The organism is Lachnospiraceae bacterium, from assembly GCA_022794035.1.
In the GTDB taxonomy this organism is placed as follows: domain Bacteria; phylum Bacillota; class Clostridia; order Lachnospirales; family Bianqueaceae; genus CALWPV01.
This window is the reverse complement of record JAAWDX010000001.1, coordinates 115,343-172,704: the sequence shown is the minus strand read 5'-3', so window position 1 is coordinate 172,704 and position 57,362 is coordinate 115,343. Positions and strand designations below refer to the sequence as shown.

General features: G+C 46.9%; 58 protein-coding genes and 7 tRNA genes (2 of these 65 running past the window's edge). 38 read left to right on the top strand and 27 right to left on the bottom strand.

Annotated features, from left to right (window positions below; genetic code table 11):
* The 9 genes from HFE64_00845 to HFE64_00805 all read left to right on the top strand — a co-directional run.
* A protein-coding gene (locus HFE64_00845) for a trypsin-like serine protease (protein MCI8632018.1) crosses the window boundary here: on the top strand, nt 1–1,088 show its 3' portion. 136 nt of this gene lie to the left of the window's left edge; the window shows 1,088 of its 1,224 coding nt (coding positions 137–1,224); the start codon falls outside the window, past its left edge; the stop codon is at nt 1,086–1,088.
* 10 nt (nt 1,089–1,098) lie between these two features.
* Entirely contained in the window at nt 1,099–1,773 is a 675-nt protein-coding gene (locus HFE64_00840; GenBank protein ID MCI8632017.1) for a DeoR family transcriptional regulator, read from the top strand.
* Entirely contained in the window at nt 1,770–2,381 is a 612-nt protein-coding gene (gene rdgB, locus HFE64_00835; GenBank protein ID MCI8632016.1) for an RdgB/HAM1 family non-canonical purine NTP pyrophosphatase, read from the top strand. Before HFE64_00840 ends, rdgB begins: the two co-directional genes overlap by 4 nt.
* A gap of 4 nt (nt 2,382–2,385) precedes the next feature.
* Nucleotides 2,386–2,886, top strand: coding sequence for a metallophosphoesterase (locus tag HFE64_00830; GenBank protein MCI8632015.1), 501 nt, complete (start codon nt 2,386–2,388; stop codon nt 2,884–2,886).
* Nucleotides 2,887–2,952: 66 nt separating this feature from the next.
* Nucleotides 2,953–3,027, top strand: a tRNA-Pro gene (locus HFE64_00825).
* Between the two features lie 45 nt (nt 3,028–3,072).
* Nucleotides 3,073–3,146 (top strand) — tRNA-Arg (locus HFE64_00820).
* Nucleotides 3,147–3,178: 32 nt separating this feature from the next.
* Nucleotides 3,179–3,252 (top strand) — tRNA-His (locus tag HFE64_00815).
* Between the two features lie 15 nt (nt 3,253–3,267).
* A tRNA-Gln gene (locus tag HFE64_00810) sits at nt 3,268–3,339 on the top strand.
* A 68-nt stretch (nt 3,340–3,407) separates the two neighbouring features.
* Nucleotides 3,408–3,480 (top strand) — tRNA-Lys (locus HFE64_00805).
* Between the two features lie 157 nt (nt 3,481–3,637).
* Here HFE64_00805 and HFE64_00800 read toward each other — a convergent pair.
* Nucleotides 3,638–4,474 (bottom strand): hypothetical protein, encoded by an 837-nt coding sequence (locus tag HFE64_00800; protein ID MCI8632014.1) that lies wholly within the window; start codon nt 4,472–4,474, stop codon nt 3,638–3,640.
* A 419-nt stretch (nt 4,475–4,893) separates the two neighbouring features.
* Between HFE64_00800 and HFE64_00795 the strand changes: the two genes are divergently transcribed.
* Together HFE64_00795 and HFE64_00790 are read left to right on the top strand one after the other, a co-directional pair.
* Nucleotides 4,894–5,991 carry a winged helix-turn-helix transcriptional regulator gene (locus HFE64_00795; GenBank protein ID MCI8632013.1) on the top strand — a complete coding sequence of 366 codons (1,098 nt, stop codon included), beginning with the start codon at nt 4,894–4,896 and terminating at the stop codon, nt 5,989–5,991.
* Between the two features lie 220 nt (nt 5,992–6,211).
* Nucleotides 6,212–6,475 (top strand): hypothetical protein, encoded by a 264-nt coding sequence (locus HFE64_00790; GenBank protein MCI8632012.1) that lies wholly within the window; start codon nt 6,212–6,214, stop codon nt 6,473–6,475.
* 75 nt (nt 6,476–6,550) lie between these two features.
* On the opposite strand, the gene pepF is transcribed toward HFE64_00790, so the two are convergent.
* The 20 genes from pepF to dnaA all read right to left on the bottom strand — a co-directional run bounded on the left by pepF (nt 6,551) and on the right by dnaA (nt 26,368).
* The gene (pepF, locus tag HFE64_00785; protein MCI8632011.1) at nt 6,551–8,359 is read right to left on the bottom strand and encodes an oligoendopeptidase F; all 1,809 of its coding nucleotides are present in this window, start codon (nt 8,357–8,359) and stop codon (nt 6,551–6,553) included.
* Between the two features lie 12 nt (nt 8,360–8,371).
* Nucleotides 8,372–10,177: an ABC transporter ATP-binding protein gene (locus HFE64_00780; protein MCI8632010.1), complete on the bottom strand. Its 1,806-nt coding sequence runs from the start codon at nt 10,175–10,177 to the stop codon at nt 8,372–8,374.
* Complete coding sequence (locus HFE64_00775; protein ID MCI8632009.1) at nt 10,177–11,913, bottom strand: ABC transporter ATP-binding protein; 1,737 nt, start codon at nt 11,911–11,913, stop codon at nt 10,177–10,179. Before HFE64_00775 ends, HFE64_00780 begins: the two co-directional genes overlap by 1 nt.
* Nucleotides 11,888–12,376 carry a MarR family transcriptional regulator gene (locus tag HFE64_00770; protein MCI8632008.1) on the bottom strand — a complete coding sequence of 163 codons (489 nt, stop codon included), beginning with the start codon at nt 12,374–12,376 and terminating at the stop codon, nt 11,888–11,890. The genes HFE64_00775 and HFE64_00770 overlap by 26 nt, the downstream gene beginning before the upstream one ends.
* Before the next feature lie 173 nt (nt 12,377–12,549).
* Nucleotides 12,550–13,320: a hypothetical protein gene (locus HFE64_00765; GenBank protein ID MCI8632007.1), complete on the bottom strand. Its 771-nt coding sequence runs from the start codon at nt 13,318–13,320 to the stop codon at nt 12,550–12,552.
* Nucleotides 13,310–13,795 carry a sigma-70 family RNA polymerase sigma factor gene (locus HFE64_00760; GenBank protein ID MCI8632006.1) on the bottom strand — a complete coding sequence of 162 codons (486 nt, stop codon included), beginning with the start codon at nt 13,793–13,795 and terminating at the stop codon, nt 13,310–13,312. The genes HFE64_00765 and HFE64_00760 overlap by 11 nt, the downstream gene beginning before the upstream one ends.
* 11 nt (nt 13,796–13,806) lie before the next feature.
* Nucleotides 13,807–14,100: a hypothetical protein gene (locus HFE64_00755; GenBank protein MCI8632005.1), complete on the bottom strand. Its 294-nt coding sequence runs from the start codon at nt 14,098–14,100 to the stop codon at nt 13,807–13,809.
* A 95-nt stretch (nt 14,101–14,195) separates the two neighbouring features.
* A complete protein-coding gene (locus tag HFE64_00750; GenBank protein ID MCI8632004.1) occupies nt 14,196–15,251 on the bottom strand; it encodes a hypothetical protein in 1,056 nt (351 codons plus the stop codon).
* Between the two features lie 7 nt (nt 15,252–15,258).
* The gene (locus HFE64_00745; GenBank protein MCI8632003.1) at nt 15,259–15,708 is read right to left on the bottom strand and encodes a RidA family protein; all 450 of its coding nucleotides are present in this window, start codon (nt 15,706–15,708) and stop codon (nt 15,259–15,261) included.
* Nucleotides 15,709–15,768: 60 nt separating this feature from the next.
* On the bottom strand, nt 15,769–16,887 hold the full coding sequence (locus HFE64_00740; GenBank protein ID MCI8632002.1) for an alanine racemase: 1,119 nt from the start codon (nt 16,885–16,887) through the stop codon (nt 15,769–15,771).
* 5 nt (nt 16,888–16,892) lie between these two features.
* Entirely contained in the window at nt 16,893–18,311 is a 1,419-nt protein-coding gene (locus HFE64_00735) for an amidophosphoribosyltransferase (GenBank protein ID MCI8632001.1), read from the bottom strand.
* Nucleotides 18,312–18,331: 20 nt separating this feature from the next.
* Nucleotides 18,332–18,829 (bottom strand): 5-(carboxyamino)imidazole ribonucleotide mutase, encoded by a 498-nt coding sequence (purE, locus tag HFE64_00730; GenBank protein ID MCI8632000.1) that lies wholly within the window; start codon nt 18,827–18,829, stop codon nt 18,332–18,334.
* Nucleotides 18,830–18,860: 31 nt separating this feature from the next.
* Complete coding sequence (locus HFE64_00725) at nt 18,861–19,733, bottom strand: KilA-N domain-containing protein (protein ID MCI8631999.1); 873 nt, start codon at nt 19,731–19,733, stop codon at nt 18,861–18,863.
* A gap of 98 nt (nt 19,734–19,831) precedes the next feature.
* Nucleotides 19,832–20,419, bottom strand: coding sequence for a nitroreductase (locus HFE64_00720; GenBank protein MCI8631998.1), 588 nt, complete (start codon nt 20,417–20,419; stop codon nt 19,832–19,834).
* 18 nt (nt 20,420–20,437) lie between these two features.
* Entirely contained in the window at nt 20,438–21,625 is a 1,188-nt protein-coding gene (locus HFE64_00715) for a methionine adenosyltransferase (GenBank protein ID MCI8631997.1), read from the bottom strand.
* 77 nt (nt 21,626–21,702) lie between these two features.
* Nucleotides 21,703–22,242 (bottom strand): 5'-deoxynucleotidase, encoded by a 540-nt coding sequence (yfbR, locus tag HFE64_00710; protein ID MCI8631996.1) that lies wholly within the window; start codon nt 22,240–22,242, stop codon nt 21,703–21,705.
* A 26-nt stretch (nt 22,243–22,268) separates the two neighbouring features.
* Nucleotides 22,269–23,348, bottom strand: a complete 1,080-nt coding sequence (gene recF, locus HFE64_00705; GenBank protein ID MCI8631995.1) for a DNA replication/repair protein RecF — start codon at nt 23,346–23,348, stop codon at nt 22,269–22,271.
* A gap of 1 nt (nt 23,349) precedes the next feature.
* Nucleotides 23,350–23,571, bottom strand: coding sequence for an RNA-binding S4 domain-containing protein (locus HFE64_00700; protein ID MCI8631994.1), 222 nt, complete (start codon nt 23,569–23,571; stop codon nt 23,350–23,352).
* A 14-nt stretch (nt 23,572–23,585) separates the two neighbouring features.
* Nucleotides 23,586–24,692, bottom strand: a complete 1,107-nt coding sequence (locus HFE64_00695; GenBank protein MCI8631993.1) for a DNA polymerase III subunit beta — start codon at nt 24,690–24,692, stop codon at nt 23,586–23,588.
* A gap of 323 nt (nt 24,693–25,015) precedes the next feature.
* On the bottom strand, nt 25,016–26,368 hold the full coding sequence (gene dnaA / locus HFE64_00690; GenBank protein ID MCI8631992.1) for a chromosomal replication initiator protein DnaA: 1,353 nt from the start codon (nt 26,366–26,368) through the stop codon (nt 25,016–25,018).
* Between the two features lie 800 nt (nt 26,369–27,168).
* Here dnaA and rpmH point away from each other — a divergent pair.
* From rpmH to lepB, 19 genes are all read left to right on the top strand, one after another.
* Nucleotides 27,169–27,303: a 50S ribosomal protein L34 gene (rpmH, locus tag HFE64_00685; GenBank protein ID MCI8631991.1), complete on the top strand. Its 135-nt coding sequence runs from the start codon at nt 27,169–27,171 to the stop codon at nt 27,301–27,303.
* A 113-nt stretch (nt 27,304–27,416) separates the two neighbouring features.
* On the top strand, nt 27,417–27,752 hold the full coding sequence (gene rnpA, locus HFE64_00680; protein ID MCI8631990.1) for a ribonuclease P protein component: 336 nt from the start codon (nt 27,417–27,419) through the stop codon (nt 27,750–27,752).
* A gap of 1 nt (nt 27,753) precedes the next feature.
* Nucleotides 27,754–27,963, top strand: coding sequence for a membrane protein insertion efficiency factor YidD (gene yidD, locus HFE64_00675; protein MCI8631989.1), 210 nt, complete (start codon nt 27,754–27,756; stop codon nt 27,961–27,963).
* Nucleotides 27,964–27,993: 30 nt separating this feature from the next.
* Nucleotides 27,994–29,244 (top strand): YidC/Oxa1 family membrane protein insertase, encoded by a 1,251-nt coding sequence (locus HFE64_00670; GenBank protein ID MCI8631988.1) that lies wholly within the window; start codon nt 27,994–27,996, stop codon nt 29,242–29,244.
* 2 nt (nt 29,245–29,246) lie between these two features.
* Nucleotides 29,247–30,134: a protein jag gene (locus tag HFE64_00665; GenBank protein MCI8631987.1), complete on the top strand. Its 888-nt coding sequence runs from the start codon at nt 29,247–29,249 to the stop codon at nt 30,132–30,134.
* Between the two features lie 62 nt (nt 30,135–30,196).
* Nucleotides 30,197–31,585, top strand: a complete 1,389-nt coding sequence (mnmE, locus tag HFE64_00660) for a tRNA uridine-5-carboxymethylaminomethyl(34) synthesis GTPase MnmE (GenBank protein ID MCI8631986.1) — start codon at nt 30,197–30,199, stop codon at nt 31,583–31,585.
* A 100-nt stretch (nt 31,586–31,685) separates the two neighbouring features.
* Nucleotides 31,686–33,530 (top strand): tRNA uridine-5-carboxymethylaminomethyl(34) synthesis enzyme MnmG, encoded by a 1,845-nt coding sequence (gene mnmG / locus HFE64_00655; protein MCI8631985.1) that lies wholly within the window; start codon nt 31,686–31,688, stop codon nt 33,528–33,530.
* Nucleotides 33,527–34,246, top strand: coding sequence for a 16S rRNA (guanine(527)-N(7))-methyltransferase RsmG (gene rsmG, locus HFE64_00650; GenBank protein ID MCI8631984.1), 720 nt, complete (start codon nt 33,527–33,529; stop codon nt 34,244–34,246). The genes mnmG and rsmG overlap by 4 nt, the downstream gene beginning before the upstream one ends.
* A gap of 37 nt (nt 34,247–34,283) precedes the next feature.
* Complete coding sequence (gene noc, locus HFE64_00645; GenBank protein MCI8631983.1) at nt 34,284–35,072, top strand: nucleoid occlusion protein; 789 nt, start codon at nt 34,284–34,286, stop codon at nt 35,070–35,072.
* A gap of 24 nt (nt 35,073–35,096) precedes the next feature.
* Nucleotides 35,097–36,812 carry an arginine--tRNA ligase gene (locus tag HFE64_00640; protein MCI8631982.1) on the top strand — a complete coding sequence of 572 codons (1,716 nt, stop codon included), beginning with the start codon at nt 35,097–35,099 and terminating at the stop codon, nt 36,810–36,812.
* Between the two features lie 41 nt (nt 36,813–36,853).
* Complete coding sequence (locus HFE64_00635; protein MCI8631981.1) at nt 36,854–37,735, top strand: YegS/Rv2252/BmrU family lipid kinase; 882 nt, start codon at nt 36,854–36,856, stop codon at nt 37,733–37,735.
* Nucleotides 37,736–37,932: 197 nt separating this feature from the next.
* Entirely contained in the window at nt 37,933–38,700 is a 768-nt protein-coding gene (locus tag HFE64_00630; protein ID MCI8631980.1) for a ParA family protein, read from the top strand.
* Nucleotides 38,701–38,715: 15 nt separating this feature from the next.
* Entirely contained in the window at nt 38,716–39,645 is a 930-nt protein-coding gene (locus HFE64_00625) for a ParB/RepB/Spo0J family partition protein (GenBank protein ID MCI8631979.1), read from the top strand.
* A gap of 1 nt (nt 39,646) precedes the next feature.
* Entirely contained in the window at nt 39,647–40,489 is an 843-nt protein-coding gene (locus tag HFE64_00620) for an HAD family phosphatase (GenBank protein MCI8631978.1), read from the top strand.
* A gap of 53 nt (nt 40,490–40,542) precedes the next feature.
* Nucleotides 40,543–40,615 (top strand) — tRNA-Arg (locus tag HFE64_00615).
* 137 nt (nt 40,616–40,752) lie between these two features.
* Complete coding sequence (locus HFE64_00610) at nt 40,753–42,051, top strand: MFS transporter (GenBank protein ID MCI8631977.1); 1,299 nt, start codon at nt 40,753–40,755, stop codon at nt 42,049–42,051.
* Between the two features lie 129 nt (nt 42,052–42,180).
* Nucleotides 42,181–43,572 (top strand): aminopeptidase, encoded by a 1,392-nt coding sequence (locus HFE64_00605; protein ID MCI8631976.1) that lies wholly within the window; start codon nt 42,181–42,183, stop codon nt 43,570–43,572.
* 59 nt (nt 43,573–43,631) lie between these two features.
* Nucleotides 43,632–43,704: transfer RNA gene (locus tag HFE64_00600), tRNA-Arg, on the top strand.
* A 50-nt stretch (nt 43,705–43,754) separates the two neighbouring features.
* Entirely contained in the window at nt 43,755–44,327 is a 573-nt protein-coding gene (gene lepB / locus HFE64_00595) for a signal peptidase I (protein MCI8631975.1), read from the top strand.
* Between the two features lie 57 nt (nt 44,328–44,384).
* Here lepB and HFE64_00590 read toward each other — a convergent pair whose 3' ends face one another.
* The 3 genes from HFE64_00590 to asd all read right to left on the bottom strand — a co-directional run bounded on the left by HFE64_00590 (nt 44,385) and on the right by asd (nt 47,116).
* The gene (locus HFE64_00590) at nt 44,385–45,569 is read right to left on the bottom strand and encodes a cation:proton antiporter (GenBank protein ID MCI8631974.1); all 1,185 of its coding nucleotides are present in this window, start codon (nt 45,567–45,569) and stop codon (nt 44,385–44,387) included.
* Nucleotides 45,566–45,907: a hypothetical protein gene (locus tag HFE64_00585; GenBank protein MCI8631973.1), complete on the bottom strand. Its 342-nt coding sequence runs from the start codon at nt 45,905–45,907 to the stop codon at nt 45,566–45,568. The genes HFE64_00590 and HFE64_00585 overlap by 4 nt, the downstream gene beginning before the upstream one ends.
* 129 nt (nt 45,908–46,036) lie before the next feature.
* Complete coding sequence (gene asd, locus HFE64_00580; GenBank protein ID MCI8631972.1) at nt 46,037–47,116, bottom strand: aspartate-semialdehyde dehydrogenase; 1,080 nt, start codon at nt 47,114–47,116, stop codon at nt 46,037–46,039.
* Nucleotides 47,117–47,499: 383 nt separating this feature from the next.
* Between asd and HFE64_00575 the strand changes: the two genes are divergently transcribed.
* From HFE64_00575 to HFE64_00560, 4 genes are all read left to right on the top strand, one after another.
* Nucleotides 47,500–48,192 carry a hypothetical protein gene (locus HFE64_00575; protein MCI8631971.1) on the top strand — a complete coding sequence of 231 codons (693 nt, stop codon included), beginning with the start codon at nt 47,500–47,502 and terminating at the stop codon, nt 48,190–48,192.
* Between the two features lie 15 nt (nt 48,193–48,207).
* Nucleotides 48,208–49,218 carry a GGGtGRT protein gene (locus tag HFE64_00570; GenBank protein ID MCI8631970.1) on the top strand — a complete coding sequence of 337 codons (1,011 nt, stop codon included), beginning with the start codon at nt 48,208–48,210 and terminating at the stop codon, nt 49,216–49,218.
* Nucleotides 49,219–49,410: 192 nt separating this feature from the next.
* The gene (gene rfbB / locus HFE64_00565; protein MCI8631969.1) at nt 49,411–50,421 is read left to right on the top strand and encodes a dTDP-glucose 4,6-dehydratase; all 1,011 of its coding nucleotides are present in this window, start codon (nt 49,411–49,413) and stop codon (nt 50,419–50,421) included.
* Between the two features lie 83 nt (nt 50,422–50,504).
* Nucleotides 50,505–51,353, top strand: coding sequence for a DegV family protein (locus HFE64_00560; GenBank protein ID MCI8631968.1), 849 nt, complete (start codon nt 50,505–50,507; stop codon nt 51,351–51,353).
* 44 nt (nt 51,354–51,397) lie between these two features.
* On the opposite strand, the gene HFE64_00555 is transcribed toward HFE64_00560, so the two are convergent.
* The 3 genes from HFE64_00555 to HFE64_00545 form a co-directional block, all read right to left on the bottom strand.
* Nucleotides 51,398–51,880: a GNAT family N-acetyltransferase gene (locus tag HFE64_00555; GenBank protein MCI8631967.1), complete on the bottom strand. Its 483-nt coding sequence runs from the start codon at nt 51,878–51,880 to the stop codon at nt 51,398–51,400.
* Between the two features lie 11 nt (nt 51,881–51,891).
* Complete coding sequence (locus HFE64_00550) at nt 51,892–52,869, bottom strand: nucleoid-structuring protein H-NS (protein MCI8631966.1); 978 nt, start codon at nt 52,867–52,869, stop codon at nt 51,892–51,894.
* Between the two features lie 472 nt (nt 52,870–53,341).
* Complete coding sequence (locus HFE64_00545) at nt 53,342–53,494, bottom strand: hypothetical protein (protein ID MCI8631965.1); 153 nt, start codon at nt 53,492–53,494, stop codon at nt 53,342–53,344.
* A 677-nt stretch (nt 53,495–54,171) separates the two neighbouring features.
* On the opposite strand from HFE64_00545, the gene HFE64_00540 reads away from it, so the two are divergent.
* The 4 genes from HFE64_00540 to eno all read left to right on the top strand — a co-directional run.
* A complete protein-coding gene (locus HFE64_00540; GenBank protein ID MCI8631964.1) occupies nt 54,172–54,525 on the top strand; it encodes a C_GCAxxG_C_C family protein in 354 nt (117 codons plus the stop codon).
* 65 nt (nt 54,526–54,590) lie between these two features.
* Complete coding sequence (locus tag HFE64_00535) at nt 54,591–55,163, top strand: sugar O-acetyltransferase (protein ID MCI8631963.1); 573 nt, start codon at nt 54,591–54,593, stop codon at nt 55,161–55,163.
* Nucleotides 55,164–55,229: 66 nt separating this feature from the next.
* Nucleotides 55,230–57,215, top strand: coding sequence for a thioredoxin domain-containing protein (locus HFE64_00530; GenBank protein MCI8631962.1), 1,986 nt, complete (start codon nt 55,230–55,232; stop codon nt 57,213–57,215).
* Between the two features lie 25 nt (nt 57,216–57,240).
* Nucleotides 57,241–57,362, top strand: partial view of a phosphopyruvate hydratase gene (gene eno, locus HFE64_00525; protein MCI8631961.1) — the 5' portion only. Its footprint extends 1,144 nt past the window's final position; only the first 122 of its 1,266 coding nucleotides appear in the window; its start codon is at nt 57,241–57,243; its stop codon lies off the right edge, out of view.

Below are 57,362 nucleotides of genomic sequence, written 5' to 3'. Positions count from 1 at the left end.
CCTCGCAGTTTTCACTCGCTGATCAGGGGTACAGCGGAAATTCCTTTCAAAAACTACTTTCTTTAGTTCAGGATAACAACGCCATTTCCGAAACCTGTGAACGCGTCCAGCGCAGCGTTGTCACCCTTGTGGTTGAAGGGTTTTATGAGGGCTCCTATGGCCAGGGCCTGGGCTCCGGCGTTATTTTCAAAGAAGAAAACGACCATTTATTTGTCATCACCAATGCGCATGTAGTGGCCAATGCGGAATCCATCTATCTCTATACCTTTACCGGCGATATGGTAGAGCTGCAGCTGGTCGGCGCCGATACGGAGTCCGATCTTGCCGTTGTTTCCATCGACAGATCCAAGCTTTCTGAAGAAGTGAGCAGCCAGCTGACCATCGCAGAGCTCGGCGACAGCGATCAGCTGCGCTCCGGCCAGCTTGCAATTGCCATTGGCAGCCCTCATCAGATTACTTATCAAAACTCTGTAACCGTCGGCGTAATCAGCTACCCTAAGCGCGAGATCAAGCTATCCGAGACGCCCAGCACCTATATCCAGACTGACGCTGCCATTAACCCCGGCAACTCAGGCGGTCCTCTTTTTAATGAGCAGGGCCAGGTCATCGGCATCAATTCCAATAAAATCGCTTTAGAGGATGTGGAAGGAATTGGCTTTGCCATCCCGATCAATCATGCGCAGGAGGTTGTCAATGCCCTGTTAAAAGAAGGCTTTGTACAGTATCTGACGCTTGGCGGCATCGATGAGTCCTCTTTTCTTTCTGAATCCTTAGCCGGATTATATCATGTCCCGGCCGGCCTCGTTGTACATCACATTCGTTCGGGCAGCTCGGCTGAGAAGCAGGGCCTCCGCTCCGGCGATATCATTACAGAAATCAACGGCCAGTCCCTCACCTCCATGGAGGATGTCAATGAAATCCTTCTCTCCTGTGAGGTCGGCGACACGGTTCTCGTGACGGTCATTCAAGGCCGCAATGCTTCTGCCCCTCTCTCTATCCGCCTCGTCCTCGAGCCCTTGGATGACGATACAGATCCATCCGGCGGATTCTGGGGCGACAGCAATTCGCAGCCTCCCACCTTCCGTTAAGGTTTAGGCCATGAAACTAACGGTTTGGATTTTCGAGCCCCATCCCCCGACCGCTCTCCAGATGAAAAAAGCCTGGCAGACGGTAGGCGGTGCCGAGGTTCTGCTGTTTTCAGCGCTTCCTGCGCCTGACTTCACTCCATTCCCCGATCTTTTCATGGCCGAACTTCAATCCCATCGTGACGAGGTGACGCAGCTCCTTCTTGCGCTGCGCCAGTCAGCCAGTACCGATTTTCTCCCCGTCACTGCCGATACCTCCGCCGCTACCTTTACATGCGCGCAGCAGCTCGGCGCCATCGATTACATCCTAAAGCCCTTTACTCTGCGCAGGCTTCATCGGAGCCTGCGGCGTTATCTGGCCCTCAAGCAGGGCCTCTCTGCCAGCTCAATTCTGACACAGGCAGAGCTGGATCAGTTCTTTTTTTCCGGCGAGCGCCGGAAGCTGCTCATGCCTGCCTCCCTTTCGGATGCTGAACAGATCGGCTTTCAGCGTATGCTTATGGCATTGCTGCGCCAGCGGCAGCTCACCGTCTCGGAGGCTGCTTCACTGCTGGCTGTTTCGCATGTGACGGCGCGTAAGTATCTGGAACTTGTGGCGGCCGCAGGGTATGCCGCCAAGCGGCCTGTATACGGCGCGGCCGGACGGCCTTATTATCTTTATCAATTAACTACATCGGAGGAACTATGAAAACAATTATTTTGGCAACCCAAAATGCGGGCAAAGCCCGTGAATTCAAGGAACTGACAGGCGGTGTCTGCGAGGTCCTGACCATGGCGGAAGCCGGTGTCTGTCTGGATATTGACGAAACGGGAACGACCTTTGCTGAGAATGCGCGGATCAAGGCGCGGACTGTCTGGCAGGCGCGCGCAGCGGCCGGATTTCACGACACAGTTATCTCGGATGATTCGGGAATTGAGATTGATTTTCTGGATAAAAAGCCCGGCATTTATTCGTCTCGCTGGCTTGGCGAGGACACGCCGTATACGGAAAAAAATCAAATAGTACTGGATCTGCTTGCCGCTGCTCCCGAGGAAAAACGCACGGCCCGCTATGTCTGCGCTATGTCTGCGGTTTTGCCCGATGGAAGCGAGCTCTCTGTTCTGGAGACGGTCGAGGGCCGCATCGCATATGAAGCTAAAGGGGAAAACGGGTTTGGATACGATCCTATTTTCCTGATCCCCCAGACGGGCCTTACCTTTGCTGAAATGTCAGCGGAGGCCAAGCATGCCATCTCGCACCGCGGCAAGGCGCTGCGCTCGCTTCTGCAGCTTTTAAATGCTGCCGGCATTGTGTGAGTCTATGCGCTACTTGATTCTCAGCGATACGCACGGGCATACGCGCGATGCCTGCTTGTTAGTGGAACAATGGCATACGCTTATCGATGGCGTATGGCACTTGGGGGATCATGCCCGTGATCTTCATTTTTTGAAACGGCAGTATGATCATGCTTTTCAGCTAGCCTTCAGCGGTGTGGCCGGCAACTGTGACCCTCTTAGCGCCGCGCCTAATGAACGCATTTTTGACTGTGAGGGCTGCCGCGTACTGATGTGTCACGGACATCTGCATCATGTTAAAAGTGGGCTTTCTTATCTGCGCCAAAAGGCGCAGGATGCCTCGGCAAATATCGTTCTTTTCGGTCATACACACATTCCTTTTTACCTTAACGAAAACGGAGTTCTGTATCTGAATCCCGGATCGCTGACAGCGCCGCGGGGCGGCAGCCATGCAGGATATGCACTTCTGGAGATATCTTCCGGAAAGGCGACTGCCACATTGATGGATTATTCTAATTTTAGCTAAAAAATGGTTGACATTGCTGTTTTGATTTAGTATAATGATCTCCGATGCATTAGTTGGGAGCCGTCTCGGGGTGTAGCTCAGTTTGGCTAGAGCGCCTGATTTGGGTTCAGGAGGCCGCAGGTTCGAGTCCTGTTACCCCGATCTAGCCTGTTCATTCGCCTCGCGTTTCTCACAAGCGCATTTTATGTGCCTGTAGCTCAGTTGGATAGAGCAGCGGCCTTCTAAGCCGCGTGTCCGGGGTTCGAATCCCTGCAGGCACGTTGTCCCTTTAATGCAAAGAGACTATCTCATGGTGGGTATGGTTCAGTTGGTTAGAGCGCCAGATTGTGGCTCTGGAGGTCCTGGGTTCGAGTCCCAGTACCCACCCTGTCCGGGTTTTATTGGGTAGTCGCCAAGCGGTAAGGCACAGGATTTTGATTCCTGCATCCGAAGGTTCGAGTCCTTCCTACCCAGGTCTACCAAAATAAAATTTGGTACATGCTTGACATTCCCTATCTGGACTGATATAATGTTAAGTCGTTGGGGCATTAGCTCAACTGGTAGAGCACCAGACTCTTAATCTGGGTGTTCGGGGTTCGAAACCCCGATGCCTCACTTTTCATTGAAACCGCTTATGTAGGCGGTTTTTTTATTTTGCATGTATTTTATTTTATACTATAAACACTTTTTTCAAAACAAGAAGGTACCTTCTTCTAAGATACCTTCTTGTTATATATTACTTGATCAAATTTGAATTTTTTGACACGTTTTACTATCTCACGCCTAACAGGCTTGCCCAGGTTATGCTTCCTGCAATACCATCTACTCCAATTCCCTTGGCTCCTTGATAAGCCCGTATAGATCGCTCGGTCCCGTTTCCTAATATCCCATCCGCACCAAAGCCTCCGCAATCATAGCCATTGCCAATCAGCAGGATCTGAAGCGCTCTTACCTCGCTGCCTTGATTTCCCTTTCGCAGCACCTTGATCTCCACTCTTGCCACCTCCTGTTCTTCCTTTCCGCCATTTGCTTCCCTGATTTCCTTAGGAAAATCGCGGTAGCATTCATTCATATCCACTGCTGTTTCAATGCCATCTATACGTCCATTCGCAGTGTACTGCCACATATCCACATTTTTAACCGTAAAGTCTGGAGTATTGCTATAATCCGCTACCCATTTAGTAAAACGATTCACGCCTATTAGATAGTTTTCCCACCAATTAGCATCTGCATAAATGCCGCACCAATATCCGGCTGCTTCAATCCTGTCTCCAAATACGCGCGCGCATGCAGCTGCACTTTGTTCAATACCGGGCTGCTCCAGATCATAATATACCGGATACAACAGATCATATCCTCTGACTAATCTTAAGACATGTTCTGCCTCAGACGCAGCGCGTTCTGCTGTATCGGCGTAGCTATACAAATATACGCCAAATGGAATTTTCAATCGGGTACATGCATCGGCATTTCTCTTAAACTGTGCATCATCCTGATTTGCTTGATCCATTCCATATCCGCATCGTAAAATGGCGCCATCAATTTGCGGCCGCACGGCCTCCCAATTGATGACTCCCTGAAACTGACTTACATCAATTACCTTTTTCATTGTCCCTCCTATTTCGCTGAGCAATCATCTCTTTCTGATAACCTGTTCCCTATTTATTATGTATGCTTTTACGTCTCTGTTTGACAATACTCTTTATCCCTATATGCCCCGCAGGGTTAAGCAACTCTTTATGCTCTTTTTTACTGCTTCACAACCTAAAATTTGTTTTTATTTGTAGCGAGTTTTTTTGTTTTAACTTAACGATTTGAATATTTTTATAAAAATATACTGCTAGTTAACTATACATGCTACAGTATTTTTGCATAAAATGAACTGTATATTGGAATATTATTCTCTCTTTGCTCTGGCTTTCGACTTTCTTTTCAATTGATCCACTTATATTGACTCGCTATTTATTTTGTGATATAAATTAAATAGGAAACTTATATTTAGAAGTAGTATATAATAAGGAGAATGTTATGGATGTAAAGTTTAAAAAGGCTCCCGGCTTACTATATGATGCCATTTCCATGCTGACTATGAAATTAAATCCTAAAGATAAATGGGTTAGCACTGTTGTCAATTCAACCCATGAAAATGGCGATTTAACTTATTATAATTACTGGATGGATCAATTTGATGAGCCAGATCAGCGCTTGTTACTGTTTGTTTATCGTAAGGATACGCGTGCCCTCACTTTCCTTTCTATATTCTTTAAAGACTTGCTCAGAAAATATGATTTTGAATTAGAACTAGATACATTTTTACAAGAATTAAATGACGCAGATACCTTATTTGAAAAAATATTCCATTTTTATCTTCATGAAGAGGCCTCCGCTTCCATTCGTCCTGCAGAGGTTGCCGAAAAGATTTATGACCGAAATGATTTGTCTGATGATATCCGGTTTTTCCTTCTTAACTTTTCTGTTAATAAAAAACCTTATATAGACTGTCTTAAGGAATTAATTACCAACTATTATGACCAACTATGTGAAAGCTATGCAATTCGTGCTAATGAACTGCTTCTATTACATGAAAATCTTTACATACCCGATTTGCAGAAAATCATGTCTTTATATTTAAATTCTTCTGAATCTGATGTTGATACTGAACAACAATGGAATTCTTTAGAAACCATTAGTATTTCTTTTTGCCTTTTTATGAAAAATGGTATCTGGATTACTTTATTAGATGATGTCCATGGCTGGTGCATTTTAGGACAAAATTATACTGAAAGTCTTCTTATTGATATAAACTTTAAAATCAGTCCCGAGGCTATCGGCAATGCTATTGGCGACCGGCATCGGGAACGGATTGTAGGCATTATCTTGGAACATGGCGAGCAATCCAGTGGTGACATCGCTAGAAAATTGGGGCTCGCTTTAAATACCGTAACTTATCATCTTGATATCATGAAAAAGGCAAATCTGCTTTGTTCACGAAATCAAGGTAAAAGTACGTTTTACTGGATCAACAGCAAAACCTGTGAACAGGCATCCAGAATGTTCAAAATTTGGGCGAGGGGAGGTGTGATTCATGAAGATGTGGAGGAAGCCGACCATGCTAATTGTATCTGAGCAGCAGATTCATTCTGTTATTTCCGTTGCTGCCAGATCTTGCCGTCACATATTACGCTAATTTCTGTACAGAAGAGCCATCCGATCAAATCGGATGGCTCTTTTCTTTAAAAATCGATCTTATTCGAAAATTTTTACAAATATGAGGTAGACCTCATGGTGCATACCTCTTGCTTTTGTTAAAATTCCTATGAAAACTAACGAAAGCGAGGAGATAGCCATGAAAAGACTCTATCTAAAAGTTTTGAAGCATTACTTACACAAGCAGTTCAAGGACACTAGAAAAAGACTTGGATTAACCCAAGCGAAGATGGCTGAAAAGCTTGAAATCGACACAAGATCCTACAGCGACATTGATAACGGCAAAAGTCTGTGCAGTACATTGACCTTTATTTTGTTTTTGCTCTACTATTGCCCTGATCCCATGAAGCTCCTGGAAGAGATTCGTAAGATCCTTGAAGATGCTAAAAATTCAGCCGCATAAGTAAAGTTCTAAAAAACAAGGACATTTCAAAGTATCTGCTTTGAGATGTCCTTGTTTTTGTTTGTATGCGTTCACTTATTTCAGCTGCTCATACACCTTTTCTGCCTCTATCACGATCTGCTCAAACTTCTGCAGTGCCTTTTCAATCGGCGCCGGCGTTGTTAAATCTACCCCTGCGTGCTTCAGGCTATCCAGCGGATACTGACTGCCGCCCATAGAAAGAAACTCCAGATACGGCTTCACGGCAGCCTGACCCTCTTTCAAAATGCCTTCCGAGAGCGCTACGGCAGATGAATATCCAGTTGCATACTTATACACATAAAAGCTTCTATAGAAATGAGGAATACGGGCCCACTCATACTTAACGCCTTCATCCATCACCAGCTCCGGCCCAAAGTACTGCTGCACCAGATCCTTATACAGCTCCGACAGATATTCAGCGCTCAGCGCCTCTCCCTTTTCCACCTGCTCATGCGCAATCTTCTCAAACTCAGCAAACATCGTCTGCCGGTATACCGTTCCCTTAAAGTTCTCCAGGTACTGATTCAGCAGATACAGCCTCATCTCCGGCTTGATATCCTGCGAGAGCAGCTGCTCGATCATCAGGTTTTCATTCACAGTAGAAGCCACCTCTGCCACAAATAGCGTATAGTGTGCATACTGCGACGGCTGCGTATGATTGGAAAGATACGTATGCAGTGAATGTCCCATCTCATGCGCAATCGTGGACACACTGTCAATGGTACCAGTAAAATTCGTCAGCACATAAGGAGCGCTGTCATAGGTCCCAGAAGAAAAAGCGCCGCCGCTCTTGCCCGTATTAGGCATCACGTCTATCCAGTGCTCGTCAAAGCCCTTCTGCACAATCCTGCCGTATTCCTCGCCAAGAGGCGCCACTGCCTTTTTCACCATTTCCTTAGCCTGCTCAAAGGTGTAGCTGATATCCACATCCCCCATCAACGGCGCATACACGTCATAATAATGCAGCTCATCCAAGCCTAAGATTTTTTTACGCAGCGCTACATACCGATACATAGCCGGGAGATAGCGGTGTACCGTTTCTACCAGACTGTCATATACAGAAGCCGGCACATTTTCTCCCGCCATCGACATTGCCCTTGCGCTTTCATAATGGCGCGTCTGGGCCTTAAATACATCCGCCTTCACGCTGGACGCATATGTGGCCGTAAAGGTGTTAATATGCTGTTTAAAGCCCTTATAATAGCTCTCAAAGGCCTTTTTACGAAGCTCCCTGTCAGATGAGGACTGCAGCAAAATATAATTTGAGCCCGTCACCTCTACCGTTTGGCCGCTCTGCATCTGCACTGGATCAAACACCATATCCGCATCCTGCAGCATGCTCGAAATCTCACGCGGCGCACCTGCCACCTCGCCCATGGCCGCCAAGATCTTCTCCTCCGCTTCCGTCAGCGTATGCGCCTTGCGCCGCCACAGATCCTCCAGCATAAACCGATATTCCTTTAATACCGGCGCCTCTATAAAGCTCTTAAACTGCTCCTCTGACATTGACAAAATTTCAGGCTCCGCAAAGGACAGCAGCGAGCCAACCTTCACCAGCTTGCTTCTTGCCTTTGACATCATCACCTGAGCAGCCTGCGCCCGTGTGTCCTCTGAGCGTCGCAGCGAGGCATAGCAGCTCAGGTTGGAGAGCTTGCGCTCCAAAACCTCCTGGTCATCCAGAAAAGCCCGCAGGCTTTCTGGAGACGCCGTCAATTTTCCCGCATAGGCGGGCAGTCTTTCAATCAAATCGTCTACGTTCTTTAACTCCGCTTCCCATGCCTCATCACTGGCGTACATGGGCGTTAAGTCCCATTTGTACTCCTCTGCGATCTGGCTGCGGTCTAAAATTTTTGTTTCTGCCATTGTGATTCTCCTTTAATCTAATTCTTTAAGACCTGTATATAGCTCATAATAGCGGCCTTTCAGCGCTAATAGCTCATCGTGACTGCCGCGCTCGATGATCTCGCCATGCTCCAGCACCATGATGGCGTCTGCATTGCGTACAGTGGAGAGACGGTGCGCGATAACGAAGGTAGTGCGGTTTTTCATCAGACGGTCCATACCATGCTCAATATGGCGCTCTGTTCTTGTATCAACAGAGCTGGTGGCTTCATCCAAAACCAGAATGGGCGCCTTGCTGATGGCGGCACGCGCAATGTTGATCAGCTGGCGCTGGCCCTGCGAAAGATTGGCGCCGTCGCCTTCCAGGATCGTGTCGTATCCCTGATCCAGCCGCATAATAAAGGAATGTGCACTGGCCGTTTTGGCTGCCTCAATGACCTCTTCGTCGGTTGCATCCATCCGGCCAAAACGGATGTTTTCCATTACGCTTCCGGTAAACAGGTGCGTATCCTGCAGCACCATTGCGATATTCTTTCTCAGCTCATCGCCTTGGATTTTCTGGATATTGACACCGTCAATTGAAATACTGCCTTCCTGAATATCATAAAAACGATTGAGCAGGTTGGTAATCGTTGTCTTGCCGGCGCCAGTAGAACCAACGAAAGCAATCTTTTGACCCGGCTCTGCCGTTAGATTGATATCCTTCAGGATTGTCTTATCCGGATTATAGCCAAATGTCACGTGATCCAGCACCACATGCCCCTCCATCTGCGGCATCGCCACCGCATCGGCAGCGTCAAGCTGCTCCGGCTCCTCGTCCATCATGACAAATACACGCTCTGCGCCTGCCAAAGCGGAAAAGATATTGGTGACCTGGCTAGAAAGCTCACTGATCGGAAAACTGAACTGGCGCGAATAATTGACAAATACCGTCAGACCGCCAATGTCAAAGCGGCCCAGCGCACATAAAATACCGCCGATGCACGCCGTCACTGCATAGCTGATCTGGCTCATGTTGCCCATGATCGGGCCCATAATACCGCCGAAGAACTGCGCTCTGATCTGCTTATTGCGCAGGTCCTGATTGAGCTTTCCGAATTCTTCCTTACATTTTTCCTCATGATTGAAGACCTTGACTACCTTCTGTCCTGTGACAGATTCTTCAATATATCCGTTTAAAGCGCCCAGCGCTGCCTGCTGCTGCGAATAATACTTGCGACTATGCTTGGCAATCGTACCGCCGGCCTTAGCAAACACCGGAATAAAGAAAATCGTAATCAGCGTCAGCCAGATATTGGTGTAAATCATCATGACCAACGTGCCAATCAGCTGAATCGTACCGGAAAAGATACTCACCAGTGTGCTGTCCAGCATCTGTCCTATATTATCCACATCATTCGTAAACCGGCTCATCATATCACCGGTGCTGTGCGTATCATAATAGCGCACAGGCAGCTTCTGCACCTTTGTAAACAGATCATTTCGGATAGCTTCGATGGAATGCTGCGATACATAGATCATAAGCCTCGACTGACCGTAAGCAGACACAATATTTACAAGATACACCAGAGCCAGCACGCCCAGCCCCATGGCCAGCCCCTTGAGCAGATTTTCTCCGCCCCCGGGAATGATATAATTGTTGATAATCGGTCTCAGCAGATAGGATGATGCTAATGTTGCCAATGTTCTCAGGACAACAAAAATCAACGCAATCGTTACTTTTACTTTATATTTGCCCACATACGCAAAAAGCCGCTGAATCGTTGCTTTTGCGTTTTTAGGCTTACTGGGCTCGCCCATACGGCGCCCCCGTCCTCCCGGACCTCCCATTGGCGGCATTATACAGTCACCTCCTTTTTATCCATCTGAGAATAATAAATCTCCTGATATTCTTCATTATGCTGCAGCAGCTGCTCATGCGTACCGATACCGGTGATCTTGCCCTCGTTGACCACTATGATTTCATCGGCATCCTGCACCGACGTGATGCGCTGCGCGATAATGATTTTGGTAGAATCCTTAAGCTCATGATTAAAAGCCTCTCTGATGCGGGCCTCTGTCGCCGTATCCACGGCGCTGGTGCTGTCATCTAAGATCAGGATCTTCGGCTTTTTCAAAAGCGCTCTGGCAATACAAAGGCGCTGCTTCTGCCCTCCGGATACATTTACGCCGCCCTGTCCAAGCTCCATCTGGTATCCATCCGTAAAGCTCTGTACAAAGCTATGTGCCTGCGCGCTCTCTGCTGCCGCATAAATCTCTTCATCCGTTGCGTTTTCATCACCCCAAAGAAGGTTTTCTTTAATGCTGCCGGAAAACAGTACATTTTTCTGCAGCACCATGCCCACGCCGTCACGCAGGTTCTCCAGCTTATAATCGCGCACATCGATGCCGTCCACTAAAATCTGTCCTTCATCTGCATCATATAAACGCGGAATCATGGACACCAGCGTTGTTTTGCCGCATCCGGTAGAGCCAATAATGCCTACAGTCTGTCCCGGCTCAATTGTCAAATTGACCTCATCCAGCACCTTTTCCTGGCTGTTTTTATAATACCGGAAATTCACATTTTTAAATTCAATCCGTCCTTCCGTCACCTTGCGCTCCGGATATCTGGCATTCTCATCATTCAGATCAATCCTTTCATCCAGCACCTCTTTAAGACGTTTGGAGGAAGCCATTGCGCGGGATGCATTCATAAAGATCATCGAAAGCATCATCAGCGAGGACAGGATCTGTGTAATATAGGTCACAAATGCCGTTAAATCGCCGATCTGCATACCGCCGACCATTACCTGCCTGCCGCCAAACCAAACAACGGCCAGCGAGGTAAAGTTCATAAAAAAGTTCATCAGTGGCATTGTCAGAATGACCACATTCATCGCGCTCAGTCCCGCTTTTTTCAGATCGCGGTTTGCTTCCTGAAACTTTTGATTCTGCTGCTCCTCGCGCACAAAGGACTTAACTACACGTACATTGGTCAGATTTTCCTGAATACTCGTATTCAGGCCATCTATCTTGGTCTGCATAATACCAAACCGCGGAAATCCTTTTTTGAGCACAAAAATCATCGTGATGGCCATCACCGGCATAATTACAGCCAAAATCAGAGCCAGTCTGGCATTGATATTGATGGCCATGATCAATGCGCCAATCAGCATGCCCGGCGACCGAAGGCACATTCTAAGCAGCATATTGATAAAATTTTGCATCTGCGTTACATCATTGGTCAGCCGTGTGACCAGAGAAGCCGTAGAAAATTTATCGATATTGCTAAATGAAAATTTCTGCACTTTCGAAAATACATCATGGCGCACATCAGCGCCAAAATTGATAGAGGCCTTTGCGCCAAAATAGGAGCCTCCAATGCCGCCCAGCATCATCAGGACCGCCGTCACCAGCATGACCAGCCCCATCGTAATGATATAGCCTACATTTTGATGCTGCACACCGTTATTGATGATCTGTGCCATAAATTTAGGCATGAACACCTCACCGACAACCTCTATGATCATAAGCAGCGGACCGACCACAAAATACACCCAATACGGCTTAACGTATTTCATCCATCTTTTCATTTTTTAACACCTCTTTTCCTAACACATCGGAAAGATTTGCCTGCACTCTGTTAAGATACTCCTCAAACAGCGCCATCTCCTCCTCCGAAAATCCATCAAACATTTTTGCATCGATATATTCAAATACCTGTTTGCTTTCCTTGGCAATCTGCCGGCCCTTCTCCGTAATCTCTACTTTGTTAAACCGCATATCATCTTCTGATGGTTTTTTTTCAATGATCCCGTCCCTTGCCAGCTTTTTCACCGTCACAGCAATGGCGGCCGGCGTAATATTAAGCCTTACTGCCAAATCTCGCTGTGACATTCCCTTACCTAAATAGGATAATGCCATAACCAGTCGATGCTGACTTTTATGCAGATTAGTTGCGGACAAATACCGGTCGATGACCCGCTTATGGTCATGCATGATCCGCATGATCTTTCCCATCATCGTATGCTGCCGCTCCTGCACCTCTGTTTTCACTTTTTTTACCTCCTTTTATCAACTAGTTAATAGTATACTTTTTAATAGTTAACTTGTCAAGTAATTTTAAAAGAAAACTTACTTGAGCTGTTTACATAAAAAATAGACAGCGCTGCATCCTTTTTTATAAAAGGGATCGTGTGCTGTCTATGGAGTTTACTCTGTCCTTATTTTTATTTCCTGCCATATCTGTGCCCATGGCCGCATTCTCCCTGTCCACAGGCCTGTGAAGAATTCTCCTGATCTATCGTCTCTTCCTCTATTGTATCAGACTCTGCTGATAATGCATCGATCCAGTCGCGAATCTGTCTCATCGTCATATTCTGCACGGCTGCTGGTGTGATAGAAGGATCCAGGCGCTGCAGCTCTAAAAGAGCCTTATACTTTCCACAGGAGAGTCCTGTCTTATGCGCCTCCTCTGCCTCACTAGAGGACATCGAATAGCAATACATATTGCCATGATGTGCCGCGCATGACTCAACGTCTGAAAAAATAGCTGCTGATTGTGCTTCCTCTTTGGCTGTAACCGTAATAGCCATAATCTCATCATCCGATAACAAGAGAGCAATTCCCTCACTAGCTAATATCTGATCCAAGGCTTCATAATAATTCATATGCTTAACATGCAGACCCTCTGCTAATGCTGCCCCGTCTTTATTATAACTGCTGACCGCAATCACCCTATCAAATCGATTGATTTTCAGTTCGATAGATGGATTGATATCTATACTGATCTCCGCCGTTGGCGTATAATACACCCAGCCGCAGCCGGCAGCAATCAACAAAAAACACATACATACTGCCGTGCATAAACGATAAAAATGCCTTTCTTTTTTAACCCTTGCATATCCATGTGTTTTTTTCATCAAGAAAGCTTTTGTACTCTCCTTCAATGCTTCCTCTGCCTGAATCTGCTCAAAGCTTTGCTTTATTCTATCCCTCATATACATCACCTCCCAGCCTTTCCCGTAGCATTTGTCTGGAACGAGTCAGGAGCGTATAAATTGTATTGACATTTTTATTCAAAATGCGGCTGATCTGCGGCGCTGTGTACCCTTCAAAATAATGCAGGTATACTACATTTCTATACTTTTCCGGAAGAGCCAGCACTGCTTCTAAAACCTCTTTGTGATCCGGATTCATTTCAGCCGGCTGATCCAGTATTTCTTCTAAAGAAACCGTATGGCTGCGAAAAAAATTTTTAAGAAAATCCTTGCAGGCATTGATGGTGACCCGAATGAACCAGGCTTTTTCATGCTCCTCACTTTCAAATGAAACACAGCTAAGGACATACTTCAAAAATACTGTTTGAAATATGTCCTCTGTGTCTGCGTAATTTTTTAAGTGTATCATGCAAAGCCGCCGAATTGTATCTGCATACCGTTCGATTGCCCGATTGACCTCTTGTTCGCTCCGCATTTCAAAATCCCTTATGACCGATTACATCTGCCTCTGTGCCCATGGCCATCCTCACAATTTCTGCCATGACCGCGGCCGCCCTGATTTTGACCGGGCCAGCCCTGATGATGTCCATCATAATAATCGCACACCCCATCACTGTCCTCATCGATATAGCCGCAACCATTTTCAAAATTGTCACAAACCCCATTTTGATCTACATCCACAAAGCTCGGGGTGATTTCCTTTTCTGCCGGCACAACAGCGGCTGCCCCGGATGATAACGCCATCACTACTGTTAAAATTCCGATGATTGCTTTTTGCATACGCAGTCCTCCTTGTTTTCAAACAGTCATTTCTGACCTCATTCATCTATAATACGATTCTCCAGCATAAATCCATTCACTTTTAAAAAATTTTTTTATGGCTTCACCATTCCGTTAAACGGATGAAACTCCGTATTATAAGCAGGATATATACGTCCATTCTGTAAAATCCCTGCGCCAAACATGCGGCCTCCTACCAGCGTCGCCACCACAGGCCTCCCTTGCTTCTCCTCTTCTATATGCAGACAAAGCACATACTCACGGTTCTTTTCAAAAATGGCTGTACATGCCGGCGGATATACCACGACGCTGCTTCCGTCCCTGAGAATACGATCTCCATATTGCCATTTTGGACAATAAATCAGCTGTGAAAAGCCTTCCTTCCCTTTCCAGACCTGCAGCGGTTTAAATACATCCATGCCATATAAATCATATTCTGGCTCTTCATGCACTGTGCCCATCCACTCAGCGACGATCACCAGCTCAGAAGCCTCCATAAGCTCCTGAGCCGTCTTTCCTTCATCATAAAGCCCCTCTACCGCGGTCGGCATATCTATGATATGCATTCCCTCTGCATCATAGCCATCCAGCTCATAACGCTGCGGCCTTCCCGCTGCCGCGGCCGCTTCCTTAAAAGCCCGCTCGCTGATATCCTCATTCCAAAACGCATCCCGTGCCTGCTCAAAATGAAAGCGCCTGTCTCCCACCTGCACGTCAAATCTTCGATCCTGATATTCATAGAGACCGCTGGCATATCCTTTTGTGCTTTCATCCAGATTCTGCTCTGCCAGCGTCGATAGGGGACGCCTGCCGGAAAACCAATAAAATGGATATTGCCGCAGTTCCCCGTCTATTTCAAACCAAATACGGTACGCACTTTCAAAAACAGGCTGCTCCTCGTCCTTAACCTGTTTCAGCTCGCTGCCGCTAAGCGCTGCTAATAAACCCTCTTTATAGCCAGCAGATAAAGGCACTCTGTTTTCCTCTCCTAAATACGAAATATAAATCTCCTCAATCTGACCTTCCTCTAGCCCTGTCAGATGCCAAAAATCACATGCCTTCGTATAAAACAAAAGAAAAAAGAGTGCCGTTATGACTGCTATGAAAAGAATGACGCCGCTTAGTATCCAGCCAAATGTCTTTCTTTTCATATGAATTTTATTTTAACTCGAAAATCATTTCGATCTCAATCGGCAGATTATCCGGCAGGCATACCATGCCCACTGCAGAACGGGACGGAACCTCGCCAAATACCTCCATCAAAAGCTCACTGGCGCCGTTAGCCACCGCCGGCTGCTGATAAAAATCAGGATCGCTTGCAACGAAGGCCAGCATCTTTACACAACTCTTTATCTGATCCAAGCCCACATTCGCATCCACCACCGACAGCACATTCAGCATCGCATTGCGCGCCCATTTCTTGCCCTCTTCGACCGTGATTTCCTTTCCCAGCTTGCCGCAGCCAATCTCATCACCGATGTTACAGCCGCAGCCGGAAACATAAATCAGCTTTTCGCCAAATTCCTTAACCGGCGTATACAATCCGCCCTTCGGAGGCGCGGGAGGCAGTGTAATTCCTTTTTCCTTTAATACGTCATAAATGCTCATTTTCATCTCTCCTTATCAAAAATTTATTGCAAGCAGCCCTTGGGCCGCCAAGCGCCGCATTTAAACCAGCATGCCGCGCGCAGCCACTTTCTCCTTGCGCAGCGTCTTGCCGTCATAAATATAGACCTGATTTTGCATATTGATTGCCGTACAGACATGCACCGGCATCAGCTCCAGCACCTGACCCACCTGCAGCTGCACATCCCCCTTTGTGCTCGTCAGGATGCCATGCTCCTCATTCATTCGTCTAAGCTGCAGATCCTCCCGTCCCTGCACCATGGCATAGGACGGATAAAAATAGGGCGGCTGATCAAGCAAAATATCCATCGGAAACGTTTTGGTGCCTCCGTCGATCACCGCATATTCCTTCGCCGGCACGCTCACGACCGTGGCATACAGCCGCACCGCCACCTGCTCCGGCAGCGCTGCCTTCTCCTGAATCAGCATATAATCATTAAAAATATAAGTCCCCGGACGCACCTCATCCACACATCCGCTCTTCGCCACATAAAGCCCTGTCGGCGTAGAGCCTCCGCTGATCTCCAGATTCTCAAACCCAAGCGCCGCCAGCTGCGCCGCTATATCCCGCAGCAGCTCGCCCTCCTCTTGGCCGGCCGCTTCATTATCCTCCGTAGGCTTCTCACCCAAAATCAAGCTCTTAAACGTATAGATACCCGTCAGATTCAGATGCGGCATCTGCTTCAAAGCCAGCGCCAGCTCCTGCACATGCTCTCTGGTCACGCCGGTCCGCTTCGCGCCCGTATCCACCTCCATGCGCACTTCCACCTTAATGCCCGCTTCCTGCGCCGCATCATGCAGCGCCTGCGCCTGCGCAGTACTGTCCACCGCGAGGATCAGTCTGCGGACTCTCTTAGCCAGCGCCATGGCACGAGCCAATTTCCTTTTGCCCACCAGTGGGTAAGCAAGGAAAATATCCTCTATGCCGCCGTCTGCCATGATCTCGGCTTCTGATACCTTGCAGCTGCAGATTCCCTCAGCGCCAGCTGCCAGCTGCAGCTGGGCGAAATAGGGCATTTTATGCGTTTTAATATGGGGACGCAGCTTGCAGCCGCAAGCACTGACCTGCTGCTGCATCCGCTTTATATTTTCTTTTGCAATGCGCTCGTCGATGACGATGCAAGGCGTTTCTAATGTTTCAATCAAATCCTGCGGTAGCATGCTGCTTATTCCTTTCCGTTCCAGCAATAGGTGCAGAGCTCACATTCGGGAATGCCGATCGATTTGACCAGCATTTCCAGACTGGGGAATTTGAGGCTGGTAAAATGCATTTCCTTGCGGATTTCTTCTACCATATTCTGATATTCCTGTGTGGAGGCATCGGTATAGAGCTTAAAGCGATCCTCGCTTGGGATGCCGCCTTCCAGTTTGACAATGATACGACGGGCAATCAGGTCCATGTCGGATGTGGAACGCGAAAAATTGATATACTTACAGCCAAACATGATCGGCGGACACGCGGGACGCACATGCACCTCTTTGGCGCCGCTCTGATATAAAAAGTCAACGGTTTCTCTGAGCTGCGTACCGCGTACAATCGAATCATCGATAAATAGCAGCTTTTTATCCTGAATCAGTTCATGCACAGGGATGAGCTTCATATGGGCAATCAGATTTCTCACGCTTTGATGCGTGGGCATGAAGCTGCGCGGCCATGTGGGCGTATATTTAATAAACGGACGTTTAAAAGGGACACCCGAACGATTGGCATAGCCAATGGCCGCTGCTAATCCGGAATCAGGGATGCCGCCTACACTGTCAAGCTCTAGATGGTCCTTTTCATCTGCCTCTGCCATAAGGGCTCCGCAGCGATAGCGGGATTCCTCTACATTAACACCCTCATAGGTCGCCGTAGGATATCCATAATAGGTCCACAGGAAGGAGCATACGCGCTTCTTATCCATGGGCGGAATCTTGTTTTCCACACCCTTTTCTGATAAAAAGACGACCTCTCCCGGACCAAGCTCGCGAATGGTTCGATAGCCCAAATTCAGATAGGCATGTGACTCAAAAGAGGCGCATAGGCTTCCATCATCCTTCTGCGCCAAAATAATCGGCGTTCTTCCTACCAGGTCACGACCGCAATAAATTCCGTCCTTCGTCGCCACCATCAGTGACATAGATCCATCAATCCGCGTCTGTGCATAGCGGATCCCTTCTTCAATCGTATCCTTTTGATTGATCAGCGTAGCGACTACCTCGGTGGGATTGATTTCATTTCCGTTCATCTCCAGAAAATGCCCTGCCTGATCAAATAGAAGCTCCTTCACCAGCTCATCCAGATTGTTGACTCGTCCCACTGTTGTGATCGCAAAATGCCCCAAGCTAGAGCGCACCAAAAGAGGCTGAGGCTCTGAATCACTGATACAGCCAATCCCTACATGACCATGCATTCGGTTAGCCGCGTTTTCAAATTTATTTCTAAACTGTGCGTTTTCCAGCTTGTGGATGGAGCGGTCAAATCCACTTTCCGTATAGACCGCCATACCGCCGTTGCGCGTTCCCAGATGTGAATGATAATCAATGCCAAAGTATAAATCCATTGTACAGTCGCCCTTAGAGACGACACCAAATATACCGCCCATAATAAATTCTATTCTCCTGTTTAAATTTCTTCGGCCAGCTGCTGAATCTTTTGATCCTTCACCAGCACTTCTTCTTCCATGGCCTTCTTGCCGGCCTCTAGCTTAGCAGCCAGCGTGTCATCTGAAAGAGCCAGTATCTGCGCTGCTAAATGAGCAGCATTACCAGCCCCATTCACAGCTACCGTCGCTACCGGAATGCCTGTGGGCATCTGTACCGTTGCCAGAAGCGCATCGATGCCGCCAAGACCGGCTGATTGAATGGGAATGCCAATCACTGGAATCGTTGTATGCGCTGCTAAAACACCGGCCAAATGTGCCGCCATGCCGGCAGCCGCAATGATCACGCCAAATCCCTTTTCCTTTGCACTGGCTGCAAACTCACTGGCCTGCACCGGTGTACGGTGCGCGCTCATCACATGCACCTCATAAGGAATCTCATATGTCTTTAATACCTTGACAGCCTTTTGGACAACCGACCAATCGCTATCGCTTCCCATAATCACAGCTACTTTTTTCATTGTGCTTCCTCCGTTTTTCATCATGATTTTTTTATTTTTCTTTATCATCTGTATTTTCAACTAAGCTTTTCTTTAATGCCTCCAATGTTTCTCTATTCCTCCTAAGAATTTCAAGCTGTCTATATGCTTTTTCTCTTAATATCTTTAATCGTTCAATTTGTGGTATCTCCTGCCTTATTAAATCTGCATTGGTATCTTCTAAATTGATAAGAACTACTAATTCTTCTGCCGAAGCAAAATCTCTAATATTAGGCGTCTTTCCTCTTATTCCTTTTTCATTTCTCCATTGAGATGCTGTCTTTCCAAATAAAGCCATATTAAGAACATCTGCTTCTGATGCATATGCATAGCTCATCTCTTTAGGAGATAATGTAGGCGTAATTAAAAATTCTTTTACTGCATCTGTATGAATGCGATAATTTATTTTTGAAAGTTCTCTCTTAACATCCCATCCAATTGCAAGCTTACTTGCCTCATCTTTTTTTAATCTTTGATAATCTTTTATAATATAAAGTTTAAATTCAGGTGAAATCCAAGATGCAAATTCAAAAGCAATATCAGTATGAGCATAGGTACCGCCATATCGTCCCGATTTTGATAGAATTCCTATCGCATCCGTCGATTTTATCCATTGCTGGGGTGTCAACGTGAATGCATTATCTCCTGATTCTGCTTTAAACCTATCGAATTCGATAGGTTTAAAATTTGGATTATGAATTTGTTCCCATAACCCCAAAAACGAAATTGTGGAATGATTCCTCATCCAATTCGCAATTACAATAAAAGCATTGTTTGCATTTTTGTACTTGGCTATATCTGTCAATGAAACATACGCTTCTTCATTAATAACATCGCCCACTACTCTGATTTCTGTTCCATTTGCATTAATTTTCATGTTTCCCATGGTATATCATCCTCTACCTGACTATAAGCAAACACACTTTCATCTTTTCAAATCAAAAAGGCGTTCAAAAATGAAAATATCTTGAAACGCCTCTCTTTTTATTTCTCTAAATTAGGCTGAATAGGTAAAATGATCTCATTCATGCGGCGTTTGGGTACATGAAGACGGCGCTCTTCATCCAGATAATACTGAATAGAATCCCCCTCCTTTTCTTCCCAAACCGGATTTTCCGCCGGGTATCCCAGCGCAATCAGCGAATGAATTCTGCAGGTTTCCGGCACGCCTAAAAGCTTTGTCAGCTGCTCTCTGTCCAAAGACCCGATCCAGCAGCTGCCTAGTCCTTTTTCCACTGCTAAAAGCAGCATATTCTCTATGGCAGCACCCGCATCGGTATCATTTCCGTTTTTCTTCAGCTCCTCATTGATGAGCACTATGATATACGCTGTCGGTCTAAATCCCGGCTTTGGCGCATATCCCTCCAGATATCCCGCCCAGCGGGTACAGGCAAAAACAGGCTCCAGAAGCTGCTTTTGATGCACAATCATATACTGCAGGGGCTGAATATTTGCCGCCTGCGGCGCTAACCTAGCACCCATCACAAGCTCATACAGCATGTTCTTTTCGATGGGCTGCGGAGAAAAACGCCGAATGCTGCGTCTCTTTTCAATTGCTTCTGAAACGTTCATGACAGCCTCCTATCTGATTTATTTTTGCAGATAATCTTTTAATGCACAGACCTTATCCGTCTGCTCCCATTTTACACCCAGTTCTTCACGCCCCATATGTCCATAGGCTGCCAGCTTTTTATAAATAGGCTTTCTAAGATCGAGCTCGCGGATAATCGATGCCGGACGAAGATCAAATACATGCTGAATAGCCTCCGAAATCTTCTCATCCTCATATACGCCGGTGCCAAAGGTATCCACCATCACAGACACGGGTTTGCTCACGCCGATCGCATAGGCCAGCTGCACCTCACATTTTTTAGCAAGGCCGGCAGCCACCACATTTTTGGCCGCATAACGGGCTGCATAGGCAGCGCTCCGGTCCACCTTTGTCGGGTCCTTACCGGAAAAACAGCCGCCGCCATGACGCGCATAGCCGCCGTATGTATCCACAATAATCTTACGGCCGGTAAGGCCGCTGTCTCCCTGCGGTCCTCCAATGATAAAGCGTCCCGTCGGATTGATATAAAACTTGGTCTCATCATCCAGCATCTCTGCAGGAAGCACCTGCAAAATCACATTTTCCATAATTTCTTTGCGCAGCTGCTCCATGGATACTTCGCTGCTGTGCTGAGAGGAAACCACCACAGCTTCAATCCGTTTAGGCTGATCATTCTCAAACTCAATCGTAACCTGCGACTTTCCGTCAGGTCTCAGATAAGGCATCAGCCCTGATTTCCTTACCTCTGTAAGCCGTTTTGCCAGCTTATGAGACAGCGATGCCGTCATCGGCATCAGCTCAGGCGTTTCATCACAGGCATATCCAAACATCATTCCCTGATCTCCTGCGCCAAACAGATCTTCCTCACTGGAGGAACCAGACTTATTCTCCATCGAATGGTCCACGCCCAGCGCAATATCAGGCGACTGCTCATCAATCACTGTCATCACAGCGCAGGTGTTGCAATCAAAACCATATTCTGCATTATTATATCCAATTTCCTCAATCACGCTGCGCGCAATTTTCGGAATATCTACATAGCATTTTGTACTAATTTCGCCCATGATCATCACCATACCGGTAGTGGCAGTTGTTTCACAGGCAACACGTCCCATAGGGTCCTTCGCTAGGATTTCATCCAAAATGGCATCAGAAATCTGGTCACAGATCTTATCCGGATGTCCTTCTGTCACGGACTCAGATGTAAAAAAATGTCGATTATACATCCCAAACCCTTCTTTCCTCAAAATTTGTCACTATCCAACTGAATAAATATAAGGCATAATCCGTGCAAAGTCAACTATTAATTTAGCTCATCCAGCGTCATGGAAAAGCTGGGAATAAACTCCCGCAAAAAGTCCTCTGCACAAGGCATGTTCATATCGTGAATCTTCTGCTGCAGCGTCTGCTTTGCCATGGAAAACTCCATATTTCCGCTCTTTAGCTCCTCCAGACATTTTGTATAGGCCGCAATGGTATCAGCCGCCTTCACATACCGGTATGCCTCCTCCTCCGGCTGGATCAACGGACGGTAGTCATCCCTCAGCTCCTCCGGCAGCAGCGAAATCATCTTTTCCTCCGCCACCTTCTCCACATTTTTATAGGCCTTCTGAATTTCCTTGTTATAATACTTAATCGGCGTCACCAGATCACCGGTAATGACCTCCGCCGTCTCATGAAAAACAGCCAGCGCCATCACATGCTCCGGATCTACTCTGCCGCCGTATCTTTTATTTTCAATCAGTGCCAGACAATGCGCAATCATCGCCACCTGAAGGCTGTGCTCCTGCACATTTTCCTCCCGATTGCTGCGCATGAGCCCCCATCTCTTAATGTGCTTCATGCGGGCAATATATGCAAAAAAATGACTCAACTGATAATTCTCCCCTTCTGCACCTCAAACATCCTTCCGGCCGGCAGCCTCTGAATGCTGTCCTCAATACCCGTACAAGTAATAATCGTCTGATTTTGCTGAATGTACTGTGCCAGATGCAGCTGCCGCTCCCTGTCAAGCTCACTCATCACATCATCCAGCAGCAGTACCGGACTATGACCGATCTCCTGCTTCATCATCTCCAGCTCTGCCAGCTTCATCGAAAGCGCCGTCGTACGCTGCTGCCCCTGCGAGCCATATACGCGCACGTCTGCCTGATCAACATACAGCGCCAAATCATCATGATGCGGCCCGCTTGCCGTCGTACCGTAACGAATGTCGCGCGCCAGATTATTTTCCAGCGTACGCTGGAAGAGGCTCTCGTCTGCCGGCACGGCGTTTTCATACAAAATTTTTAATTTTTCTTCTCCATGCGTAATGCTGTCATGGATAGGGCCAGTAAAGGACTCCAGCTGCTTTACAAACTGCACCCTTCGCTTCATCACCTTTACGCCGTACTGAACCAGCTGTGCATCCCATGCAAACACGGTTTCTTTTTTAGCCGAATTTTTGGATATTTCCTTAAGCAGCTGATTTCTTTGCCGAAGCACCTTGCAGTATTGCTGCAGGTCATGGAGATATACCGGATCCACCTGACAAATCTCCATATCCATAAACTTGCGTCGCTTAGCCGGGCCGTTTTTGATGAGCGAAAGATCCTCTGGAGAAAATACAACCACATGAAAGCAGCCAAATAATTCGTTGATCTTCTGCGCAGGATACCCATTGATGGCTACGGACTTTCTGCCATTTTTGCGCAGGTGAATCTCAATCTGATCCTGCCTGTACTTTTCATACCAGATCTTGATCATCGCCTCATCCTGCTCATACCGGATGCACTCTTTATCGTAAGAGGTGCGGTGTGAACGTCCAGTAGCACAGTAATAAACGGCTTCCAGCAGATTTGTCTTTCCCTGGGCATTTTTTCCATATACGATATTGATATTAGGCGAAAGCTCTACGTCTAACTCCTCGTAGCAGCGAAAGTTTTTTAGCATCAACCGCTTCACATACATATCAGGATTCCGTTTCTGTCTCTATCAGCAGGATCTCGCCGCTGACCTCTACTTTATCGCCCATTTTAATTTTTTTGCGGATTGCTTCTGCTTTCTCTCCGTTCACTCTGACCATGCCGTGTTCGATCAGCTGTCTGGCTTCTCCGCCAGTGGAAACAATATTTTCTAATTTCAGCAATTGGTTAAGCTGAATATAGTCTCCTTTTACCTTGCAGATTTTCATCATATTCTCCCTTCTTAGCTGTGAAGGCGGATCGGAAGAATGAAATATTTATAATCCTCTGATTCCACATCCTGAATGATACAAGGTGTCAGAGAGGAAGACAAATGTATGCAGATCTCTTCTTCTTCGATCGCTTTTAATGCGTCGAGGAAATACCTTGGATTAAAGGCAATCGTCAGTCCTTCTCCTTCTAAGCTCAGTGCAATTTCTTCATAGGCGCTGCTGTTTTCAGCATTGGAGGTAATCACCATTTTATCGCCCTCAATCTGCAGGCGAATCGGACTGTTTTTACTTTCACGGCTGATCAGAGCTGCTCTGTCTACGCTGTCAAGCAGTTCTTTTTTATTGATTGTTACCTTTGATTGGAAATCCATATTTAAGTTGCGCTGATACTGTAAAAAGTCTCCCTCCAGCAATCTCGAAAGGACAATGGTTTCATTCATCTGGAAGATCACGTGTTTTCCGGTGAAGCTTACCGTCATAAGAGAATCTTCTTCGTTTTCCAAAATCTTATGGATTTCATTCAGTGCTTTTCCCGGTACGGTTACTTTAAATTCCTCTGCACAGTTTACCTGTGTGCGGCGCATGGAAATACGAAAACCATCCACGGCAACCAAATATAAATAACCGTCGCGAATATCCATCAGTTCTCCAGTTAGGATGGGTCTGCCGCTATCTTCAGGAGCAATTGAAAAGATTGTATTATGAATCATGTCTTTGAAGGTAGCCTGCGGCAATACAATTTGCTGTTTGGATTCTACTTCAGGAAGTCTCGGAAAATCTTCGCCGGACTGTCCTGCAATGTTAAATTTAGAGCGGGCACATTCAATTGTGATATTGTGATGATCATCTGTTTCAATTTTGATGTCCTCATCAGGAAGACGGCGGATGATCTCAGAAAAAATACGGGCATTGACAGCAATACAGCCCTCTTTTTTTACAACAGCTTCAATGTTTGTCTGAATGCCAAGTTCCAGATCGTTGCCAAGAAGCGTTAGCTGATTTCCTTCCGCATCCAGCAGAATGCATTCAAGAATGGGCAGCGTCGTTTTGGAAGAAACGGCTTTTGATACAATTCCAACACTTTTGAGAAGATCGTTACGATTACAGATAGTTAACATGATAGTCTCCTTTCAGGCTGTGGATATCTCTACAGCGATGCGTTATATATAATATATATAAGTATTTATTAGTAGTTATAGTAGTAGGGGCTGTGAATTTGTGGAAAAGTGGTCTTAGGCCTTTGTAGAAGGGGCTTGACGATGTTGAAAAGTCTGTGGATAAAATGACGGAAATTGTCGAGTTATCCACAAAATCCACATGGGTGGAAAATGATGAAAAGTTATCCACATGAAATCCACAGGTTATCCACTTAAAAAATGGGGTTATGCACTTAAAAATGTGGATAAAAATGAAAATGAATAAAAGATGAATATTTGAATAATTATTCGCCGTTAATTCGTCTTTCCATGTCTTCCAGCGCTCTTCTGAGTTCGTCTCCCTGATTGCCTTTTAAATCATCAACAATTTTGTTGCAGGCATGGATGACAGTGGTATGATCCCGTCCTCCAAAATAGCTGCCGATATTGGAAAGAGGTTCTTCTGTCAGCTTTCGGCTGAGATACATAGCAATTTGTCTTGGATAGGCAATTTCCTTGGGTTTTTTCTTGGAGCGTACATCTTCTGCACGGATATGATACCGCTCGCAGACGATGTCGATGATACGGGGAATCGTGATCATTTTTTGCGCGTCAGCGCCGATATAATCCTTAAGAGCTTCCTGTGCAAGCTCGATATCGATAGAGCGATCGGGGTAAAGCCTGCTGAAGCCGCTTACACGTGTGAGGGCTCCTTCGAGTTCTCGGATGTTAGAAGAGACATTATTGGCTATGTAGCTGAGAACGGAGATGTCGATATCCATATGGTTATACTGTGCTTTTTTCTGCAAAATGGCGACGCGCGTTTCATAATCCGGCGGCTTGATATCGGTGATCATGCCCCATTTAAAGCGTGAACGGATGCGTTCTTCTAAAAGCTGAATTTCTTCCGGAGGGCGGTCACCGGAGATAACGATCTGTTTGTTATCCTGATAAAGGGTATTGAAGGTATGGAAAAATTCATCCTGCGTACCTTCTTTTCCTCCTAGAAACTGGATATCATCGATCAAAAGAACGTCGATCTGGCGGTACTTTTGACGGAATTTTTCGTTGGTATTGCTTCCAATGGCGGTGATCATCTCGTTAGTGAAGGTCTCAGAGGAAACGTACAGAACCCTTTTGGTAGGATCATTGCGCAGGACATGATGACCGATAGACTGCATGAGATGCGTTTTGCCAAGTCCTGAATTTCCCCAGATATAAAGGGGATTGTAGGTATCTCCTGGAGAATCGGCTACAGCAACGGCGGAGGCATAGGCTAGGCGGTTGTTGGTGCCGGATACGAAATCTTCAAATGTGTAGCGAGGATTCAGGCCTGCCTTTTTGGCCAGATCAACTGTGTTTTTTTCTTCAGGAGGGGCGGCTTCCTCTGAGGGGGTATAGGTGCCTTCGTCAATGATCCGAAAGGAAAGGGCGCTGTAGCCGAGTTCCTCGAAGCATTGATGGATCAGGGCGGCATAGCGGCCGGACTTGGAAATAATGTCTTTGGTAGCGGGCTGAGAGGTTTCGAGGATTAACACCTGATTTTCAACAATAACAGGGACTAAATCCTTAAATAAAGCATCGAAGGTAACAGGCTGCAGTTTGGACTGCAGAAGCTCCTTCAGGCTGTTATAAATGAGCGCAGCATCATAGATCATGAGTAGGGTCCTCCTAAGAGAAGTAGTGAAAAGGTGCACAAAGTGGATAACTTTTTTCACATCTGAAAAGCTAGGAAAATAAAGGGATAAACTAAGAATATAAAAAAGTTACTCACAAGGTTATCCACAAAATGTGGATAACTTGATGCTTTTATGGCTTGCTGTCATAAAAGGTGTATATAGGATATCAAAAATCGGCCGATTATTCAAGAGATATACAGAGAAATCAGGTAAAAATTCAAATTGGCATGTGGACAACTTTGTGGATAACTTTTTCCTAAAATGCTAAAAAAAGGGATTGCTGTATAAAAATGGATAATGAGGTGATATTTTGCTGTCTTTTTACAGAAAAGTATTTCATTTTCATAAACTTACGTAATAGTTTTGTAAAAAAACGAGGAATAATGTTGATAGTGTGGATAACTTTGTACACAAATGTTGATAACTAAGATATAGGTAAATAAAGGCTTGAGAAGGGCTATAGAACATACATTTGTCCACAAATTGTGAATAACTCACCCTTTTTTTGTGGATAACTCAAAAGAAAAAGGATCTCAGTTCGGTAAGAGATTTAAAAAAAAGATTGCTTTTTGCTATGAAATGCCTATGGTTTTAATATGTATATAAAGGAGAAAAAAAGAATGAAATGTTCGATTCAGGAGACGTGGCATTTCGTTTTCCTGATTTGTTATTCTTCATTTAATATAAGAAAGTTCTTTTTAGGTGAAAAAAAGCTTGACTTAATGAAATGCGTTAAATATAATGAAAACGGTGCTCTAAAATAAGGAGGTGTAGTCTCTGTGAAAACGACTTTTAAACCGAAAACCAAACAGCGTAAAAGAGAACATGGCTTTAGAAAAAGAATGATGACCGCTAACGGAAGAAAGGTTTTATCCAGAAGAAGAAGAAAAGGCAGAAAAACGCTTTCTGCTTGATCACGACTAAATTTGACAATGAGTTGAATCGGTTTTGTGGCAGCAAAGCCGATTCAATCTTATTTTCTTCCTTATATATAAGGAAGAAAATGCTTTAAAATGAGGGGGAGTGTATGATACAAAGCCTCAAAAATCTACAATTTCGCCGGGTTTACAGCCAAGGAAAATCAAAGGCTGACTACTGCGTCGCGGTATATGTTTTGGAAAATGACCTATTGGTGAGTCGCCTAGGGATCACCGTCAGCAAAAAAATTGGAAATAGCGTCGTGCGAAGCAGAGTGAAAAGAATCATTAAGGAAGCCTGTCGGCTCCATGAAACAGATTTTTTGCCCGGATATGATGTTGTTATTGTTGCCAGAAAAGCAGCTAAAAATAAAAAGAGCACAGATATGGAGATATCTCTGCTTAGACTTGGCAACCAACTAGGATTTTTAAAAGGAAATGGATGAAATGAAAATGATCATGCTGGGGCTGATTACCTTTTATAGAAAGTGTATTTCACCCTTAAAGCCTGCGACCTGCCGCTTCGTTCCCACCTGCTCTGCATATGCTTATGAAGCGATTCAAAAATATGGGGCATGGAAGGGCGGAAAGCTGGCAGTGCGCAGAATCTTAAAATGCCATCCTTTTCATTCGGGCGGCTATGATCCCGTTCCCTAAGAGCCGCCGGCGCAGAGAGGAGCAAAGCCATTGAATTTTGTGATATTGGCAGCGACGAAGAACTGGTTATTAAAACCGTTCGCAATGATTATGAGCTTCATCTTCAACGGCGTATTTTATGTGGTCAACACGCTAACGTCTCATCATGTTTTAGCAATTACCATTATCTTCTTTACATTTATTGCCAGAGCATTGATGATGCCTTTGATGATCAAGCAGCAGCGTTCATCGCGTGCGATGATGCGTCTGCAGCCTAAGGTAGAAAAAATCCAGGCTAAGTACAAAAATAAAAAGGATCCTGAATCCAATCAGAAAATGCAGATGGAGATCAGTGAATTATATAAGAAGAATAAAGCCAATCCTATGAGCGGCTGTCTTCCTCTTTTGATTCAGATGCCGATTCTGTTTGCACTGTTTGAGATTTTAAGAAATGTTCCGTTTTACCTGAATCAGATCGGCGATATCTATAATAGTATGGCCCTGCAGGTACAGGCAGTTCCGGGATATGTCGATATCTTAACCAATAATTTTCAGGCTGTCATAAACAGCCTGAGCGACTTCGATATTCAGACAACGGATTCAGTCATTGATCTGCTTTATCATTTATCCCGAGATCAGTGGGGCGTTTTAAAGGAAGTAACAGGGCTTGTCGGCAATGCGGCATTTGAAAGCAATTACTTGCTGCAGGAGACGTTTAATTCGTTCGGCGGTGGTCCGCTTTTATTTAATCTTTCCGAAGCGCCCGGTTGGACCGGAATTGGTATCATTTTCCCGCTTTTGTCAGGCGGTACTACATTTTTGCAGAGCTGGCTGGCGCAGAGGGCGAATGATAAGCGTCAGAAAATGGCCAGCCCGGATGGCAAGGTGAAGCAGCAGAACTCCATGAAGATGATGACCTATGTTTTTCCGGTTATGACGGCCTTCTTTACGGCTTCGATGCCGCTCGGTCTCGGCCTGTACTGGATTGCCGGCAATCTGTTTGGTATTGTCAGTCAGTTTATTACAGATTCTATGATCGACCGAGAGGAATATCGGGAAGCTCTTAAACGTAGGGAAGAATTGATTGAGAAAAAGAAGCTGAAAGAGGCTTCTAAATCTAAAATCGATAAACTAACCGGTAATCGGATCGGTACCGCTTCCTCCATGAAGAGCAGCATGGCCGGCAATAAGCTTGCGGCAATGCGCCAGCAGCAGGAGGAAAAGGAGAAACAGAAGGCACTTAAGGATACTCCGGCAGAGATGTCTGAGCAGACGGAAAATACAAATCAGGAGGAAAAATAAGAATGAACTCGGTTGTAGTCAGTGCTAAAACACTGGATGAGGCGATTACAAACGCATTATTGCAGCTGGGCGCCTCCAGTGATCAGGTTAATATTGAAGTTTTAGAAGAAGGCAGCAAAGGGTTTATGGGCTTGCTGCGCAAGGATGCTAAGGTGCGCGCTACATTAAAGGAAGGCGAGGAGCCAGTGATTGCGTCTTCTGAGCCGCTAAGCAGCGCCTCTGTGGAGGAGGTACAGGAAGAAACTGCTAAGCAGCCGGTAGAAGCTGTGACCGTAACAGGAGAAAAGGTTGTCATCGATGATACCATCGAGCAGCGCCTGAGAAAGGTCAATTCGGAGAGAGAAACGAAGGCTGCCGGACAGGGCAGAAATGAAAGAGCACAGGACAAGCCAGCCTATGCAGCGCCTGTGTATGAGATTCCTGCCGATGCAGAGGTGGTACAGCAGAAGGTCAAGGACTTTTTGCAGGAAGTGCTGAGCGCCATGGGCATTGAATCCTCTATTACCACTCAGTTTTCTAAAGAAGGAATCCTGGAGGTAGGTATCGAGGGAGAAGGCATGGGTGTGATTATCGGAAAGAGGGGCAGCACACTGGATTCTCTTCAATATCTTGCGACCCTTGTTGTGAATAAAGGAAGAAATGATCACGTGAGAATTAAGCTGGATACAGAGGGCTATCGGGCACGCCGTCAGGAAACGCTCGAAAAATTAGCGATCAATCTGGCTAAAAAGGTAAAGCGGACGGGTCATCGGGTCGTGCTGGAGCCAATGAATCCCTATGAAAGAAGGATCATTCATTCGGTACTGCAGGCGGATCGCAGCGTAGAAACGCACAGCGATGGAGAGGAGCCATACCGTAAGGTGATTATCTCACTTAGAAAGAGACATTAATAAGGAAAAGGATGCTGCGTTATGTGGCATCCTTTTTTGAAGGAAAATGAGGTAGAAACACTGTGAATCAGGAAAGGGAAAAAACAATAGCAGCCATTTCAACGCCAGTGGGAACGGGCGCTATTGCTGTGATTCGGATGACGGGGCCGGATGCCATTGAGATTGCAGACCGGGTTTTTGTATCACCGCGAAAAAAGAAAGCGGCATCCTGCCCTGCGCATAAGGCCCTATATGGATGGGTTCAGACGATAAAAGGAGAACAGCTGGATGAGGTTTTGCTGCTGGTGATGAGGGCGCCGCATACCTTTACCGGAGAGGATACGGTGGAAATCAGCTGTCATGGCGGCATGTATATTTGCCGGCGTATTTTAGAAGCCCTTTTGGAAGCCGGTGCTTCTATGGCGGAGCCGGGCGAATTTTCAAAGCGGGCTTTTTTGCATGGCCGTATGGATCTGACAAAGGCAGAAGCGGTTATGGATATGATAAGTGCACAGACAGCATATTCATTAAAGGCTGCTGTCAATCAGCTGGGCGGAGGGCTTTATAAGAAAATTGAGGCACTGCGTCAAAGCCTTTTGGATATGATCGTAGGCATTGAGGTCAATATTGATTATCCGGAATATGAGGATGTGCCGGAGATCACAGATGAAGCGATACAAAGAGGCTGTCTGGAGATTAATGAAGAGATAAAGGCACTACTTGCGACAGCAGAAAGCGGCCGCATGTTGCGCCAGGGAGTTAAGGTGAGTATTGTGGGCCGGCCTAATGTAGGGAAGAGCAGTCTCCTGAACATGTTGCTGCGCGAGCAGCGCGCGATTGTAACATCGGTTCCGGGCACAACGCGGGATACCTTGGAGGAAAGGCTGGATCTGGCAGGCATTCCGATTTGCATCATGGATACGGCAGGCATTCGCGATACAAAGGATGAGGTGGAAAGGATCGGTGTGGAAAGGGCTCTGCAGTCTTTGGAGCAATGCGATCTGGCGTTTTTTGTGCTGGATGCGGACCGGGAGGTTTTGCCGGAGGAAAGGCAGCTATTTGAAAAGGTGAAGGCGCGGCCGTATTTGATTTTGCTGAATAAGATGGATGCGGGATGGCAGTCTGCTGAGCAGCTGGAGGAGGTTTTTCCCGAGGCCAAGGGAAGGATTTTAGAGGTCTCTGCTAAGCAGGGCAGCGGCGTACAGGCGCTGGCAGCGCGAGTAAAAGAGATGTTTTTTGGCGGAGAGGTGCTGGCGGATGATCGGCCGATGGTGACGAACCTAAGGCAAAAGGAGGCGCTGATCAGAGCCAGAGAGGCGCTGGAGCGGGTGCTGGAGCAGGCAGAGTTTGAACAGGATCTTCTGGTGATTGATATACGGCAGGCCTGTGATTTTTTGGGTGAGGTTTGCGGGCGCAGCACGCAGGAGGATGTGGTGACAGAGATCTTTAGCCGGTTTTGTCTGGGAAAATGATCGGATCAGGCCAGGCAGTTGATTTTGCGGAGGTTAGCTGGTATAATTTCACTACTAAAGCAAGTGAATTGGGCTAGGCAAAATACGAATGGAGAGATATATGTATCAGGAAGAAGCAGTGGATATTGCGGTAATCGGCGGCGGGCATGCGGGCTGCGAGGCAGCGCTGGCAGCTGCCCGGCTTGGTCTGCGGACGATCTTATTTGCTATTTCGCTTGATTCGATAGCAATGATGCCCTGCAATCCCAGCATAGGAGGAACCTCTAAGGGCCATTTAGTGAGGGAAATTGATGCGCTGGGCGGCGAAATGGGGCGCAATATTGATCATACCTATATTCAGTCGAGAATGTTAAATACAGCCAAGGGGCCGGCGGTGCATTCCCTGCGGGCTCAGGCGGATAAATTTCGCTATAAAGAACGGATGAAGCAGGTGCTGGAGAATCAGCAGGGTCTTCAGATCCGTCAAAATGAAGTCGTGCGGATTGATGTGCAGGATGGAAAGGTGAAGGGTGTGGAGACAGCTACAGGAGCCTATTATCCATGCCGCGCAGCGATCATATGCACAGGAACGTATCTGAATGCCAGATGCATTCACGGAGAATATGAAACGCTCACAGGTCCGAATGGGCTTCAGGCGGCCAGAGGCGGACTTACGCAGTGCATGGAGGCACTGGGAATTCCTATGCGGCGCTTTAAAACAGGGACACCTGCGCGTGTGGATGGAAAAACACTGGATTTTGAGCGCATGCAGGTGCAGGAGGGGGATAGCGAGCTAGTGCCTTTTTCCTTTGAAAGCGATCCACAGGCCATTTCCCGGGAGCAAAGGCCCTGCTATTTAACTTATACAAATGAACGGACACATGAGATCATCCGTGCCAATTTGCATCGGTCGCCCTTATACGGCGGCGTGATCCATGGAGTGGGGCCGCGGTATTGTCCTTCTATTGAGGATAAGGTGGTGCGTTTTGCTGATAAGGAGCGGCACCAGCTGTTTTTAGAGCCGGAGGGAGAGGGCACCAACGAGTATTATGTGCAGGGCATGTCTTCTTCCTTGCCGGAGGATGTGCAGCGGGATATGCTGCGTACAATTCCGGGGATGGAGCATGTACAGGTGATGCGCACCGGCTATGCGATTGAATATGACTGCGTCGACCCCTTAGCGCTTAAAAGCACGCTGGAGCTCAAACAGGTAAAAGGCCTTTACAGTGCCGGCCAGTTTAATGGCAGCTCCGGCTATGAAGAAGCAGCGGCGCAGGGGCTTGTAGCAGGCATCAATGCGTCGATGGCTCTGCTGGGAAAAGAAGCGCTTGGCGTAGACAGAAGCAACAGCTATATCGGCGTGCTGATCGACGATCTGGTGACCAAGGGGACGAATGAGCCGTACCGGATGATGACCTCGCGCGCGGAGTATCGTTTGCTCCTGCGGCAGGATAACGCAGATCTGAGGCTTACGCCGGAGGGCTACCGCGTGGGACTGATCTCGGAGGCACGCTATGAGAAATTTCTGGCGAAAAAGGAAGCCATTTCCCGGGAAATTGAGCGCCTGCAGACAACAAAATCAAAAGGGGGGCACGGCCTTTTGGGAGAGCTTTTGAAGCGGCCGGAAAACACATATGCGAGCCTTCAGGAGCTGGATCCGCAGAGACCGGCGCTGCCAAAGGAAGTCGGAGAACAGGCGGCCATCCAGATTAAATATGCGGGATACATCGAGCGGCAGCTGCAGCAGGTAGAAAAATTTAAACGGTTAGAACAGAAAAAGCTTCCTTCAGAACTGGATTATGAAACGATTCAGGGGCTCAGAAAAGAGGCACAGCAGAAGCTAAATGCGGTGAAGCCTCTTTCTATCGGTCAGGCAGAGCGAATTTCCGGGGTGTCCCCGGCAGATATCAGCGTGCTCTTGGTTTATCTGGAGCAGCGAAGACGGGACGGAAAGGAGAGGCGATGAGGCAAATTTTGGAAGACGGCGCCAAAGCAATGGGCGTGAGCCTTTCCCAGCGCCAGCTGGAACAGTTCGAGCGATACTATGAGCTGCTGGTTATGTGGAATGAAAAAATGAATCTGACGGCCATTACGCAGCAAGAGGAGGTGGCGGTCAAGCATTTTTTGGATAGTTTGGCGGGATGGAAGGAGCTTTATTGGGAGCAAAATAAGGCGCCGGCGCTGATCGATGTGGGGACGGGTGCCGGCTTTCCGGGGCTGCCGCTGAAAATTGCGTTTCCGGATGTTCAGCTGACGCTGCTGGATTCACTGCAGAAACGAGTGGGATTTTTGCAGGAGGTGACGGAGCAACTGGGGCTTGCGGGGGTGCGTTGCCTGCACGGCAGAGCGGAAGAAGCGGCGCATGAGGCGTCTCTGCGGGAGCATTTTGATGTGGCCATGGCTCGGGCGGTGGCACCGCTGCCGGTTTTGCTGGAGTACTGCAGCGGATATGTGAGAAGGGGCGGCGCATTTTTGGCCTATAAGGGGCCGGGCATTGAAGCTGAGCTGGCGGAGTCGCAGAGAGCTATGCGGGAATTGCGGCTGCAGTATAAAAAGACACTGAAAGCGACACTTCCCGGAGATGATCTTGACCATTTTGTGGCGGTTTTTGAAAAAATTGGTAATTTAAGCTTGAAATATCCTCGAAAACAAAGTAAAATTAAGAAAGAGAAATTGGTATAATTTACCAATCAAAAAGGAAGAGAAATGAGGGAGCTTAATTTTGACAAATCAGTTGCTTGTTCAATCCATTGATGTACAGAAAGTTGTGCCTAATCCTTATCAGCCGAGGCATGTGTTTGAGACGGAGGCGCTGAGGGAACTGGCGGAATCGATTAAAAATCATGGAGTGCTCCAGCCGATTACTGTGCGGCAGGTGGGAGCAGAATATGAGCTGATCGCGGGGGAGAGGCGCCTGCGTGCTACGCGCATGGCCAGGATGGAGGAGATCCCGGCCATCGTTGTGGAAGCGGATGATGAAGAGAGTGCGGTGCTGGCGCTGATTGAAAATATTCAGCGGCAGGATCTGAACTATATGGAAGAGGCGAAGGGGTATCAGAGGCTGGCGGAGGACTATCACATGACGCAGGAGGAAATTGCACGTGTGATGGGTAAGACACAGCCGGCGGTGGCGAATAAGCTGCGCCTTCTGCGTTTGGGAAAAGAAGTGAGAAGTATTTTGTCGGAATATGGGCTTACAGAGCGGCATGCACGTGCCTTGCTTCGCCTTCCGGAGGAAAAGCTGCAGGTAGAAGCGGCGGCGCATATGGCAAAGGCAGGACTCAATGTACGTGCGGCGGAGGCGTATATCGACAGGATTTTACAGCAGATAGAGGAGCAAAAGCAGAAAAAACCAAGAGTTCGGCGGTTTATTCGTGATATCCGCCTGTTTACGAATACGGTGAATAAGGCTGCTTCTTATATGAAGGAATCCGGCGTGCCGGTGCAGGTGACGGAGAATAAAGCAGAGGGCTATTACGAGATGGTGATTCGCGTGCCCTATCAATAAAAGGATAAAACGGAGGTTGAAGGTATGTATTGTAAGGATTATGTAGTAAAGGAGCTGGCGGCCTGTCTGCCTGACTTGACGGAGGAGCAGATTAGCGAGGGCATTGAAATCCCGAAAGAAAAATCGATGGGAGATTATGCATTCCCATGCTTTCGTTTGGCCAAGATCATGCATAAGGCGCCCAACTTAATTGCACAGGAGGTAGTCGCCCAGCTGCAAAACAGTGAGGTTTTAGAAAAAGCAGAGGCTGTAGGGCCCTATGTTAATATGTTTCTAGATAAGGCGTGGCGCGCGCAGTTTGTTTTAGGGCAGGTGGATGCCGCAGAAAAGGAAGGTCGCGCCTATGGTTCCTCTTCCATAGGAGAGGGGAAAACGGTGGTGATGGATTATTCATCCATCAACGTGGCTAAGCCCTTTCATATCGGACATTTGCGCACGACTGTAATTGGAAATTCAATCAGCCGAATTTTAAAGTTTTTAGGCTATAAGACTGTCAGCATCAACCATCTGGGAGATTGGGGCACTCAATTTGGCAAAATGGTGCTGGCCTACCGCAAGTGGGGAAATCCAGATGAGGTAGAAGCGAAGGGTGTACGCGGCCTTTTAGAGCTGTATGTTCGTTTTCATGAGGAGGCAGAGCGTAATCCTGAGCTGGAAGAGGAGGCACGCGCTACGTTTACCTCCATGGAGCAGGGGGATGAAGAAGCGCTTAAGCTATGGAAGCTCTTTGTAAATATCAGTCTGAAAGAGGTGGATAAGGTATATGCCATGCTCGATGTGCAGTTCGATTCATATCTGGGAGAGAGCTATTATTGGAATAAAACAGATGAGCTGATCCAAAGGCTGAAGGAGAAGCAGCTGCTGCAGGAAAGTGAAGGCGCGCAGATTGTGGATCTAAGCGAGGATAACATGCCGCCCTGTTTGATTCTTAAAAAAGATGGCAGCACACTGTATACAACACGGGATATTGCAGCTGCATTATATCGGAAGGCAACCTATGATTTTGATAAATGCCTTTATATCACCGGCATGGAGCAGAGCCTTCATTTTGCCCAGTGGTTCAAGGTGGTTGAAAAGATGGGCTATCCGTGGAGTCAGGATCTGGTACATATCCCCTATGGGCTGGTTAGTTTGGAAGGCGGCGGAAAGCTGGCAACACGAAGCGGCAACGTAATCTTTTTAGAGGATCTTTTGAAAGAGGCTGTACAGAAAACAAAGGTCATCATGCAGGAAAAGAACCCCGATCTGGAAAACATGGACGAGGTTGCCGAGCAGGTCGGCGTTGGCGCCGTAGTATTTCATGACTTGTTTAACAATCGGATCAAGGATGTAACCTTCAGCTGGGATCAGGTGCTGAATTTTGATGGAGAGACCGGGCCGTATGTGCAGTACACCTTTGCACGTGCTTCCAGCATCCTGCGTAAAGCAGCCTGGGAGCCTGCACAGCAGGAAGAAATTGATATGTCCTGCCTTACCGATGAATATTCACAAGAGCTGTTAAAGCTCATCGAGAGCTTTCCGAAGCGTGTGGCCGAAGCCTGCCAGAAATGGGAACCCTATATGGTAACGCGCTATACTGTAGCGATGGCCACGGCATTTAATAAATTTTATCATGAAAACAGCATTTTGAATGCAGAGGAAGCCGTTAAAAAAGCAAGGTTGAAGCTTACGTATGTAGTGGCGCAGATTATTAAGCAAGGTTTATACTTGATTGGTGTAAAGGCGCCGGAAAAGATGTAAGTTAAATTCTATTTAAAATAGAAAAGAGGTGAGGATGGTCTGTGCGGGATATTATTTTAATTTATAATCCGAAAGCCGGTGATACCTATTTTCGCTTTTCCTTAGATCGGTTTATAGAGGTCTTTTCAGAAAAGGAATACGAAATACGGGTGTTTAGGAGCCGGAGGGCCGGCGATATGGCGGCATATCTTGAGGAGTGCGATTTAAGTCTTACACAGGCCATCTTTATTGCCGGAGGAAATGGAAGCATCAATGAAGTAGTCAATGCCATGATGCGGATTGGATCTAAAATTCCAATTGGCGTGATCCCAGCGGGAGTGGAAAATGATTTTGCCAAATCATTGGGCTTTGGCGCAGATCTGGAAGAAAACCTGAAGGCCCTTGCCGTGATGGATGCTGTGGCAGTCGATGTTGCGAGAGTCAATGATCAATATTTTGTTAATTTATGCAGTGCGGGAACCTTTACCAGCCTTACGAATGTAAGCAGCGATATGAAAAATACATTTGGGCGATTAGCGTATTATGTAAAGGGGCTGGGGGCCCTGACCAAGATACGGAAAATGAACCTGCATATTGAGACAGAGCAGGCAAGCTATGAGGGCGTATATGCGTTTCTGATGTTGATCAATGCCAAAATACAGCGAGAAAGAAAAGATATTGTCGGGCTAACGGATGGAAAATATGATCTGCTAGCGATTAAAAATGCAGGGATTGCAGATATTGCGAGGATTTTTCTTAAGGTTATCAAACGGGAACCGATCGATAATAAAAATGCGCTGCATTTGCAGGGAGATTATTTCAAAATATCTGCAAAAGATTGCATAGAAACAATAGAGACAGAGGTAGACGGGGAAAAAGGACCATCATTGCCATTAGAAGTGAAAGTGTATCGGGGAGCACTCAATTTCTTCATTAATAAATAGGTTCTTGGCGTTTCAATTGCCAAGAGCCTATTTTGTTCCACGTGGAACAAATATAGAGAAAGATCTAAGAAATGTTCCACGTGGAACATGAAAAGTTTTGCTTTTAAATAGAGATATGATATAATAAAGGCGGCAAAGCAGTTTCGGCGATTTAAGCCTTGATAGGATTAGAGTGCTAAAAAATGGAGGATTTATGGATGGGCAAAGTGATTGCGATTGCAAACCAGAAGGGCGGGGTCGGTAAGACTACGACAACGGTAAATCTGGGGGCATGTCTGGGAGAAAAAGGAAAAAAAGTATTGATCATTGATATGGATCCTCAAGGAAACACAACTAGCGGATTTGGAATTGATAAGGAAACGCTGTTTGCAACAAGCTATGAGATGGTGCTGGGTGACAGCACAGCACAGGAGAGCATCATAGAGCTTCCGCAATATAAGATTGACCTAATTCCAGCGAGCATTGATTTGGCGGGGGCAGAGGTAGAGCTGATCGGAATCGATCAGAGAGAACGGTTGCTGGATGAAAAAGTGGCAAAGATTAAAAATAATTATGATTTTATTTTAATCGATTGTCCGCCATCGTTAAATATACTGACGATCAATGCATTTCGCGCGGCAGATTCAATTTTAGTACCGATTCAGTGTGAATTTTATGCACTAGAAGGATTAACACAGCTCATCAGCACTATCAATTTAGTAAAGCAAAGATTAAATCCTAAAATTGAAATAGAAGGACTTGTGTTTACCATGTATGACAATCGAACCAATTTGAGCCTTCAAGTGGTAGAAGAAGTGAAGAATTTCTTGCCTAGTAAAATATATGAAACGAAGATTCCTCGCAATATTCGGTTAGCAGAAGCGCCAAGCTATGGCATGCCGGTAATATATTATGAGAGAACTTCTAAAGGTGCCGTCAGCTATTTGGAGCTGGCAGAAGAAGTGATTCAAAGAAACCAGAAGTAAAAGGAGCTGATCAATATGGAAAACAAGGCAAAAAAACGGGGCTTAGGAAGAGGATTAAGCGCTTTGATGGGCAGCAGCGAGAAGGAAGCGCTTACTATATCAGAAGAAAACTCGTCAGAGATAAATGGACAAGGTGCTAAAAAAACAGACGGTGTTTGCTGGCTTGATATTTATCAGGTAGAACCAGACAGGGCACAGCCAAGGCAAAAGTTTGATGATGAAAGTTTGGAAGAGCTTACCTCATCGATAAAACAGTATGGCGTGCTGCAGCCATTGATCGTGCAGGAAAGAGATGGATTTTATCAGATTATAGCAGGAGAACGCAGGTGGCGGGCGGCCAAAAATGCAGGAATTGAAAAAATCCCCGTCATTATTAAGGAATATACCTCTGAGGAGGTATTAGAAATTTCCCTGATTGAAAATATTCAAAGGGAAGATTTGAGTCCGATTGAGGAAGCAAAGGCTTATAGGCGGTTGATGGAAGAATATCATCTGAAACAAGAAGAGGTTGCTGAGAAGGTCGGCAAGAGCCGTTCGGCACTCGCCAATGCACTCCGTCTTTTGAATTTGGAGGAGACAGTGCAGGGATGGGTAGAGGTAGGTGCCCTTTCAGCAGGACATGCCAAGGTTCTGCTGGGAAGCAAAGAAAAAGAGGAGCAGCGCATATTAGCGCAAAAAGTGATAGAAGAGGGGCTTAGCGTTAGACAGCTGGAGAAGCTCCTGGAACTAAACAAAAAGAAAAAAGAGCAGGCTGAGAACAAACAAGAGCCACAGGACGCAGTACAGGCGCTGATCTATAGCTCTATTGGCCAGCAGATGCAGGATATTTTAGGTACGAAGGTCAGCATTGTACAAGGAAAAAGAAAGGGGAAAATTGAGATTGAGTATTATTCGGCGGACGATTTGGAACGCATTATGGATATGCTCAATCAGATTAAGCAATAATATGTTTCGGTTATTAGGACTTGATTTAGATGGAACGCTGTTAAATGATCAAAAGAAAATTTGCAGGCCGAACATAGAAAACCTGCAAAAAGCAAAAGAACAAGGGGTAAAAATTGTACTATGTTCAGGCAGATCAGCCGATGGTATGCAGAGAGAGCTGAATCAGCTGGCGCTTAAGGAAGAAGGGCAGTATGGAATCGCATTAAATGGCGGTGTAATTTTTGAGACCACAGGAAAGGTTTTAAAAAAGAATCTGATGAACGAGGAGGCAGCTAAAGCACTGATCTCTCTGGGACGTTCTATGCTGGAAGAGATTAATATTCAGTTATATACAGGTGATAGAGTGTGTGTGGAACGGTGGAATGAAACAACAGATTTTTATCAGGAAGCAACCGGAAGCCATCCACAGATTGTAGAAAACTTGATGGACTATGCGGAGAAGACGGTCAAAATTGTCTTTTTTAGCAGGGGTGTCATCGATGAATCGCTTAACAAGATACGGATATTAAAGGAAAAGGTAGAAGGGCAGCTCCCCAAGGAAACGCAGAGCGTGATTTCAGCACCCTATTTGCTTGAGTTTTTTGATCAGAAGGTAGATAAAGGAAGAGCGGTCAAGGAGTTAGCGGACTATCTAAGGATTGGTTCGAGTGAGGTTATCTGTGTGGGAGATCAGGAAAACGATCTGCCTATGCTTCGCTACGCAGGAGTGGGAGCCGTGATGCAGAACGGAGCTCCCGAGGTAAAAGCGGCAGCGGATTATATTACAGAAAAGAATAATAATGAGGGCGGGGTGGCAGAAGTAGTAGAGCGGTTTATCTTGGCGAAAGAGGAAGCAGACATATAAAATTCACTTGCTTTTTAAACAAAGATCATGTATAATAGAGTTTGCTTTTAAATGCACCCGTAGCTCAGTGGATAGAGCGATGGCTTCCGGAGCCATGCGTCGGGGGTTCGAATCCTCTCGGGTGTATTCATAACAAAAAGAAGCTGATTATAAAAATCAGCTTCTTTTTGTTATGGTGAGACTTAAATATTTCTGACCTGTTTTTTCCATAGCCTTTTAAACGGCAGGGGTGATACAATACCAATAAAAGAAAGGAGAAAAGAATGAGTAAACAAGCGGTGCAATCAGTAAAGGAATTAAAAGCCTTTTTTATTTTATGGAGCACGCAGAGTCTTTCTCAGTTAGGCAGCAGCATGACCGCTTTTGCACTAACACTTTGGCTGTATGAAAAGACGGGATCTGCATTACAAACGGCTTTGCTTGCTATATGTACCTATGTTCCGTATATTTTGATGAGTGTGCTTGCCGGGGCGCTCAGCGACCGGTGGAATAAGAAAAAAACAATGCTGGTATGCGATTCGCTGGCGGCGCTTTGCACGGTAATTACATTCATTATGTTAAAGTTAGATGTTTTGGAAACATGGCATTTATATGTGTTAAATGCGATCAATGGTTTAATGAATACAGTGCAGCAGCCGGCGGGGGAGGTTGCAATGACAATGATTATTCCCCCAAAGTACTATCAAAGAGCCAGCGGCCTGCGTTCTCTTTCTCAATCTTTGATTACGATTTTGAATCCGATTTTGGCAGCAGCGTTGTTTTCTTTTTTAGGGATGGAAGCAGTGATAGCAGTCGATTTAGGCAGTTTTCTCATAGCATTTGCGGCGTTAGGACTATTTGTAAATATTTCCGATGGGCAGAGAAAAGAAAAGCAAGAGTCTGTTTTTAAATCAGCCAAGAATGGTCTGCTCTTTTTGAAAAGGAATCCACTTATTTTTTCGCTGATTTTATTTATGGCAGGCGTTAATTTTGTGGCATCTGCATTCGATGCGGTACTGCCAGCCTATGTTCTTTCGAGTCCAAGCGGTGGACAAAATGTCTTAGGCGCCGTTACGGCCTCGGCGGGAATCGCAACACTCATAGGAAGCGGTATGGCGTCGCTTCTGCCAAAGCCGAAGGACCGGATTAGAGTTATTTATTTAACGATGCTAATTTCATTAAGTACAGAGAATTTTTTACTGGCGTTTGTAAGGCAGCCTATTTTATGGTGTATAGGGCAGGTGATCGGATGGGTTCTGGTGCCGGTTATGAGTGCCAATATGGATGTGATTTTAAGATCGTCTATTCCGGTGGATATGCAGGGCAGGGTTTACGCATGCAGAAATACATTGCAATTTTTTACGATTCCGATCGGGCTATTTATAGGCGGCATTATGGTGGACGACGTGTGTGAGCCTTTGATGGAGAAAGCGGCAGAGGGCAGCTTGCTGAGGCAGTGGTTCGGTGCAGGAAAAGGCTCGGGAGCTGCGCTGGTTATGTTTATTTTAGGAGTCCTGGGAGCAGTCTTTTGTTTAGTATTCGGAAGAATTTTAAAAAAATATCATTATGAAGAAAAGGCGTAACGGAAAATCATAGATATAGCAGTTCATTGAAAAATAGAAAAGCAAAGTAGAAAAATTTCCCTTGGGGACTTGTGCAATCTGACGATTCGAGATATAATGAAAACAAGCTAAAAAAGGAGGTAATTTCCAATGGAGAAGAAATCTTTATGGGAGAGCTGGACACCCGAAATGAAGCAGTCGATGACAGAATTCTGCGAGGGTTATAAGGCTTTTATGTCCAAGTGCAAAACGGAGCGGGAATGCGTTGACGAGATGATCGCAATGGCAGAGGCCGCTGGATATACGAATTTGTTTGATGCTGTAAAGGCAGGCAAAAAGCTGACAGCCGGCAGCAAGGTATATGCGAATAACCGCAATAAAATGCTGATGATGGTGCAGATCGGCACGGATGATTTGGAAGAAGGACTGAATATCCTGGGAGCGCATATCGACTCCCCGCGTCTGGATCTGAAGCCCAATCCGTTATATGAGGATAGCGGCTTTGCGATGCTGAAAACGCATTATTATGGCGGTATTAAAAAGTTCCAGTGGGTGACTATGCCGCTTGCACTGCATGGCGTTGTTGCTAAAAAGGACGGTACGACTGTAAAGATCTGTATCGGTGAGGATGCCGGCGATCCGGTATTTGGCATCTCAGATATTTTGCCGCATCTGGCAAAGGATCAGCGCTCTAAGAATATTAACGAAGCGTTTAGCGGAGAGGATTTGAACATCACATTTGGCAGCACGGCTGCCGAGGGAGCAGAAGGCGAGAAAGATCTGTTCAAGAAGAATGTGCTGGATATCCTTAATGAAAAATACGGTATTGAGGAGGCTGATTTCCAGTCTGCTGAGATTGAAGTAGTACCGGCGGGACCGGCGCGTGATCTGGGTATTGATCGCAGCATGGTATATGCATATGGGCATGATGACAGAATCTGCGCGTATACATCCGTTATGGCACAGCTGGATCTGGCACAGGAAGAGGCAAAGAAGACCTATGTGACGCTGCTTGTTGATAAGGAAGAGATCGGAAGCGTGGGTGCGACCGGTATGCATTCTAAATTCTTTGAGAATTGTATGGCAGAGATCATGGAGCTGTGCGGCGGCTATAGCGAGCTGAAGCTGCGCCGCTGTCTGTCTGCTTCTAAGATGCTTTCTTCTGATGTGAGCGCAGGATTTGATCCCAATTATGCAAATGTGCATGAAAAGAATAATGCGCCGTTCTTCCACTATGGTCCGGTGCTTCATAAATATACGGGAAGCGGCGGCAAGAGCGGTTCCAATGATGCAACGGCAGAGTATATTGCACAGCTGCGTCAGGCTTTTGAAAGCCATGATGTGAAGTTCCAGATGGCCGAGCTTGGTAAAGTGGATCAAGGCGGCGGCGGTACGATTGCGTTTATTTTGGCGCAGTATTCGATGGACGTAATTGATCTGGGTATTCCGCTTCATAATATGCATGCACCGTGGGAGGTTGCTGCAAAGTCTGATATTTTTGAAGCTTATAGAGCCTATAAAGTGTTCCTGCAGAATTTGTAAGAGTTACCTAAGCGCCGAGGGATTTTCTTTAAGAAGATCCCTCGGTAATCATGAATCCTACACCTGTAGCTCAGGGGATAGAGCAGTGGTTTCCTAAACCATGTGTCGGAGGTTCGAATCCTCTCAGGTGTATTCTGTTTCCCATATACAGAAAAGAAGAGAAATAGAAAGGGTGCGGCAAGATGACGGGGAAAGAGTTGTCGAAGGTGATCAGGCGTTCCTTAGACGGAAAGGAAAGAAAACATACGGTTTTTCGGGAGATCATGAGCTGGGTGCTGGTGATTGTGCTTTCAATCGGCGCAGCGATGTTTTTAAACCGATTTATCATTGTAAACGCTAGAGTAACGAGCGGTTCGATGGAACATACAATTATGACAAAGGACAGAGTGCTGGGGTTGCGGTTTGTTTACTGGTTTTCGCAGCCACAGCGGGGCGATATTATCATTTTTAAATATCCGGATAACGAAGAAGAAATTTATATTAAGCGTGTCATTGGGCTGCCGGGTGATATAGTAGAGATTGTAGACGGTCAAGTATATATCAATGATCAGCCTTTGGACGAGCCCTATTTGTGGGAGAAGCCGTATGGTAGCTTTGGACCGTATGAGGTGCCAGAGGGACGGTATTTTATGCTGGGAGATAACCGAAATAACTCGCGGGATTCCAGAAGCTGGGTTAATAAATATGTGACAAAGGATCAAATATTAGGAAAAGCATATTGGGTCTATTATCCGAATTTAAAAAGTGTCGGATAAATGATAAAATAAATAAAACCTGTCGCGTTTCATTGCGGCAGGTTTTTTAGTATGAACTTATTTTGTTTTGTCAGGTAGTGCGATTTCGCCGGCCTTGGTGAGGCTTAGCTTCGCTACGGCAGGACCAATCAGCTCATAGATCAGTGTGGCACATAAAATGATGGCTCGAATCGTAGCGCCATATTCGGGGACGGCCGTAGTGGCGATCAGAGAAAGTCCGATGGCAACGCCGGCCTGCGGCACGAGCGCCATGCCTAAATACTTGCGGATGGGTGCGGCAGCCTTGCAGATAGCTGCGGCTAAGGCAGTGCCTGCCATTTTTCCCGCTACGCGGAGAAGCACATAGATGATGCCAGCCACGCCGATGCTGGGCAGGATGGAAAGCTGCAGCTCTGCGCCGGAGGCAACGAAAAACAGTAGGAATAAAGGCGGTGTAAAGCCTTCAGCGATGCTCATGATTTTCGGTGTTTCGCGGCTGAAATTGGCGAGGGCTGCGCCCATTGCCATGCAAAGAAGCAAAGAGGAGAAGCCGCAGAGATCAGCCAGTCCGACGCCTAGGAAAACAAAGGCAATGATGAGGGAAAGGCGGTTTCCTTCTTTTTTGAAGAAACGGAGGGGAATTGTGAAGATAAGCCCCAATACAAAACCGACGATTAAAGCGCCGCCGATTTCAAATAACGGAGAAAGCAGCGTCTGCGCAATGGATACATGCCCGCCTTCTAAGGCGTTGGCGACGGCAACACAGATACCAAAGTACATGAGGGCTGTGGCGTCATCGATGGCCACAACAGAGAGCAGCGTCTCTGTCATAGGGCCTTTAGCGCGGTACTGCTTGATGACCATGATGGTGGCAGCCGGTGCAGTCGCGGCGGCAATGGCGCCCAGCACCAAGGAAAAAGAAAGGCTCTGGCCAGCGATCAGCAGCCCGGTTACAACAAAAATGACGGCAAACAAGGACTCAAGGGCGGCGATGATAATGGGCGTGGCGCCGACTCGCTTGAAGTATGAAATTTTGAATTCGTTGCCGATAGAAAAAGCAATGAAGCCCAGTGCAGCATTGGAAATGATGGTAAAGCTTTCGATTGCATCCCGGGGAATAACATTGAAGACACTGGGACCGATCAGCAGCCCGGCAATCAAATAGCCTGTAACATTGGGCAGCTTAATATGTTTAACGAGCCGGCCGCAGAGCATGCCGGCAAAAATCATAATGGCTAAGGCTAAAAGCGTATTTTGTATCATTCGTTCGTTTTCAGTCCTTCCGTATAGCCTACCGGGACGGTGAAAATGATACCGGTATCCGGTTTGTCGAGGCCGCCTGTTACTTCATTGACGATCTGAGATACGACAGGGATCTGAGCTTCGTTAATGACCATAAAAATGGTGCGGCTTTCCTTGTGGCCGGGATCCAGCAGCATCCGCAAAGACATCATAAACGACAGATCGCTGAATTCGCTGAGGCTGTGCGCCATTCCCTTGCTTTCTAGGATGGTGGCGCCATATAGGTTCGCCTCTCCAAGCTTTTCGAGAATTTCTTCAAGGCACTCAATTTTGTTTAAAACAATAAACAGTAGCTGCATAGAGTTTTCCTCCTAAAAGATGAAGTATATGGGTTTATTGTAATCATTTTATCTGTGAAATTCAAGAGCGCAAATAAAAAAAGCTAAACCGAGTGTCAGCTCGATTTAGCTTTTTGATTTGAAATCCAATCAGTCTAAATAGCCCTGCGCTGCCAAAAGCTCAGCCAGTTCAACAGCGCCGCCGGCCGCGCCGCGCAGCGTGTTGTGAGAAAGACAGACAAATTTAATATCATATTGTGAATCAGGACGGAGCCGCCCAACGCTAATGGCCATGCCGCCTTCGAGTTCACGGTCCAGTTTAGCCTGCGGACGATCGGCCTCTTCAAAGTAATGAATAAACTGCTGCGGAGCAGAGGGAAGCCCAAGCTCCTGCGCCGGAGAGCGGAACGTCGCCCAAATCTCCTTAATTTCCTCAAGGCTTGGTTTTTTCGCAAAAGAAGCAAACACAGCGGCCGTGTGGCCATCGCTGACCGGCACGCGCAGACACTGCGTCGTGATCGCCACATCATTCGCACTTACAATTTGATCGCCCTCGATATGCCCCCAGACCTTCAGGGGCTCCTGTTCGCTCTTTTCCTCTTCGCCGCCGATATAAGGGATCAGATTATCAACCATTTCGGGCCAGCGCTCAAAGGTTTTTCCCGCGCCGGAAATCGCCTGATAGGTGCAGGCCAGAACCTTGGTCAGCCCGAATTTATCCTTTAACGGATGCAGGGCAGGCACATAGCTCTGGATAGAGCAATTGGATTTTACGGCAATAAATCCTTTTTTAGTGCCTAGTCTTTTGCGCTGAGCGCCAATAATGGCGGTGTGCGCTGCATTCAGCTCCGGGATAACCATCGGAACGTCAACAGTGCCGCGGTGGGCAGAGTTATTGGAGACGACGGGAATCTCGGCCTTGGCATAGGATTCCTCTAATGCTTTGATCTGATCTTTCGGCATATTGACCGCACAGAAAACGAAGTCAACGAGATCCTTTACAGCATCGATATCAGACGCATCTAAAACGATCATATCGGACATCGCGGCGGGCATCGGCGTTTTCATAGCCCAGCGGTTGCCGACGGCTTCTTTATAAGATTTACCGGCGCTGTTAGCGGATGCTAAAAGTGCAGTGACATGAAACCACGGATGGTTTTCTAAAAGGGTGGCAAAACGCTGACCGACCATACCGGTTGCGCCAATAATGCCTACACGATAATTTTTCATAGCGAGTACCTCCTACGCGTGAAGATTATAAATTCCGCAATATGATACCATCTGTCCTGCAAAATGTCAATTGTTTTAATGTTTTATCGGATGATGAGAGAGGGGCGAAAAAGATTTGAGAAAATAAATGCAGTATGCTATATTGAAAAAACAGTAAAATCAAATTATCTAAACAGGGGGGGCAGAGATGCTGATTGGCAATATCCATCAATTAAAGTGCGGATATAAAAAAACTAAAGTCTTGCAAAAAGCGCACATTGACAGGGTTTTAACGATGTGCTATACTTACCGTGGTTATAAATGCTTGGTCCCTTTGCGGCCTCTGGCCGGTACATAATTTGGCTGCGCTGTGGACTTAGATATTATAAGGAGGAAATGAATTTATGGTTTATTCACATGAAGTTGAAAAAATGTGCCCCGTTAAAGTTGGCGCTAGCCATGGTTGTGCTCCGATTCCTGAGGAAGGAAAATGGGTATATTCCAGAGAAATCAAGGACATTTCCGGTCTGACACATGGTGTGGGCTGGTGTGCTCCGCAGCAGGGCGCATGTAAGCTGACCCTGAATGTTAAAGAAGGGATCATTCAGGAGGCTTTGATTGAGACGCTGGGCTGCTCCGGCATGACGCATTCTGCGGCCATGGCTTCTGAGGCTTTGGTTGGCAAGACGTTGCTGGAGGCTGTGAATACTGACCTTGTTTGTGATGCGATCAATACGGCAATGAGAGAGCTGTTCCTGCAGATCATCTACGGACGTACGCAGTCTGCATTTTCTGAGGGCGGCCTGCCGATCGGCGCTGGTCTTGAGGATTTGGGCAAGGGTCTTTGCACGCAGGTGGGTACTTCCTACAGCACGCTGGCAAAGGGTCCGCGCTATCTTGCTCTGGCTGAGGGCTACATCACGCGTATGGGTCTGGATGAGAATGATGAAATCATTGGATATGAGTTTGTCAATCTGGGCCGCATGATGGAGATGGTTAAGAAGGGCGAGGATGCAAATGAGGCGCTCAAAAAGGCTACAGGATCCTATGGTCGTTTTGCAGAAGCTGCAAAATATGTGGATCCGAGAAATCAATAAGGGGGACTGAAAATCATGGCATTATTTGAGAGTTATGAGAGAAGAATAGACCAGATCAACGCTGCTCTGGCTAAATATGGTATCGGTTCCATCGAAGAAGCTAAAAAAGTTTGTGACGATGCAGGCATCGATGTATACAGCATGGTAAAAGGCATTCAGCCGATTTGCTTTGAGAACGCTTGCTGGGCGTACACCGTAGGCGCAGCAATTGCCATCAAGAAGGGCAACAAGAAGGCTGCTGACGCAGCAAAATCCATTGGCGAGGGTCTGCAGGCATTCTGTATTCCTGGTTCTGTGGCAGATGACCGTAAGGTGGGTCTGGGCCATGGCAATCTGGGCGCAATGCTGCTTTCTGACGATACCAAGTGCTTTGCTTTTCTGGCAGGCCACGAGTCCTTTGCAGCTGCAGAGGGTGCGATCGGTATTGCTAAATCTGCGAACAAGGTTCGCAAAGAGCCCCTGCGTGTCATTCTGAACGGCTTGGGCAAGGATGCGGCTAAGATCATCAGCCGGATCAATGGCTTTACTCATGTGGAAACTCAGTTTGATTATTTCACCGGCGAGCTGAAAGAGGTTTATCGCAAGGCTTATTCCGACGGAGAGAGATCTAAGGTTCTGTGCTATGGCGCAGATGATGTGCGCGAGGGCGTTGCCATCATGCACCGCGAGGGTGTGGATGTATCCATTACCGGTAACTCCACCAACCCGACCCGTTTCCAGCATCCGGTGGCTGGTACCTACAAGAAGGAGTGCATCGAGCTTGGCAAGAAGTACTTCTCAGTAGCATCCGGCGGCGGCACCGGTCGTACGCTGCATCCTGATAACATGGCGGCAGGTCCTGCTTCCTACGGCATGACCGATACCATGGGACGTATGCACAGCGACGCTCAGTTTGCTGGTTCTTCTTCCGTTCCGGCTCACGTGGAAATGATGGGTCTGATCGGTATGGGCAACAACCCGATGGTTGGTGCGACGGTTGCAGTAGCAGTAGCTGTTGAGGAAGCAGCTAAGGCAGGCCGTTTCTAAACTATTTAAAAGCAAATAGAGGGGTGACTTTTTATGGGGAATAAAAGGTCACCCCTGTTTATTTATATGTGGACAGAGAAGCACAGATAAAAAAGTGTGTTGAAGATGCAGAGGCTAAAAGCTATACTTGTTGTCATAGTAATTTCTGCAAAAACCAGCTTGTATGAATGCGTGGGGAAAGGAACTGAAAATATGAAAATAATGGTAACGGGCGGAAGCGGATTTATCGGTACGAATTTTATTAAATATTGGTTAGATAAATATCACGAGGATGTGGTTGTCAATGTTGATAAAATGACATACGCAGCGGTAGAAACCAATCATGAGGATACAGCGTTAGCGTATCCGGAGCGTTATTTCTTTGAAAAAGCAGATATTTGCGATTATGATACCATGCTGAGCATTGTTAAAAAATATGAGATAGAAACCATCGTCAATTTTGCGGCAGAATCGCACAATAGTTATGCGATTATCAATCCCACCGTGTTTTATCAGACGAATCTCATGGGAGTGCAGACTTTATTGGAGCTGACGAGAAGAGGATATGTAAAAAGGCTTCATCATATATCCACCTGTGAGGTTTACGGAAGCCTGGAGCTGGATTCCAATGAAAAATTCTATGAGGATTCCCCTCTGTTTCCTAATACCCCTTACAATTCGGCTAAAGCCTGCGGCGATCTAGCAGTGAGGGCGTATGTCAAAACATATGACGTGCCGGTAACATTATCCAATTGTGCCAATAACTACGGTCCCTATCAATTTGTTGAAAAGATGATTCCTCTGTTTGTGACCAACCTGATTTTAGGAAAACCATTGACATTATATAAAGAAAGTCAAAACAGAAGAGAATGGCTGCATGTAAAGGATCATTGCAGAGCAATTGATGATATTCTGCACAAAGGCGAGTTAGGGCGGACATATAATATCGGAAGCGGATGCGAAAAAAGCATTGAGGATATTGCAGGTCATATACTGGCTTACTTTAACAAGGGCGATGCGGATAAGGTATATATTCCGGACAGACCATCCCATGACAAACGATATTTATTAGATTCAAGCAGAATTAGAAAAGAGCTTGGCTGGAAGCCCGAGGTCAACTTTGAAGACGGCTTAAATGAAACGATAGAATGGTATTTAAAGAATGAAAAATGGTGGAGGCCTCTGCTCGAACGAAGAGTGGTGGATGAAACAAAATGGAAATAAAGTAAAGGTTGTCAATTTCGTTCAGAAGAGATATACTATCTAGTTGATAGGTAAAAAGGTCTCATGATGAAAGGAATTAGACAATGAGCATTAGAATTATCGTAGATTCGGCCTGTGATCTTACGCAGGCCGAGGCGAAAAAATTAAATATCGAGATTTTGCCGCTTAAAACCATGTTTGGCGATACAGAGTACTTGGATGGAGTCACACTTACCCATCAGCAGTTTTTTGAAAAGCTGATTGAGACAGATATACTGCCCACAACCAGCCAGATTGCTCCGTATGAATATGAGGAGCAGTTTCAAAAGGTAAGGGAAGCGGGAGATACAGCAATCTGCATCACGATATCCGCCAAGCTTTCCGGCTGCTATCAGAGCGCACATATCGCGATAAATGGGTATGAGGAGCAGGTGACGCTGGTCGACAGCGAGAATGTATGCATTGGAGAGCGCTTACTGGTGCTTTTGGCTGTGCAGCTTCGCGATGAAGGTAGGTCCGCAAGGGAGATTGCGGAGATTTTAAATCAAAAAAAGAAGGATATCCGCCTGATTGCGCTGCTGGATACGCTGGAATATCTGAAAAAAGGAGGGCGCATTTCCAAGGCAGCGGCAATGGCGGGCACGCTGCTCAGTATCAAGCCCGTTATTGCCATTGAAAACGGAGAGGTAGCCATGCTGGGCAAGGCACGCGGCTCTAAAAATGGCAATAATCTGCTGCGGGAGCTGATCAGCCAGCAGGGGGACATCAACTTTGACCTGCCGTTTTGTCTGGCCTACAGCGGTCTGGACGATAGCTTACTTAGAAAATATATTGCCGATCATGAATCGGTTTATAAAGAGCATACGGATTCGCTCCCTGTTTGCTCCATTGGGAGCAGCATTGGCACGCATGTAGGACCGGGCGCGATTGCCGCCGCCTTTTTTGTAAAATAAAAATCACCGCCTCAGCAGCTTTGAAGGGCTCTGAGGCGGCATTTTTATTCTTCTACATCCATTTTCATATATCTTCTGAAGGTCTTTAAGCCTGCACTTTCATAAAAGGCTAGTGCGCCGGTGTTGAATTCCCACATATCCAGCTCTATTCTTTTAAAGCCCCGCTTTTTGGCGTCTTCTTTGATAAAATCGATCATGGCCGTAGCAATACCCTTTCGCCTGTGGTTTTCATCCACGCCGAACTCTTCTATATGGAAATACTTCCGTTCTTTATTAAAAGGAGATTCCGGTCTTGTGACATACTGAACCATGGCGAATCCAACAATCTCATCGTCAATAGCAGCAACAATCACTCCGCTGTTTTCCTCGTCAAATTTTGTATATATGGAGGGTTCTACGAGCGGCCAGGAATCCTCGCGGAATATATCGGAGAGGCCTTTAACATGAATCTCATTGACCTGTTTGCGGATTTTGTTTACGGCCGCGAGCTCCTCTCTTTTGGCATATCTTACAATCAAATTTTCCATACCGGCTTTCCTTAAAAATTATCAAGCAGGGATTTGTAAAACTCGCAATAATCGCTTCGCTTTTGCGCTGTAAACTCCATGGCCTCACGCGGATGGCGGTTCAGCTGCCCCGTGAACATGTACTGCAGATCATAGCCCCATACGACGCCCTGCTCCTTAAGTGGCAGCATGTAGTTTTCGATAAAGGTGAGCAGACTGTACAGATTGTATTTGGGATTCTTCAGGAAGCCGAGCAGCAGCTCCATTGCACAGTTGCCAGCGCCGCGCCCCATGCCCATGGCGGTGGCGTCCAGATAGGAAACACCGTAGGAAAGCGTCTCGATGGTGTTGGCAAAGGCCAGATTTTGATTGTTATGCGCGTGGAAGCCCACCAGCTTGCCATATTTTTCGGCGGCAGCCAGATAAACCTCAGCCAGGGCGGAGGCATTTTCCGGATACAGCGAGCCATAGCTATCAACAAGGTAGATCACATCGACGGAAGAGTTTCCGAGCATCTCCAGCGCCTGCTGCACCTGCTCCAGGCCCACCTGAGAAATGGCCATGATATTGCAGGTGGTTTCATAGCCCAGATCATGCAGGTATTCGATCATCTCAATGGCCGCCGGCATCTGATGGATATAGCAGGCCACGCGCACCATATCGATCACGCTCTCCGACTTAGGCAAAAAATCGGTCTTAAAATCACAGCGCCCAACATCGGCCATCACGCAAAGCTTCATGTCAGAGATATTATCGCCAACGATGGCACGGATATCCTCTTCATTACAAAACTTCCACTTGCCAAAATCACTTTCGCGAAACAGATTTTTGCTGGCCTTGTAGCCAAACTCCATATAGTCCACGCCGCTTTTAATATTGGTCTTGTAAAGCTCTTTAACAAATTCATCGCTAAAAGCAAAATTGTTGCACAGGCCGCCGTCGCGGATGGTTGCATCGATCACCTTAATATCATTGCGCACGGCCATCAGATTTCCTTTTCTTGGTGACATACCTAGATCCTCCAAAGTTTTTATGATAAATTCTGAACTGGGCAGCAGAATCGGCCAAAAATAAAAGCCCGTCCTATTGAAAGGACGAGCATACACTCGTGTTACCACCTTACTTCACGGAAAGCTCACGCCCTCCGCCTCATCAGGTACAGCAATCCGGCCTTGCGGCCCAAAATGACGATACCCTGGCACCTTTCTACGGTCTGCCTCTCCGTCGCAGCCTACTTACTGATCGTCTCATCGTTCAATTGAGCGATGTTGGATCCTGTTCGGTGCGCAGCTCAAAGATGTATTCACTATGGGTATCCACGCGCCTCTCACCGTCCGGCAGCTCTCTGTTTGTCTTCGCCACAGCTACTCTTTCTTGTCATAGCCTTTCCGTTTGCTTGATTCAGTTGCTAGTTAGTATAGCGGCTTTGCAGTGCTTTGTCAAGGATTTATTTAGAAGTGCTTGTAGACCATTAGAGATCGGTTACGCCAGTAGAACTTGTTTACGCCGATGATGGCTGAAATTGAAAGCAGCGGCTGTGTGCTGCGCCGAGTATGGCTGAAATTGAAAATATAGCTGAATTTTTTCAGCTATTTTGATCTCTTCTGCCACCTCCGGTGGAATTTCTTCCACCATATGTTTTTCAGAAGTCGTTCATGACGGGCAATTTTCCACCACAGTTCGCCTGTTCCGCCATGATTAGCTGAAATTGTTCAGCTAATTTCAATTTTTTGCTATAGACGGCTGAACAGTATAATCAATATGGTCTAGCTACTCAGGTACGCTACGCTGTGCGCGTGTAGTCGGCGTTGCACAGTCCTAGTTTTTTCATTTTTAACGTATCTTTTGGCGATTAGCCCCGTTATGCTGCGCTAATAACGGCGCATTTAACGGGTTAAAATAGAGAATAGCCCCGTTAAATAAGGACATAGACGCGATACCTAACGGGCAAAATCCCCTAATAGCCCCGTTAAATCACTTCAGATAAGGAGCCGTCAACGGAGATAAAATAGAAAAGATACGTTAAATAGCTTAAAAATAGCTTCTGATAACTTCCGGAGATTCGCATCTTATCAGCGGACCTGTATGGATGGTGTGATGTGGGTAGCCCCAATTAGATCAATGGAAATCAAAAGCCTTATCTTTTCTGACATATAATCATCCCTTTGTTGCATTTATTGGTTTTACTTGCCCTTAGAAGCCATTGCAAAAGAAAGTTAGTTAATGAAAAAGTTATATTTCCAATAAATATACAATGCAAAAAACGAAGGCTCTGATAAAATTTAGACCAACTATAAAGGAGGAAAACAGAGATGGGAAAACTAGCAGATCAAGCAGTCAATAACCATAGAAATTATCACAGCTGTTCGGCAGCTGTGCTTTGTGCATTTCATGAAATGGCGGGGTTATCTGAGCAGCAGGCGGAGAAAGAAGCAGCGCCGTTTGCAAGCGGGAGAGCAGGCAAATGCGGCGCAGTCATGGCGGCGGAATATGTGCTGAAGCAGGTTTACAACAAGGATGCAGAAGGCAAAATAGCAGAGTTTGAAAAAAAGTTCATGAATCATCATAAGGGCTCCGTGATGTGCCATGACCTGATGGGCTCGTGCAGAGCTTGTGTAACGGATGCAGCTTTGATATTGGAAGATACACTAGAACAGCCTGATTAATCAAAATATGTCAGATCGGCAAATGCTGCGCTTAGCAGGCATAGCTACAAGAAATGGAGGGTATGATGACAGAAGAAGAAAAGCTGGATGCAGGCTTATATTATGATTTTTGGGATGCCGGTGTCAACGGCAGAAAGCTGAATGCAATCAAATTTTGCAGAGAACTGCGAAAGCTGCAGGATGCGGATGCTGCGGAGGAGGAGCAGGCAGCGCTGATCCGGACCTATTTTGGGTCAGTAGGGCGCGATGTGAGCCTGTGCCCCGGATTCATGTGCGACAGCGGAGAGAATATTCATGTGGGCGATCAGTTTCTTGCCAACTATAATGTGACAATTCTCGATATCATGCCAGTGCATATTGGCGACTATGTTATGATTGGTCCCAATACATTGATTACTACAGTAAACCATCCGATCACGCCCAAAGGGCGAAGAGAACATCTGGGGATTGGAAAACCTGTCAATATTGGAAACGATGTATGGATCGGAGGAAATGTGACGATTCTCCCCGGCGTAACAATTGGCAATAATGTCATCGTTGCCGCCGGAGCCGTGGTGACAAAGGATGTTCCGGATAACTGCATCGTGGGCGGCATCCCGGCCAAGAAGATCCGCGATATTGAAAACGATGTCATTTAATTTAGAATGATTCCATAGCAGACAGCGCATACTCTATGATAAGTTTGATCATAGGAGGCGGCATAGATGAATCATTTAGAAAACGAAAAATCACCCTATTTAAGGCAGCACCGCGAGCAGGCGCTGGATTGGTACCCATGGGGCGAAGCAGCATTTAGTAAGGCAAAGGAAGAGAATAAGCCAATCCTGCTCAGTATTGGCTATTCGACCTGTCATTGGTGCCATGTAATGGCGCAGGAAAGCTTTGCGGATGAGGGCATAACAAGGCTGCTGAATGAAAGCTTTGTGGCAATTAAGGTCGACAGGGAGGAGAGGCCGGATATCGATGCGATCTACATGCGGGTATGCCAGGGAATGACAGGTTCCGGCGGCTGGCCGCTGACGATTCTGATGACGCCGGAGCAGGCGCCGTTTTTCGCCGGCACCTATCTGCCGCAAAAAGCATTTTATAACTTATTATTAGAAACGAAAAAAATGTGGAAGCAGGAACCCGACGCATTATGGCGCACAGGCCGCCAGCTGGTCAACTGGCTGCAGCAGCCGGCGACAGAAAGTGAGATAGTGCCTCCGGCAGCGCTGTGGGAGCAGGCCGTCAACTGGTTTGAGGCAGCCTACGACCGGCGCTGGGGTGGTTTTGGAGCTGCGCCTAAATTCCCCAGTGCGCATACACTGTCATTTTTGCTGCGCTATGCGCAGAAAGAAAGGACGGAAAATAGCGCGGATATCCGAAAGATGGTCGCGCAAACGCTGCAGAAAATGGCGCAGGGCGGGATCCGCGATCATCTGGGCGGCGGCTTTTCGCGGTACAGTACGGATGAAAAATGGCTGATGCCGCATTTTGAGAAGACGCTGTATGATAATGCGCTTTTGGCTATGGCCTATAGTGAGGCGGGCTATCATGCTCTGGCGCAGGAAACGCTGGATTATGTGCTGCGGGAGCTGCGGGACGAGGAGGGCGGCTTCTACTGCGGACAGGACGCCGATAGCCAGGGACAGGAGGGACTGTTCTATCTGTGGAGCAAGCCAGAGGTCATAGAGGCGCTGGGGCAGGAACGCGGCGAAGCGTTCTGGCGCGCCTATCATATGGAGCGAAAAGGGCTGCCCAACCAGATCGGAGAGGACTTTGAGCGGCAGGCCGCTGAGCAGATGGATGAGGAGCGCCGGCAGCTTTTCGCATACCGAAAGACGCGGTACCCGCTGGGCGTTGATGACAAAATCCTGACAGCGTGGAACGGGCTGGCCATAGCCGCATTTGCGCAGGTAGGCCGGCGGCAGCAGCGAAGGGAATACCTGCAGGCAGCTGCAGCGGCGGCTGCATTTTTGGAAAAGCATCTGGTCAAAACCTCCGGGCGTTTATATCTGCGCTATCGGGACGGAGAAGCGGCGCATGTCGGGCAGCTGAGCGACTATGCATATTATGCATATGGCCTGCTGCAGTTGTACAAGGCAGTGCACAAGGCCTCCTATCTATTGCAGGCGGTGCATACGGCGCAGCATATGCAGGCGCTGTTTGCGGATCCCGAGGGCGGATATTTCACCACTGCCAAGGACGCAGAGCCGCTGATTGCGCGCCTGAAAGACACCGAGGACGGCGCGCTGCCCTCGGGCAATGCGGTCGCTGCGTGGGTGCTGATTGAGTTGGCTCATTTTACAGGCGAAAGCAAATGGCGGGCGGCTGCAGACAAGCAGATTTCCTTTATGAGCCGCCAGGCGGCCAACGTGGCGGCGGGTCACACCTTCTTTCTGCAGGCGCTTCAGCTGCAGAAGTATCAAACACAGATGCTGGTGTGCGCAGCCGCAGCCGACGATTTTTGCATGCCGGAAATAGAAGAGGCGATGCAGGACGAGCTGGCGGTATTGGTGAAAACGCCGGCAGAGGAAAGGCTGCTGCAGGAAGCGGCGCCATTTACAAAGCAGTATCCGATCCCGGAAAAGGGCGTGAGCTATTATTATTGCAGCAGTGAGAGCTGCCAAGCGCCGGTCACCAGCTTTGAAGAGGTGAAAAGCCTGTATAATGCACAGAAAAATGGGCAGACTAATTCCCAAAACTGATAGTCAGGAGAGGGAAGCAGATATGATGAAAGGTTTAAAGATCGAAAAAATCACCGGGCGTGAGATTTTGGATTCGCGCGGCAATCCAACCGTGGCGGCGCAGGTTACGCTGGCCGATGGCAGCATCGGCATAGGCATGGCGCCCAG

Coding starts and splice junctions, on each gene's coding strand:
- HFE64_00620 (MCI8631978.1), top strand. CDS start 39,647: ATGTTTCGGTTATTAGGACTTGATTTAGATGGAACGCTGTTAAATGAT.
- rsmG (MCI8631984.1), top strand. CDS start 33,527: ATGAGGCAAATTTTGGAAGACGGCGCCAAAGCAATGGGCGTGAGCCTT.
- dnaA (MCI8631992.1), bottom strand. CDS start 26,368: ATGATCTATGATGCTGCGCTCATTTATAACAGCCTGAAGGAGCTTCTG.
- HFE64_00735 (MCI8632001.1), bottom strand. CDS start 18,311: ATGGGCGGTATATTTGGTGTCGTCTCTAAGGGCGACTGTACAATGGAT.
- HFE64_00740 (MCI8632002.1), bottom strand. CDS start 16,887: ATGCTACCGCAGGATTTGATTGAAACATTAGAAACGCCTTGCATCGTC.
- rnpA (MCI8631990.1), top strand. CDS start 27,417: ATGATACAAAGCCTCAAAAATCTACAATTTCGCCGGGTTTACAGCCAA.
- HFE64_00535 (MCI8631963.1), top strand. CDS start 54,591: ATGACAGAAGAAGAAAAGCTGGATGCAGGCTTATATTATGATTTTTGG.
- HFE64_00625 (MCI8631979.1), top strand. CDS start 38,716: ATGGAAAACAAGGCAAAAAAACGGGGCTTAGGAAGAGGATTAAGCGCT.
- HFE64_00570 (MCI8631970.1), top strand. CDS start 48,208: ATGGCATTATTTGAGAGTTATGAGAGAAGAATAGACCAGATCAACGCT.
- recF (MCI8631995.1), bottom strand. CDS start 23,348: ATGTATGTGAAGCGGTTGATGCTAAAAAACTTTCGCTGCTACGAGGAG.
- HFE64_00610 (MCI8631977.1), top strand. CDS start 40,753: ATGAGTAAACAAGCGGTGCAATCAGTAAAGGAATTAAAAGCCTTTTTT.
- HFE64_00575 (MCI8631971.1), top strand. CDS start 47,500: ATGGTTTATTCACATGAAGTTGAAAAAATGTGCCCCGTTAAAGTTGGC.
- HFE64_00760 (MCI8632006.1), bottom strand. CDS start 13,795: ATGCGGAGCGAACAAGAGGTCAATCGGGCAATCGAACGGTATGCAGAT.
- HFE64_00560 (MCI8631968.1), top strand. CDS start 50,505: ATGAGCATTAGAATTATCGTAGATTCGGCCTGTGATCTTACGCAGGCC.
- HFE64_00665 (MCI8631987.1), top strand. CDS start 29,247: ATGAACTCGGTTGTAGTCAGTGCTAAAACACTGGATGAGGCGATTACA.
- HFE64_00590 (MCI8631974.1), bottom strand. CDS start 45,569: ATGATACAAAATACGCTTTTAGCCTTAGCCATTATGATTTTTGCCGGC.
- HFE64_00750 (MCI8632004.1), bottom strand. CDS start 15,251: ATGAAAAGAAAGACATTTGGCTGGATACTAAGCGGCGTCATTCTTTTC.
- HFE64_00640 (MCI8631982.1), top strand. CDS start 35,097: ATGTATTGTAAGGATTATGTAGTAAAGGAGCTGGCGGCCTGTCTGCCT.
- HFE64_00715 (MCI8631997.1), bottom strand. CDS start 21,625: ATGTATAATCGACATTTTTTTACATCTGAGTCCGTGACAGAAGGACAT.
- HFE64_00545 (MCI8631965.1), bottom strand. CDS start 53,494: ATGGTGGAAGAAATTCCACCGGAGGTGGCAGAAGAGATCAAAATAGCT.
- HFE64_00555 (MCI8631967.1), bottom strand. CDS start 51,880: ATGGAAAATTTGATTGTAAGATATGCCAAAAGAGAGGAGCTCGCGGCC.
- HFE64_00605 (MCI8631976.1), top strand. CDS start 42,181: ATGGAGAAGAAATCTTTATGGGAGAGCTGGACACCCGAAATGAAGCAG.
- yidD (MCI8631989.1), top strand. CDS start 27,754: ATGAAAATGATCATGCTGGGGCTGATTACCTTTTATAGAAAGTGTATT.
- lepB (MCI8631975.1), top strand. CDS start 43,755: ATGACGGGGAAAGAGTTGTCGAAGGTGATCAGGCGTTCCTTAGACGGA.
- HFE64_00840 (MCI8632017.1), top strand. CDS start 1,099: ATGAAACTAACGGTTTGGATTTTCGAGCCCCATCCCCCGACCGCTCTC.
- HFE64_00695 (MCI8631993.1), bottom strand. CDS start 24,692: ATGTTAACTATCTGTAATCGTAACGATCTTCTCAAAAGTGTTGGAATT.
- HFE64_00830 (MCI8632015.1), top strand. CDS start 2,386: ATGCGCTACTTGATTCTCAGCGATACGCACGGGCATACGCGCGATGCC.
- HFE64_00755 (MCI8632005.1), bottom strand. CDS start 14,100: ATGCAAAAAGCAATCATCGGAATTTTAACAGTAGTGATGGCGTTATCA.
- HFE64_00725 (MCI8631999.1), bottom strand. CDS start 19,733: ATGGGAAACATGAAAATTAATGCAAATGGAACAGAAATCAGAGTAGTG.
- mnmG (MCI8631985.1), top strand. CDS start 31,686: ATGTATCAGGAAGAAGCAGTGGATATTGCGGTAATCGGCGGCGGGCAT.
- HFE64_00550 (MCI8631966.1), bottom strand. CDS start 52,869: ATGTCACCAAGAAAAGGAAATCTGATGGCCGTGCGCAATGATATTAAG.
- HFE64_00795 (MCI8632013.1), top strand. CDS start 4,894: ATGGATGTAAAGTTTAAAAAGGCTCCCGGCTTACTATATGATGCCATT.
- HFE64_00585 (MCI8631973.1), bottom strand. CDS start 45,907: ATGCAGCTACTGTTTATTGTTTTAAACAAAATTGAGTGCCTTGAAGAA.
- rfbB (MCI8631969.1), top strand. CDS start 49,411: ATGAAAATAATGGTAACGGGCGGAAGCGGATTTATCGGTACGAATTTT.
- yfbR (MCI8631996.1), bottom strand. CDS start 22,242: ATGAAGCACATTAAGAGATGGGGGCTCATGCGCAGCAATCGGGAGGAA.
- HFE64_00630 (MCI8631980.1), top strand. CDS start 37,933: ATGGGCAAAGTGATTGCGATTGCAAACCAGAAGGGCGGGGTCGGTAAG.
- HFE64_00800 (MCI8632014.1), bottom strand. CDS start 4,474: ATGAAAAAGGTAATTGATGTAAGTCAGTTTCAGGGAGTCATCAATTGG.
- HFE64_00765 (MCI8632007.1), bottom strand. CDS start 13,320: ATGAGGGATAGAATAAAGCAAAGCTTTGAGCAGATTCAGGCAGAGGAA.
- HFE64_00530 (MCI8631962.1), top strand. CDS start 55,230: ATGAATCATTTAGAAAACGAAAAATCACCCTATTTAAGGCAGCACCGC.
- HFE64_00540 (MCI8631964.1), top strand. CDS start 54,172: ATGGGAAAACTAGCAGATCAAGCAGTCAATAACCATAGAAATTATCAC.
- pepF (MCI8632011.1), bottom strand. CDS start 8,359: ATGGCAGAAACAAAAATTTTAGACCGCAGCCAGATCGCAGAGGAGTAC.
- rdgB (MCI8632016.1), top strand. CDS start 1,770: ATGAAAACAATTATTTTGGCAACCCAAAATGCGGGCAAAGCCCGTGAA.
- HFE64_00720 (MCI8631998.1), bottom strand. CDS start 20,419: ATGAACGTTTCAGAAGCAATTGAAAAGAGACGCAGCATTCGGCGTTTT.
- HFE64_00745 (MCI8632003.1), bottom strand. CDS start 15,708: ATGAGCATTTATGACGTATTAAAGGAAAAAGGAATTACACTGCCTCCC.
- HFE64_00775 (MCI8632009.1), bottom strand. CDS start 11,913: ATGAAAAGATGGATGAAATACGTTAAGCCGTATTGGGTGTATTTTGTG.
- HFE64_00700 (MCI8631994.1), bottom strand. CDS start 23,571: ATGAAAATCTGCAAGGTAAAAGGAGACTATATTCAGCTTAACCAATTG.
- HFE64_00790 (MCI8632012.1), top strand. CDS start 6,212: ATGAAAAGACTCTATCTAAAAGTTTTGAAGCATTACTTACACAAGCAG.
- asd (MCI8631972.1), bottom strand. CDS start 47,116: ATGAAAAATTATCGTGTAGGCATTATTGGCGCAACCGGTATGGTCGGT.
- HFE64_00780 (MCI8632010.1), bottom strand. CDS start 10,177: ATGCCGCCAATGGGAGGTCCGGGAGGACGGGGGCGCCGTATGGGCGAG.
- purE (MCI8632000.1), bottom strand. CDS start 18,829: ATGAAAAAAGTAGCTGTGATTATGGGAAGCGATAGCGATTGGTCGGTT.